This is a genomic window from Neobacillus drentensis (assembly GCF_036965425.1).
Taxonomy (GTDB): Bacteria; Bacillota; Bacilli; order Bacillales; family Cytobacillaceae; genus Neobacillus; species Neobacillus drentensis_F.
Window position 1 is genome coordinate 1,145 of sequence record NZ_JBALPP010000034.1, and the last position, 40,384, is coordinate 41,528.

22 protein-coding genes and 1 pseudogene are annotated in these 40,384 nt (G+C 40.3%); 19 read left to right on the forward strand and 4 right to left on the reverse strand.

Features of this window, described 5'->3' with window-relative positions; translation table 11 throughout:
* Positions 1–654, forward strand: a 654-nt coding sequence (locus tag V7161_RS09080; protein ID WP_335444283.1) for a CPBP family glutamic-type intramembrane protease, incomplete at its 5' end; no start/stop codon positions are given.
* A gap of 17 nt (positions 655–671) precedes the next feature.
* On the opposite strand, the gene V7161_RS09085 is transcribed toward V7161_RS09080, so the two are convergent.
* The gene (locus V7161_RS09085; protein WP_335444285.1) at positions 672–2,579 is read right to left on the reverse strand and encodes a leucine-rich repeat domain-containing protein; all 1,908 of its coding nucleotides are present in this window, start codon (positions 2,577–2,579) and stop codon (positions 672–674) included.
* 536 nt (positions 2,580–3,115) lie between these two features.
* On the opposite strand from V7161_RS09085, the gene V7161_RS09090 reads away from it, so the two are divergent.
* From V7161_RS09090 to V7161_RS09130, 9 genes are all read left to right on the forward strand, one after another.
* Complete coding sequence (locus tag V7161_RS09090) at positions 3,116–8,011, forward strand: 5'-nucleotidase C-terminal domain-containing protein (RefSeq protein WP_335444286.1); 4,896 nt, start codon at positions 3,116–3,118, stop codon at positions 8,009–8,011.
* Between the two features lie 470 nt (positions 8,012–8,481).
* Positions 8,482–12,648, forward strand: coding sequence for a S8 family serine peptidase (locus tag V7161_RS09095; protein WP_335444288.1), 4,167 nt, complete (start codon positions 8,482–8,484; stop codon positions 12,646–12,648).
* A gap of 102 nt (positions 12,649–12,750) precedes the next feature.
* Positions 12,751–13,173, forward strand: coding sequence for a VanZ family protein (locus V7161_RS09100; RefSeq protein WP_335444289.1), 423 nt, complete (start codon positions 12,751–12,753; stop codon positions 13,171–13,173).
* Positions 13,174–13,524: 351 nt separating this feature from the next.
* Positions 13,525–17,742: a S8 family serine peptidase gene (locus V7161_RS09105; RefSeq protein ID WP_335444291.1), complete on the forward strand. Its 4,218-nt coding sequence runs from the start codon at positions 13,525–13,527 to the stop codon at positions 17,740–17,742.
* Positions 17,743–18,160: 418 nt separating this feature from the next.
* Positions 18,161–20,995, forward strand: coding sequence for a glucosaminidase domain-containing protein (locus tag V7161_RS09110; RefSeq protein WP_335444294.1), 2,835 nt, complete (start codon positions 18,161–18,163; stop codon positions 20,993–20,995).
* A 126-nt stretch (positions 20,996–21,121) separates the two neighbouring features.
* Positions 21,122–22,873 (forward strand): M14 family zinc carboxypeptidase, encoded by a 1,752-nt coding sequence (locus tag V7161_RS09115; protein WP_335444297.1) that lies wholly within the window; start codon positions 21,122–21,124, stop codon positions 22,871–22,873.
* Between the two features lie 152 nt (positions 22,874–23,025).
* Positions 23,026–24,906 carry an NTP transferase domain-containing protein gene (locus V7161_RS09120; protein ID WP_335444300.1) on the forward strand — a complete coding sequence of 627 codons (1,881 nt, stop codon included), beginning with the start codon at positions 23,026–23,028 and terminating at the stop codon, positions 24,904–24,906.
* Positions 24,890–25,861 carry a DMT family transporter gene (locus tag V7161_RS09125; protein WP_335444301.1) on the forward strand — a complete coding sequence of 324 codons (972 nt, stop codon included), beginning with the start codon at positions 24,890–24,892 and terminating at the stop codon, positions 25,859–25,861. Before V7161_RS09120 ends, V7161_RS09125 begins: the two co-directional genes overlap by 17 nt.
* A gap of 33 nt (positions 25,862–25,894) precedes the next feature.
* Entirely contained in the window at positions 25,895–26,587 is a 693-nt protein-coding gene (locus V7161_RS09130) for an NTP transferase domain-containing protein (RefSeq protein WP_335444303.1), read from the forward strand.
* A 373-nt stretch (positions 26,588–26,960) separates the two neighbouring features.
* Here the strand turns inward: V7161_RS09130 and V7161_RS09135 are convergent, their stop codons facing one another.
* Positions 26,961–27,866 (reverse strand): nuclease-related domain-containing protein, encoded by a 906-nt coding sequence (locus V7161_RS09135; protein ID WP_335444305.1) that lies wholly within the window; start codon positions 27,864–27,866, stop codon positions 26,961–26,963.
* 173 nt (positions 27,867–28,039) lie between these two features.
* Between V7161_RS09135 and V7161_RS09140 the strand changes: the two genes are divergently transcribed.
* The 6 genes and pseudogenes from V7161_RS09140 (at position 28,040) to V7161_RS09160 (ending at position 33,703) form a co-directional block, all read left to right on the forward strand.
* Entirely contained in the window at positions 28,040–29,632 is a 1,593-nt protein-coding gene (locus V7161_RS09140; protein ID WP_335444308.1) for a glucosaminidase domain-containing protein, read from the forward strand.
* A 501-nt stretch (positions 29,633–30,133) separates the two neighbouring features.
* On the forward strand, positions 30,134–30,880 hold the full coding sequence (locus tag V7161_RS09145) for a C40 family peptidase (protein WP_335444309.1): 747 nt from the start codon (positions 30,134–30,136) through the stop codon (positions 30,878–30,880).
* Between the two features lie 151 nt (positions 30,881–31,031).
* Entirely contained in the window at positions 31,032–33,080 is a 2,049-nt protein-coding gene (locus tag V7161_RS09150) for a leucine-rich repeat domain-containing protein (protein WP_335444311.1), read from the forward strand.
* A gap of 167 nt (positions 33,081–33,247) precedes the next feature.
* Complete coding sequence (locus V7161_RS09155) at positions 33,248–33,391, forward strand: hypothetical protein (RefSeq protein ID WP_335444314.1); 144 nt, start codon at positions 33,248–33,250, stop codon at positions 33,389–33,391.
* 3 nt (positions 33,392–33,394) lie between these two features.
* Positions 33,395–33,460, forward strand: a pseudogene (locus V7161_RS30385) (hypothetical protein); the annotation flags it as partial.
* A 72-nt stretch (positions 33,461–33,532) separates the two neighbouring features.
* Positions 33,533–33,703, forward strand: coding sequence for a hypothetical protein (locus V7161_RS09160; protein WP_335444316.1), 171 nt, complete (start codon positions 33,533–33,535; stop codon positions 33,701–33,703).
* Between the two features lie 31 nt (positions 33,704–33,734).
* On the opposite strand, the gene V7161_RS09165 is transcribed toward V7161_RS09160, so the two are convergent.
* Positions 33,735–34,796, reverse strand: a complete 1,062-nt coding sequence (locus tag V7161_RS09165; protein ID WP_335444319.1) for a hypothetical protein — start codon at positions 34,794–34,796, stop codon at positions 33,735–33,737.
* Positions 34,797–35,034: 238 nt separating this feature from the next.
* Here V7161_RS09165 and V7161_RS09170 point away from each other — a divergent pair, with 238 nt between their 5' ends.
* The 3 genes from V7161_RS09170 (at position 35,035) to V7161_RS09180 (ending at position 39,183) form a co-directional block, all read left to right on the forward strand.
* Complete coding sequence (locus V7161_RS09170) at positions 35,035–36,312, forward strand: nucleotide sugar dehydrogenase (RefSeq protein WP_335444321.1); 1,278 nt, start codon at positions 35,035–35,037, stop codon at positions 36,310–36,312.
* A gap of 76 nt (positions 36,313–36,388) precedes the next feature.
* Positions 36,389–37,096, forward strand: coding sequence for a WecB/TagA/CpsF family glycosyltransferase (locus V7161_RS09175; RefSeq protein ID WP_335444323.1), 708 nt, complete (start codon positions 36,389–36,391; stop codon positions 37,094–37,096).
* A 170-nt stretch (positions 37,097–37,266) separates the two neighbouring features.
* Positions 37,267–39,183, forward strand: a complete 1,917-nt coding sequence (locus tag V7161_RS09180) for a metallophosphoesterase (protein ID WP_335444326.1) — start codon at positions 37,267–37,269, stop codon at positions 39,181–39,183.
* A gap of 47 nt (positions 39,184–39,230) precedes the next feature.
* Here V7161_RS09180 and V7161_RS09185 read toward each other — a convergent pair.
* On the reverse strand, positions 39,231–40,384 hold a 1,154-nt coding region (locus tag V7161_RS09185; RefSeq protein ID WP_335444328.1), incomplete at its 5' end, for an oligosaccharide flippase family protein.

The following is a 40,384-nucleotide window of genomic DNA, read 5'->3' on the forward strand; positions in this document are numbered from 1 at the left end:
ATTTACTCCAGTGCGATGTTTACAGATTTCAATGATGATTATGACCAATACGTTGAAGATTATACTGATTATCAGTCCTCCGCTGCGGAAGATGATAAGGCAGTCGCAGGGGATGGTCCCGTTTGGGCCTTTTTTGATAAGGTCGATACGATTGGCGGGGATTTATATACGGATGCCCTTGCAGGTTTAGAAGAGGTATGGCGCCTATGTTATATCATTTTGCTGCTGATGGTGTTTAAAAAAATATTCCGCCGCCGCTGGGAAAGCGGCTCTAGAGATATATTCCTAATGTTGGCCTTGTTCTTAACATCCATTATATTCGGAATTGACCACACATTAGATACGGCGCAGCCGTGGTCGATTAAATTAGGGGCAATCGTCACGTTTGGCAACATGGGTTTATTGTTAGGTCTCATCCTTCTGTGGACGCGAAGCCTGTGGTTAACGGTTATTGTCCACTCGCTTTACGATATCACGGCCACCTTGTCATGGTATTATATCGATTATGCGGTTGAATTTTTTGCGCTTGTTATTCTTTTTGTCCATGTGGTGCTGTTTTCATTGGAAAAAATGCATCAAAAACGCCCAAAACGCCAGATGGATGTACAGGAACTATCAAATTTGCCCGAAGAAAAAGGTACGGAATCTTTTTGATTTCGTACCTTTTTCTGTTATTTTATCCAAGCTCCATCGGCTCCAAGTTTATATCCGTCAATCACGGTATTCTTGGCCATTTCCCCGCTTGGGTAGAAATAATACCATTTTTTGTTGATTAAAAGCCAGCCTTTAGTCATTGCGCCACTGGTATTTAAATAATACCATTTCCCGCTGTCTAACAACCAGCCAGTCTTCATTGACCCGCTGCCGTTAAAGTAATACCACCTTCCGCTGACGGCTACCCAGCCGGTCTTCATGATTCCGTTTGCATCAAGGTAGTACCACTTGCCTCCATCTAGAAGCCAGCCGGTTCTTTTTTTGAAGGTTTTTGGATCGAAATAATTCCAGTTGTAGTCAAACTGACTCCAGCCGGTAATGTTCCATGGTTGGGTATTAAGATTAAATGTATCCGCCTCATAAGTATCCTCTTCGCCTGCAGCAATCAGGTCAAATGTATGATAACCTGCATAAGGCTTCAATCCTTCCCACTTATAATAATGGGTGTTTCCATCCATTTCGGCCAATAATTCATCATCCATATACAATTCAAAGCTGACAGGTTCTACCCCGTTAAAGTACCATGCCAATTCCCACGTATTATTTGTATAACGGTTCCCGGTATATTCAAACACATTCACATATACACCGCGAGTGATCAGCTCGGTTACAATCTTATCGGCAGGACTGCCCTTTTTCCACACGATATTAAATAAATCATCAATGTGTAATTCCTGCAGATTTGGAATTGATTTTAATGGTGCAAGGTCTGCAGCAGGATTGTAGGATACATCGAGATATTCTAAGCTTGGCAGTAAGCTGATTGGTTTAAAGTTTGCAATTTTATTCATATTAACATCCAAATATTGAAGCTGCTTTAATTGCGAGAGGGGACTTAAGTCGGCCACTAAATTACTTGGCACTTCTAAGACTGTCAAATTAACTGCATATTCCAAACCCTTCAGGGAACGGACACCGAGGTCTTTTTCAACAGAAAGCTCTGTTAAGCTTTCTAAATCACTTACCTGTAAACTGCGGTTAAAGACCAATAATTCCTCTTTTACAATTCCCTCAAGTACCTTTTCCTCCATCGAAATGATTTTTCCGGAAGGAAGCGGCTCCGTCGTAAACTCAAGGGTTTGCTCTTCACCTGTTTCGAAGCCATCATTTAGGACAGCAATGGTTATCGAATAATCGGTATTTGCCTTTAAGCCTTTAATCGTAAAGGTTTTTTCCTCGCTTTTTCCATACTCTTTATCATTAAGGAAAATTTTGTAGCTTGTATTTTCTGCCCAATCGCCATGGTATTCCCATTCGACTCTCATGGCGCTTTCACTTGTTACGGCATCTAAAATTTCCACAGGACCATATGGCGGACAATCGACTTCAACCCCTGCTTCAAACAGTATATCAAGTGTTTGCCAGGCATTTTGATCATTGTACCAATCAATATCTAAATCCATCACAGATACGTAAGCTAAATTAGGCAGGGTGATTAAGTGGTAAATATTTGTAATATTTGTCCCGCTGATGTCAAATTCCTCGAGAGAGGTCAACCGCATCAAATACCCAAGGTCTTCAATCGGGTTATAGGAAATATCAACTGCCTGTAATTTCGTCAGATTCAGGATTGGTTCAATTGATTCTATATTATTGTCAGATATATTAAGCTCCTCAAGGTTGATGGCTTTCTCTAATCCTTTCAAGCTATGAATCTCGAGCCCCTTGGCATCAAGAGTAACGAGACCTTGGATTTTCTGTTCCGTTAATGGCTCCCCATCCGTTAAGGATAAGGCCCCTCTGACTGATTTTTCGAGTGTCTTATCCTCGAAAAGAACGACAGAATCGGATGCCGCTTCTGATAAATTTGGAAGCGAGAAAATCGCCCCCAGGAAAACTAGTAAAAATAAAACATTCTTTCTCATCTTTTCCCCCTAAAACACGTAATATTTGTATTATACNNNACTAGAAATTTTAGGGATATTTTTAGAAAAATAAAGAAGTCTAGCAATTAGACTCCTTAAGAAAAGATTTTTTTCCGAGGTCGGTTCCAGACCTTTATGTAGGTATTGCCTTCTTTACAACGAAACACCTTAATCCCTATTAGTTTTAGGGGAGTGAATAACTCTTTCATATGCAAAAGCGGCATACCCTCAGCCTCCTAAAATAGTATTTATTTCCATCATAACGGATTTGCAGGAATGGGGAAACTGATAAAACTCGATAAATATCGACCTGATTTCCCGAGAAATGACGATTTTTGACCCGGCAGGTTTGTAAAGATATAGTAAGGTTAATGTGTCAATTTGGTAAAATTGTTAAATATTGTAGAATGGAAGGTTGTTTTAAAGTAGAATAGTAGGTGTACGACAAAGGTTACTAGAAGGGGGAATGCTTATTTAGTATGTTTACTACCATTAAGTCGCAGGTATAAACATTCAAAAATGAGGAGGCGTAAAGATTGAGGTTTATTAAAAAACAGCTTTTTATTGTAACGACTATTTTAACATTACTAGCAAGCTACGTGATGCCTTACCTTCATCATGCGAGTGCAGCAGAAAATTACATAACGGTAGCACAAGCTATTGCCAATAACTCTGGAACTTCAACCGTGAAAGGGTATATTGTCGGCTATGCGAAGTCAGGAACGAACTATCAAACGGCAGCACCATTCCAAGATGATTTCAATTTTGGTATTGCTGATAGTGCAGCTGAAACCGACCCGGCAAAAATCCTTCCAGTTCAAATAACTTCAGGCTTCAGAGCAGAGTTCGGGTTAAAAACGAATCCTGCGAATATAGGGAAGGTGGTATTTGTCACCGGAACATTAGAATCCTATTTTAAAGTGCCAGGATTAAAATCCCCAACTTCCATGAGCTTTACAGCTCCAGACGGAGGCGGTCCCGTTGACCCGCCGCCAGTTCCGGAAGATGGCATCAAAATCAGTGCCATTCAAGGGGAAAGCCATACTTCGCCATACAATGGCAAAAATGTTACTGGGGTGACTGGAATCGTCACTCAAGTGATGGATGCAAACAATTTCTATATGCAAGACCCAGCCCCGGACAATAATCCGAAAACCTCCGAAGGAATCCTTATTTACAAAAAAGCGCACGGATTTGTGAAAGGTGATAAGGTGACCGTCGACGGATTAGTAAAGGAATGGGTTATCGATGGATACAGCGACAAGCTGGAAACGGACCTTCCATCCACGGAAATCGATGCAAATGCAGGGAAAACAACTAAACTATCGAGCGGCCAAGAATTACCGCCTGCCCTTGTCTTTGGAAAAGACATCAACCCGCCGACACAAGTCGTTGATAACGACAAATTTGGCAGCTTCGATCCTGAGGAAGATGGAATCGACTTTTTTGAAAGCGTTGAAGGAATGCGGGTGGCCATTGAAAATCCAGTTGCAGTTGCGCCGCAAAGATACGGCGAAGTTCCCGTCGTTGCTGGGAAAGTGGATGGTAAGACCTATACCTCCCCGGGCGGAATTCCAATTACAAAAGACAACATGAACCCGGAAAGACTGCACCTGTTATTTGGCAACAAAAACTTTGTTTCCAAAACGGGTGATCGCTTTGATGGTACCGTTTATGGCGTTGTCACGTATACCTTCCAAAACTATAAAATTCTTACCGATGAAGCAGCCTTGCCAAAGCTGGTGGAAAGTGATTATAAGCAAGAGATAACGGATATCGTCAAGAACGACGATAAGCTGACTGTGGCTTCTTATAACATGGAAAACTATACAAAGGCCGATGCAGCGAAAACAAATAAAGTCGCCCAGTCCATTGTCCAAAACTTGAAAACACCTGACATAGTCGGATTAGTAGAGGTTCAGGATAACAATGGTGAAACAGCAGGCGGCGGAACAGATGCTTCGCAAAACTACCAGGCGCTTATCGATGCGATTAAAGCGAACGGGGGTCCCGATTATCAGTGGACAGATATTGCACCGGTTGACAATCAGGACGGCGGCGCTCCAAATGGAAACATTCGTGTCGGCTTCATTTACAATCCTGACCGCGTTTCCTTAAAAGCAGGAGCAGTAAAAGGTACAGCCACTCAAGCTGTCGGCTATGAAAATGGCTCGTTAACCTTGAACCCGGGAAGAATTGACCCTGCTAATGCGGCGTTCTCTTCCAGCCGTAAACCGCTTGCTGCTGAATTTAACTTTAAAGGCGAAGAAGTGATTGTCATTGCCAACCACTTTAATTCCAAGGGCGGCGACCAGCCGATTTTTGGGAAAAATCAACCGCCGGTACTGGGCAGTGAAGCCAAACGGGTACAAATCGCCGGCATCGTGAACAATTTTATTATAGATGTAAAAAGAAAAAATGTGGATGCAAATGTTGTCGTTCTTGGGGACTTGAATGACTTCGAATTCTCTACTCCGTTAACAGCATTAAAAGGGGCAGAATTAACAAACTTAATCGAAAAAGTTCCTGCAGCTGATCGCTTTACCTATAGCTATCAAGGAAACTCACAGGTGCTTGATCACATGCTCGTGTCTAACAATCTAGCAGATCGTTCCGAAATTGACATCGTCCACTTGAATTCACCATTCACGGCCGCACATGGACGTGTCAGTGACCATGATGCTGTACTGGGTCAGTTCAACCTGAAAACAGAAACGGCGCCTCCAGCACCTAAGGCCATTGATCTGTCAATCATGCACGTGAACGATACACATGCTAATGTGGAGCAGTATCCAAAGCTGACGACAGCGGTCAATCAAGTAAGAGGCGAGAAGCCAAATGCCATGCTTGTTGACGCAGGGGATGTATTTTCAGGAACACTTTACTTCAATCAATATCTTGGAAAAGCTGATTTAGGCTTTATGAACACGCTTGGCTATGATGCGATGACATTTGGAAACCATGAATTTGATAAGGATTCTGCCACTTTGGCAAGCTTTATTCAAGACATGAAGTTTCCGATGCTAAGTGCAAACGTCAACGTAACCAATGATCCTATTTTAGGACCGCTTTTCAAAAATCAAATCAGTGACTCGCCAGAAGGCGGCAATATTTATCCGGCCATCATCAAAATGGTTGAGGGTGAAAAAGTCGGCATTTTCGGGTTAACAACGGAGGGTACTTCTTACCTTGCCAATCCATCGGATAAGATTGTGTTTGAAAATGCAACAGAAAAAGCGAAGGCAACAGTTTCAGAGCTTAAAGCAGAAGGAGTCAATAAAATTGTCGTTCTATCCCATCTAGGCTATGGACCAGACCAGGAGCTCGCAAAAGCGGTGGATGGAATTGATATTATCGTGGGCGGACATACCCACACGAAGCTTGATCAGCCAGTTGTGATTGAAAAAGCAGAACCAACCGTCATTGTTCAAGCGAACGAATACCTCAAATACTTGGGGGTATTAAATGTAAGCTTTAACGAAAATGGTGTGGTGACAGCACAGGACGGCAAGCTGATTGATCTAGGGCCAAATTCTACGGTTGTGCCTGATGCAGCTGCACAGGAGAAAGTTGAAGAATTAAAAGCTCCTCTTGAAGAATTGAAAAAGACAGTCGTGGGATCTTCTAATGTTGTTCTAGACGGTGAGCGTACAAATGTACGCTACAAAGAAACGAACTTAGGTAACCTTGTCGCCGACGCGATGGCCCAGAGAGCTAATCAACTGGTGCCTGGCACCTTTATCGCGATGCAAAATGGCGGCGGTATCCGTGCCTCGATTGACCAAGGGGATGTCACGCTTGGCGAGATTTACACCGTCATGCCATTTGCTAATCTACTAGTTACATTAGATCTGACCGGAGCTGAAATCTGGCAGGCACTTGAACATAGTGTCAGCAAGGTGGAAAGCGGAGCAGGTCAATTCATGCAGGTTTCTGGTATTCAATTTAAATATGACCCTGCTAAACCTGCATTTGATAGAGTTTGGGACGTGAAGGTTAAAACGGCGAACGGCATTGAGCCAATCGATTTGGCGAAAACTTATTCTGTCGCAACGAATGCGTTCGTTGCCGATGGCGGTGACGGATATACTGTCTTTAAGCAAGCGAAAGCAGAAGGACGCATTCACGAACTGCTTCTTGTTGACTATGAAATTTTAACGGATTATTTTGCAAAGAATAGCCCGGTTTCTCCAACAGTTGAGGACAGAATCACGGCCGGAGCAGAGCCTCAGCCGCAAAATGGCTGGATGCAGGCAGACGGTAAATGGTATTACTATGAAAATGGGGTCCTCCATACTGGATGGTTAGAATTAGAAGGTAAAAAATATTACTTTAACTTAGATGGTGTGATGCAGACAGGCTGGATGAAGATTAATGAAAGCTGGTTCTACTTCGGCATAGACGGCGTCATGCAAACCGGCTGGCTAGCACTTAATGGAAACAAGTATTACTTGGGAACGGACGGTGTTTTAAAAACGGGCTGGGTAACAATTGAAAAGGTAAACTATTTCTTCGGTCCTGATGGTGCCATGCATACCGGCTGGGTTTATGCTGCTGGAAAGTGGTATTTCCTTGGTGTAGATGGTGCCATGCAAACCGGACTTGTTGAAATAAATGGCAAAAAATATTACCTTGGAACCGACGGGGCAATGCAGACCGGCTGGATCACACTCGAAGGAAATGTTTATTTCTTTAATGCCAGCGGTACTATGCAAACAGGATGGCTGGATTTAGGCGGCAATCGTTATTACCTCGGAACCGACGGCGTTTTGCAGACAGATTGGGTTGAAATCGAGGGCAACTGGTATTTCTTCGATGAAACTGGCGCCATGGTCACCGGCTGGGCTCAGATCGACCATGAGTACTATTATTTCGATCCAGAAGGCATCATGGCAATTGGATTAAACTACATTGATGATGAACTATATTATTTTGACGAAGATGGTGTGAATCAAATTGGCTGGGTCGATATTGATGGACAATGGTACTACTTTGACGAAGATACAGGTGCCTTAAAGCTAGGCTGGGTATTATCAAATAAAAAATGGTACTTCCAGGATGAAGATGGAATTGTAACCGGCTGGGTGAAGGATAAGGGGAAATGGTATTCCTTGCATTCCGATGGTGCTATGAAAACCGGCTGGGTGAAGGATGCCGGTAAGTGGTACTTCTTAGCCTCTTCTGGTGCGATGCAAACCGGCTGGATTAAACCGGATGGAAAATGGTATTACCTTGATGCAACAGGTGCCATGAAAATTGGCTGGGCATATGTCAATGGATCCTGGTACTTCATGAATAACAGCGGCGTCATGCAAACAGGCTGGCTGTATACAGGCGGTAAATGGTACTACTTATATGCAACTGGAAAAATGGCGAAAAATACCACAATTCAGGGCTATAAGCTCGGCGCTGACGGCGCTTGGATCCGCTGATAATTCATAGTAAAATAGGCCAACTCTACTTAGTAGGGTTGGTTTTTTCTATTTTAATATAGCAATAACATTCTCCAAACAGGAAATAGACAGCTTGTTTTATTATTTAAAAACCCTATTATGTTGCAATTCCGACATAATCAGATAACATGCTCCGCGTCTATTCTTTCAATTTTTACAAAAAATTATCTTCATGCATATGACAAGATGATTCTATATAAAACATGTAAATACAATTTTTTTTCCCAATATGCCGCATTGTGGAGTCATGAACTTATACATGACCATAGTCGCACTCCTTTTTGTCGAAAAATGCGAAAAATACTTCTTCGTTCTCCGAATAATCTATTGCCAATTCTAGACAAAAATACTAAAATTATATTTGTATATTCCGACTTTTCTAATTTAATAGAAAAAGGGATAAACAAATAAGTAGAATTACATATTTCACATTAGGGGGGGAATCTTAAATGAGCAAAAAGAACCACAATAAGAAGCGCAAAATTGCTACATACGCATTAGCGTCAGCTCTTGTATTAACAAATTTCAATTTTGTTTCCCAAACAAAGGCCGCTACCTACAAGCCTGGTGATTTAGAAGCAAAGCTTAAGCAATTCAAGCAAAATCAAAAAAGAACTGTATTTAAAAAAGATGCAGCTAAAACGAGTGCACGCGACAATCTTAAAGCGACTGACAAGGTTCGTGTTATCGTAGAGGTTGACGGACAAACTCCAGTTGAATATGCAACCCAGCAAGGTGTCCTATATAAAGAATTATCAGAAAATAAAAAATCTTCGATTGCTGCCAAAGCTGAAAGCCAGCAAAAGTCTGTAAAAGATAAAATTGCGGCTAAAGGTGTAGCGATTAAGTACAAACAAAAGTATTCCACTGCCTTCAATGGTTTCAGCGGTGAAATGGCTTACGGCGACCTCGCTAAGATTGAAAGCGTTTCCGGTGTAAAAGCGGTTTACTTAGCAAATGAGTATAAAAAGCCTGAAATGGAACCAAATCTAAAAACGAGCCACAACTTCATTCAATCCCGGACAACTTGGAAAGATGCCGGATTTAAAGGCGAAGGTATGGTTGTAGCGGTAATCGACACTGGTGTGGACCCAAGCCATCGCGACTTTAAATTGACTGACACTTCGAAAGAAGGATTAACGAAACCTGCGGTTGATAAAATTGTAGCTGACAAAGGCTTAAAAGGACATTTCTACACTGACAAAGTTCCTTATGGTTACAACTACTATGATCAAAACAACACCATCCTTGATTTAGGACCTGGCGCAAGCATGCACGGTATGCACGTTGCTGGTATCGTAGCAGCAAACGGGGACGAAGCAAATGGTGGTGTTAAAGGGGTTGCACCGGAAGCGCAAGTTCTTGCGATGAAGGTATTCTCTAACGACCCAATTTACCCTTCTACATGGTCTGACGTCTATCTTGCAGCGATTGATGACTCTATTAAACTAGGTGCCGATGTTCTAAACATGAGCCTTGGTGATGTCGCTGCATTCTATCAAGAAAACGGAGCAGAAGATCTTGCGATTAAGCGTGCTACTGCCAACGGAATCGTTTGTGCGATGTCTGCTGGTAACTCCAACCATATCGGTGACGGCTGGAAAAACCCATATGCTGAAAACCCTGATATCGGTGTTGTGGGGGCACCAAGTTTAAATCCTGACGGTATCTCTGTAGCTGCTTCTGGCAACGAAGCATTCTTGTATCAAACAAATGTTACAGTTGACGGCCTAGCAGGATTCACAGCTTTAGGTAAAGGTATTGACGATTGGTCAAAGCTGGCTGCAGACAACGGCGGTAAACTTCAACTTGTCAGTCTTGGAGGCGATAAGGTTGGTTCTCCAGAAGACTATAATAATGTTGATGTAAAAGGTAAAGTAGTACTAGTTCCACGCGGTACTTTATCTTTCTTTGATAAAACGAAAAATGCTGCCGATGCAGGTGCAGCAGGGATCATTGTTTATAATAAAACAAATGGTGTATGGTTCGATAACCAAGGCGGCTGGAGTGTACCATTCATGTTAATCCCTGGGGCAGAAGGCGCAACTCTTGAACAGCAGATTGCTAATGGTCCAACGTACATCAACGTTGCTACAGCCAATGAGCAAGAAAGTCCTGAAATGGGTCGTATGACAAGCTTTACTTCATGGGGTGTTACACCGGATCTACACTTGAAGCCTGAAATTACTGCTCCTGGTGGAAATATTTATTCTACCGTTAACAACGATCAATACGAAGTAATGAGCGGTACTTCCATGGCATCACCGCATGTTGCCGGCGGATCTGCTCTAGTTCAGCAATACTTGCAATCTGATGCCCGCTTTAGCAGCCTTTCTGTTGCTGACCGCACGCACCTGGCAAAAGTATTATTAATGAACACAGCTCATGTGATCGAAGACTTAAACGGCCAGCCGTTCTCACCACGCCGTGAAGGTGCTGGAATGATGCAAACCTATTCAGCTGTTACAACACCTGCTTATGTTGTAAACAAAGCCACTGGCGATTCAAAAGTAGAATTGAAGGATTTCCAAACTAGCAAATTCGAAATGACATTCACAGTGAAAAATATCTCTAAAGATAAATCTGCAACATACACTGTAGATACTAGTGTGTTAACAGATACTATTCAACAAGTGAAAAATAGCCCAGAAAACAATGCTCTTATTGCTGGGGACCTTGAAGGTGCAGTGGTGGATGCTCCTAAAACAGTAACGGTTCCAGCTGGAAAATCAGTTGATTTTACAGTAAAAGTTGATTTTACAAATGCAAAAATCCCGGTTGTTGACGCTGATGGCAACCCGAAGCTTCCTATTAACTTGAAAAAGAACATTTTCGTTGAAGGTTCTGTTAACTTAGTAAGCGCTGAGGCAACTGTTCCTAGCTTAACCGTTCCATATGTGGGCTTCTACGGTAAGTGGGATGAGCCAAAGATCGTTGATGGATTTAAGACTCTTGGCGAAGACCGATACTATAATTTGGATCGTCTGTTTGATGGCGGTACTGACGTAGAAGTTGACGGACAATATTTCGGTACATCTTTTGATAAAGATGATAAAAAATTCTATGCTCTTTCACCAAATGGTGATGGAGATTTGGATACAATCAACCCAATTCCATCCTTCTTAAGAAATGCTGCTGAAGTTCAGTTCAACATCTTGGACGAGGCCGGCAACCAGCTTAAGCGTGTGAAAGCAGAATCTGATGTTTATAAAAATGCTTTTGATGGTGGAAGTGGAACGGCGTTCTCTTATAAAGCAGACCGCGTATGGGATGGAAAAGTAAATGGTCAACCGGTTAAAGACGGCTTGTACTACTACGAAATCAAATCTGTCGTCGACTATGCAGGTGCCCAGTGGCAATCGAAGAAAATTCCTGTCTTAGTTGATACCACTAATCCAGTGGTTGCTTCTACTTACGATCCTGAAAAGCAAGCGGTAACTTGGAAGACAACTGAAAATGGATCTGGTGTTGAAAGCTATTTTATTTTAGTAAATGGTGAAAAAGTAGCTGAAGTAGATGGCAAAGCAACTTCTTACTCATTTGCCAACCTAGAAACTCCAGTTCCTGATAAAGCAATTGTTCAGGTAGCGGCATTAGATTATGCTGGAAACTACGGTTATGATACTGCTGCAATCGGCGATGTGGATCTGCCGCTAATCATTATCTCTGATGGATCAACGGATGAAGATGGAAATTATATTCCAAATTCACCAGAACCATGGGGCGCATACAGTACAAAAGAAGTTCCTGTAAAAGGATTCGTTTCTGATGATACTGGCATTAAAGCCATTAAGGTAAATGGAAAAGACGTTGAATTCTGGCAGGATGAAGAAGATGGCAAGTTCTACTTTGAAACTACTGTTAAGTTTGATAAGGATGGCTTATATGATGTAACGGTTGAAGCGACTGATCACTCTAATAAGTCCTTCTCAATTGCACGTAAAGTCTTTATCGATACAACAAAACCGGTGATCAACGTAAACGCACCTTCACGCGTAGATAAGAAGGTCGACAAGGTTACTTTAAATGTGAATCTGCAGGATAACTTCCACTACTTAAGCTTCTATGTGAATGAAGATAATGAGTTTGAAGTTCCAAAAGTAAGCCCAATTGATGATATTCAACCATTGAATAAAAACTATTCCGTAACTGTACCTCTTAAGGAAGGCGAAAACAAAGTAACCTTAAAGGCGAAAGACCTTTCTGGTAACGAAACAGTGAAAGAAGTTGTCATCAACCGTCAGGACGCTGTTGTTCAGAAGAACGGCTGGAAAATGGAGAACGGTTCTTGGTTCTATTATGTGAACAATGTTAAAGCCACTGGCTGGGTTAAAGACGGCGGTAAGTGGTACTTCTTGAAGAAAGACGGCCAAATGGCTACTGGCTGGGTATTTGATGGTGGAGTTTGGTATTACCTAACTAAATCTGGCGATATGAAGACAGGCTGGTTATTAGAAGATGGTAAGTGGTATTACTTAAACGCTAATGGTTCCATGGCAACTGGCTGGAAACTAATTAACGGCAAATGGTACTACCTAAACAAAAATGGCGTTATGGCTGCTAACACAACTGTTGATGGCTATAAGCTAGGAAAAGATGGAGCTTGGATTAAGTAATCATCAGATCCAATGAAGGCGAACAGATGTTAATCTGTTCGCCTTTTTGTGTATACTTTTTTCCTTTTGAGTCAAAAATTGATGCAGAAGGAGGAGGGATTCATGAAGATTTTTCTAATCTTAATTTGGACAATATCTATTTTTGTTTTTACCTGTACTGCAAACTTTTCGGAATTGCTGGCATCAGGAGCGGTTCATTTCGAGTGGGATGCGCACCCGCAGTTTATGGAATTACTGGAACCTCTTCCTGTTAGTATAAACATGGATTTCATCATCCAAAAAATAGGTCATCTAACCGCCTTTTTTATCTTAGCGCTATTACTTCAGACCAAACTTCGTTCCAAATTTGAGGTCTTTATTTTTGCGGCCTCCTATGCAATATTAACCGAGTTTCTACAATTATATTTCACCAGGGACGGCAGGCTGTTTGATATCGAAATTGATAGTGCGGGCATACTTCTTTCAATAGCCATAGGCAGCTTTTTGAATGCAAGAAATTCGAAGGAAATCAGTCATTCCAAATGAGGGAGTGGCTTTTTTTTATGCCCATAACTGAGGGATTTTCCAATTCATATCCAGTAAATGTCGAAAGTTTCACAAAATCGGTAGTAAATTCCTGAAAATATGTAGTAAGTGCCTAAAAATGTGTCAAAAGCAACTCAAAATATGTAGTAAGTGCCTATTAATATGTCAAAAGTGCCTTAAAATATATCCTAAGCTCCACCAGCCTCTAATTAATTTTTAATACCATTGACCCCCACCTCTTACTCTACTAAAATTAAATTAACATTTGGATTTTTCTAGCAAATTTGTAATTGACTACTAGAATAGAATAGTTTAAGTGTAAGTCGTGCCTATTAGGGGGAAAAACGGAATATGAGTCTAAAGTCATTAAAAAAGAGAAAAAAAATGACTACTTACGCGTTGGCGTCCGCATTGGTGTTATCTAACCTTGGGTTTGCGGCACCATCCAAAGCGGCAACAACACAAGCGCAGGTTCCAAAAAAAGATTACACCGCAATGGTAGAGCAATTTAAAAAGAAACTGAATGTAAAAAGCGGCGAAAAGTTTCAACTAAAGAATAAGGTTAAGGCTCAATTTAAGGCACAGGACAAAGTCCGCGTGATCGTCGAGGTCGAAGGACAGACTCCTGTCGAGCTGGCTACCCAGCAGGGGAAATTATTCAAAGAATTATCACAAAGCACAAAATCTTCTGTTAGCGAAAATCTTGTCAAACAGCAAAAAACAGTAAAAGACAAAATTAAGGCTAAAGGAGTCAAATTTACATACAAAAACAACTTTTCCACCGCCTTTAATGGTTTCAGCGGTGAAGTGCAATTTGGTGATATTGCCAAGCTTGAAGAAATAGACGGTATTAAACATATTTACTTGGCCAATGAATATAAACGTCCCGAAGAAAAACCGGATATGAAAACGAGCAAATCGTTTATCCAAACGAGCCAAACATGGGCTGACGCTAAATTAAAAGGCGAGGGTATGGTGGTGGCGGTCATCGACACAGGCATCGACCCATCCCATAAGGATTTTGTCCTGACCGATCCATCCAAGGAAGGTCTTACAAAGGATAATGTAGCGGCGATCGTTAGTAAAGATGGGCTAAAGGGTAAATTTTTCACGGATAAAGTCCCATATGGGTATAACTACTTTGACCAAAACGACACGATTCTCGATAAAGGAGCTACGGGCATGCATGGTATGCATGTGGCCGGGATTGTAGCCGCTAATGGAAACGAAGAAGACGGCGGCATCAAAGGGGTTGCTCCGGAATCCCAGGTACTGGCGATGAAAGTTTTCAGTAACGACATCCTGTTCCCTTCCACATGGTCTGATGTGTATTTAGCGGCCATCGACGATTCGATTAAGCTTGGGGCAGATGTCCTGAATATGAGTCTTGGCGAAGTGGCTTCTTTTTATCAAGAGCAAAGTGCTGAAGATGTTGCGATTGCAAGAGCCACCAATAATGGTATCGTCTGTTCGATGTCAGCAGGAAACTCGAATACGATGGGTTTTGGCTGGGACAACCCTTTCTACAAGAATCCAGATATTGGAGTAGTTGAAGCTCCAGGAATCAATCCTGACGCGATTTCAGTCGCTGCCTCAGGAAATGTGTCTATGGAATATCAGCATTCCCTCACGATCGATGGCCTAGAGGGTACTCCTTTCACAGGATATGGAATTGATGACTGGACTAAGCTTGCTTCAGAAAACGAGTCATTAGAGCTAGTAAGTTTGAATGGAGCACCTGGTTTTCCCGAAGACTACGAAGGATTGGATGTGGCCGGGAAAATTGTTGTCCTCAAACGCGGCGATTTATCCTTTGCTGATAAGGCCTGGATTGCTGCAGAGGCAGGGGCTGCCGGAATTATTGTCTACAATAGCGACGGAGAAACCCTTTATAAAAATCAAGGCGGCTGGGATATACCATTTATGATGCTCTCGGAAGAAGAGGGTGCGGGCCTTGAGACCGCGATAGCGGAAGGACATTCAACTCTTCACGTAGCAAAATCGGGTGAGCAGCTCGATCCGGAAACTGGCAGGATGACGGAATTTTCCTCTTGGGGCACCACGCCATCCCTTGAGTTAAAGCCGGAAATCACCGCTCCTGGCGGAAGAATCCTTTCGACGTTAAATAATAATCAGTATGGGGTATATAGCGGTACGTCGATGGCAGCGCCGCATGTGGCCGGCGGTTCTGCGCTTGTACAGCAATATTTACAGAACGACACCCGTTTCAAAGGTCTTTCGGTCAGTGAACGCACTCATCTTGCCAAGACTTTATTAATGAATACGGCAAAAGTCATTGATGATGTTAGTGGAAAGCCATTTTCACCGCGCCAGCAGGGGGCTGGGATGATGCAGACTTATAATGCGGTGAAAACACCAGTTTATGTTGTTAACAAAAGTACTGGTACAGCGAAGGTAGAGCTGAAGGATTTTACCACTAAAGAATTCACCATGACCTTGAAAGCTAAGAATATTACAGATAAAGATGTGACGTATAATGTCAGAACGGATGTGTTAGCCGATACTCTCAAAGAGAATCCAGAAGGCGAAGCGCAAAATGCCTTGAATGAAGGGCGATTGCAAGGAGTGAAGTGGGATGGCCCGAGAACCATTACCGTTCCTGCAGGTGGATCCAAAGAGCTAAGTATTCATGTAGATTTAAGTGAAGCAAAGGTACCCGCCATTGACGCAGATGGAAACAAAACGACCGTCGCTTTAATGGAAGATATGTTTATTGAGGGGTTCGTCCGATTAACGGATGCGGACAAGACTACAGAAGGTAAAAAAGAGCTTAGTCCTGACCTGACCATCCCTTACGTTGGTTTTTACGGAAAGTGGGATCGTCCATCGATACTTGACGGCTTTAAGGATTTAGGGGAATCTCGGTTCTTTGATTTAACAGGATTATTTGACTGGGAAGATGAAGAGGGGAATAAATACGAGGAGCCGGTGCATGATATGCTCTCCGATGACTGGTTCTTAGAGCCTGTTCCTGAAAAGAATGTCTACGCATTCTCGCCAAATGGTGACTGGATGCACGATGATATTAATACACTCCCAGCATTTTTAAGAAATGCTTCAGATGTACAGTTCAATATTTTAGATGAAAATAAAAAATTGCTTAGACGTGTAAAAACAGAAAAGGACGTATTTAAAAATTATTTTGATGATGGCCTTGGCATTCCTTTCTCCTACAACTATGACCGTACATGGGATGGAAAAGTAAATGGAAAAATAGTCAAGGATGGCTTGTACTATTATCAAATCAAGTCCGTTATTGATTATGCAGGGGCGCAATATCAAACAAAGGAAATTCCGGTATTGGTTGATACGATTGCACCACAAATTGAAGCCAAGTATAATGAGAAAACTTCATCCGTTGTTTGGGATACGGTTGAAGAAGGATCAGGAGTTAAGGCTTATGCCATCTTTGTTAATGGGGAAATGATTGATGAAGTCACACCTGAAGTGAATCGCTATGTGTTGAAGGACTTGCCGGAAAATGCCATCGTCGATGTACTTGCTGTCGACTATGCCTTTAACTTTGGCGGTGATTCGGTTCCAATTGGCGAGGTTGAGGACGCGGAACCACTGATTATCATTGATCCTTGGTCCACGATGCCTTATGGTGCTTACAATAATAAAGAGGTTCCAGTTGGGGGCTTTGTTATAGAGGATTTGGGTTTAAAATCTCTAACAGTAAATAATAAAGATGTTTCGTTTTCACATACTGAGCCTGGCATGTATTCCTATTCGACTACAGCTTCCTTTGAAAAGGATGGGTTCTACGATATCATTGTGAAAGCGGTGGATAACGCTGGTCAAGCGTCGTCGATTTCCCGAAAAGTATTTATTGATACAACGGCACCAATCATTGATGTGAAAGCACCAAGCCTTGTCCCTGGAAGTGTGGATGAAATCACGCTTAAACTTAACCTGAAAGATAATTTTAATTATCTATCCTTATTCGTGAATGATAATCACGAGTATGAGAAGGCTGTTGTCGGCCCTGTAGATGTACTGGCACCGGCAAACGACTCAGTCGAAGTTAAGGTTGCCTTAGTACCGGGGCAAAACAAGGTTAGCTTAAAGCTGCGTGACCTGGCAGGAAATGAAACCGTAAAAGAACTTTCCATCCAAAGGGCCAATGTCAACGGCTGGGTGAAGGAGAACGGTTCCTGGTATTTCTTAACCAACAGTGTTAAAACGACAGGCTGGGTGAAGGATAAAAATACCTGGTATTACCTAAATGCCGATGGAAAAATGCAAACAGGCTGGATTAAGTACAAAAATAAATGGTATTTCTTAAATAAAAACGGTGCGATGGCCGTCAATCAATGGGTTTATGAAAATCATAAATGGTATTTCCTTGGTGCAGACGGCACGATGCAAACCGGCTGGATTGCCCCGAACGGCAAATGGTACTATTTAAATTCCAAGGGTGAAATGGTAACCGGATGGATTCAACTGAGCGGCAAATGGTACTACTTCTACCAATCCGGCCAACTCGCCATCAACACCACCATCAGCGGCTATAAACTTGGCAGCGACGGATCTTGGATTAAATAAGTTTTGGTTTCTTTTATGGTGTCAGGCACCATTCGTGGACATTTGTACACGTGGGACGGACAGAGCAATCTGTTCGTCTTTTTTGTGGTTCCAATTATTAACTTCATATGACAAATATGTTAAAAACGACACAATTTTCAATTTTTTGTTGAAAAAATGTGACAAAATGAGACAATATAGGTATACATAATTGTTTTGAATGAGAAAGTTGTCTTAGGAAGTTTAGGTTAATAGAGTTTTTTTACTAGATTTTCCATATCCATAAATCTGGAAGTTCAGTATAATTGTCATAGTGATTTTTTTAATTGGTTAATTAATTTGACCTATTTTCCACGTAACATCCTCATCCTTAAGCAACTTTTTCAAAAGTAAAAATAATAGTTTAATAGATAGAGTAATTTTAGTGGGGGGAAAGAGATTGAAGAAAAAACGGATCACTGCTTTGGTCCTGGCAGGCATGTTGTTCTCCTCGTCTGCATCAGGTACTCAAGCGGCTGTGACCTATTCATGGAAGTTTCAGAATAACAATTGGTATTACTATACTTCCACAGGCAAAGCTGTAACCGGCTGGGTGCAATACAAAAATAGCTGGTATTATCTTGGAAGTAATGGGGCGATGAAGACCGGTTGGCTATTGTATAAAAATCAATGGTACTACCTTGATAAGAATACAGGAATCATGAAAACTGGCTGGCTCAAGGAAAATAATATTTGGTATTTTCTGCAGCCGAGCGGTGTGATGAAGACTGGTTGGTTACTTAATGCAAACAGCTGGTATTTCCTCGACCAAAGTGGCGCCATGAAAACCGGCTGGATCGTAGATAAAAATGTAAAATATTACTTAAGCACAAGTGGAGCTATGGTTACCGGCCAAAAAATGATTGATGGTAACCCATATGTTTTTGCCTCATCAGGAGCCCTTAATACAGCGCCGATTACCGGCTGGTTCCGCGATGGAGCGTATGTGATGTATTTCGACCAGAACGGTACGATGCATAAAGGCTGGCTGACCGATGGAGATAAGAAGTATTATTTTGGCCAGAACGGCCAAATTTTTTCAGGCTGGCTGACCGAAAATGAAAAAAAATATTTTTTCGCTAAGGACGGTACGATGCAGGTCGGCTGGATTAGCGAGGGGGATAAACGCTTTTACCTTGGTGCAGATGGAGCGATGCAAACCGGCTGGCTCCAAGACGGCGGAAACTCCTATTATCTAGGAACAGATGGAGTCATGTACAAGGGCTGGCTGACCGAAGGAGATAAAAAATATTACTTCGGTTTGGACGGCAAGATGTCTAAGGGCTGGCAAACCATTAATGGTGCACGCTATTATTTTGCTCAAGATGGGTCCCTTCAATCCGGGTGGCTAGCCGAAGGCGAGAATTCTTACTATCTCGGCACAGACGGCGTCATGTATAAAGGCTGGCTGACCGAAAACGATAAAAAGTATTACTTCGCTCAAGAGGGAACGATGACCAAGGGCTGGCAAACCATTGATGGAGCCCGTTATTACTTTGCACCGGCAGATGGCATTATGCAGACAGGCTGGCTGCAAGATGGCGGCAGCACCTATTACCTTGGCACGGATGGTGCCATGTACAAGGGCTGGCTGACCGAGGAAGAAAAAAACTTTTACTTTGATTCAGAAGGAAAAATGCTGACTGGCTTGCAAACCATTGCGGACCAAATATACTATTTTGGTGCAGATGGGGTTATGCAAACCGGCGGCTGGATACAAAATGAGAATAAAAAGTATTATCTTGGTGCGGATGGTAAGGCCTTAAAAGGCTGGCTGACCGAAGGCGATAAAAAGTACTTCTTCGGTGCAGATGGAGCGATGGTAACCGGCTGGCTAACGGACGGCGGCAAAAAGTATTATTTTGATACGAATGGGATGATGATTACCGGCTGGCTGGCTGCCGATGGCAAATCCTATTACTTTGGATCCGATGGGGCTGCCCAAATCGGCTGGCTGGCCGACGGTGGCTATCGTTATTATTTTTCCACAACCGGCGAGATGCAAACCGGCTGGCTGCTGGAGAATAATAAGTGGTACTATCTGAACAGCGACGGGAAAATGGCTACTGGATGGGCATTCGTCAATGGAAAATGGTATTTGATGAACATCGATGGGATCATGCAAACCGGCTGGTTAACGGATAACGGCGCTACGTACTATTTAACGAAAAGTGGCGATATGTTTATTGGCTGGCTGTTGCTGGATAATCAGTGGTACTATTTTGACGTTAATGGAAAAATGGTTACCGGCGAGCAAGTCATCGACGGCAAGACCTATAACTTTTTCGATAATGGTGTCTGGAACCCTGGGCCAGTTATAAAAACCACAACATATAACCTAACGTTGCAGCAAATGATTGACATGGAAATGCAAAAAAGTCCACAAACGGATAAATATCGAAACAGCCCGGCGTATGTCAGCAATACGTATGTATTAAAAGATGCCAAGGACCCAACAAAGGGTGTGGTCACTTCATCTACGTTAAATGTTCGCGAAGAGACGAATGCAACTTCTTTTATTTTCGGGACCTTAAAGCAGAATGCTCAAGTCCAAATTGTCGCAACTGTCGGTACCTGGTACCAAATTAAATATGACACATGGCGGAATGCAAAAGAATCAGATTTGTCTTACTATGTGAATCCGAACAACTTTAGTTCAACGAGCGCAGAGTATTTCCAATTCCTTCAGTTAAATAAGACTGCCGGTGCCGATGCACAGGATATTAATTCTAAGGTCCTATACGGAAAAGGGATTCTGCAAAATATGGGCGCTGCGTTTATACAAGCCGGCAAGCAAAACAATGTCAATGAAGTATATCTCATTTCACATGCCTTGCTTGAAACCGGAAATGGTACATCTCCACTATCAACTGGAAAAATTATCGTAAGTACGGTGGATGGAAAACCGGTAGAGCCAAAAGCTGTTTATAACATGTATGGCATTAATGCCTTTGACAGCTGCCCAAATACGTGCGGAGCAGAATATGCATATAAGCAGGGCTGGTTTACACCGGAAGCAGCGATTATCGGCGGTGCAGCTTACATTGGCAATGGCTATATTAACGCTGCCACCCCACAGAATACACTTTATAAAATGAGATGGAATGCACTCAATGTGAATCATCAATATGCGACCGATATTGGCTGGGCAGTCAAGCAGGTCACTAATATCAAAAAAATCTATGATTCTTTAAGCTCATATACTTTATATTTTGATGTTCCTGTATATAAATAGGATTAAAAGGACTGTGCATGTGCACAGTCCTTTTGTCACTTTTTTTCGAAATTTGTCTATGATATTCTGAGAAATGGTGAAATTAGAGTTTCATAGTTTCATATATTTTTATTTGGGAGATTGAGAATGAAAAAAATATTGATTAACCTTTTACTGTTTAACCTATTGGCTTTTCCAATTGAAGCGGCGGCTGAGGAAACGGTAAATACAGGAGCAGTATCTGCTGGTAGCGAAAGCTTGCCAGGGACAGATGAAGCTTTAAATGGTGAAACAAATGCCGATGCCAAAACTCCAACGGCTGATTCAAGCGAACAACCGGTTACTAAGGATTCCATTAACGTCAAGGCAGAAGTTATTCCAGCTGGAAGCTGGGTTGAGGAAAATGGGGTTATTTACTATTATATTGGTGAAGAAAAAGCAAAAGGCTGGATGGAAATCAGCGGTCAAAGATATTATTTTGATCCTGAGTCAGGAGCTCTTCAGAAAGGTTTATTTCAAGAAGGAGAGCAAACGTATTACCTTGATGTGCAAACGGGTGCCATGCAATTAGGCTGGGTTCTCATAGATGGTAAATGGTACTATTTCAATCCAGACTCAGGGGCTATGCAAACCGGCTGGATTAAGGACCAAAATATATGGTATTACCTTAATGAAACAGGTGTGATGCAAACTGGTTGGTTACTTTATCAAAACCAGTGGTATTTTTTGAATAAAAATGGTGCGATGGCGACCGGCTGGGTACTTGTGAATAATCAGTGGTATTATCTAAAACAAGATGGATCGATGCAAACCGGCTGGCTCTATTATCAAAACAATTGGTATTACTTGAAAGCTTCCGGGGCAATGGCAAATGGGTGGCTGATCGTTGACGATGGCTGGTATTATTTTTATTCCAATGGAATAATGGCCAAAAATACGACGGTTCAAGGTTACACGTTAGGAAGCAGCGGTGCATGGATAGCCAATCTTGTGAATCCAAAGCAGGCTTTTTCCTACAATGACATGGTAGCAGACATTAATAAATTTCAAAAGAATTTCCCGGGTTTTATCAAGACTCAGATAATTGGGAAGTCTGTTGATGGCAGGAATATTTATGCGATAAAGCTGGGAAAAGGGGATAAGGAAATCTTTTTAAATGGTTCTCACCATGCCCGAGAGCATATGACCACGAATGTTTTAATGGAAATGCTTGATCAATATGCATCCTCTTATTCAGCAAATCGCAATTTCAATACTTACAATGTTAAAGCACTTCTCAATAAGGTTTCCATTTGGTTTGTACCGATGGTTAATCCAGATGGTGTGATGCTTGTCCAGGAAGGGCGCTTCACGGCGAAAGACCCCAACTATGTATTACAGCTGAACGGGAACAATACTGATTTTTCCTCATGGAAAGCGAATATCAGAGGGGTAGATTTAAATCGTCAGTATCCAGCGGACTGGGCGAACATTGCGGGTAACACAGGCAAGCCGTCCCCTGAAAACTTTAAAGGGTATCAGCCATTAAGTGAACCAGAAGTACAGGCGGTTTACAATTTTACGAAAGCGCATCAGTTTAAAATGGCTGTTGCCTATCACTCTTCAGGACGTATCCTTTATTGGAATTTCCATCAAGCTAAAGAAGAGTATGATCGCGATTATAAAATTGCTGTAAAGTACTCCAATTTAACAGGTTATAGTCTTGTATTTCCAGGCCCTAATCCAAGCGGGGGCGGCTTTACGGATTGGTTTATTCAAGACATGAAGATGCCGGGCTTCACACCGGAAATTTCTACCCATACGTTTAGTAAACCAGTGCCGCTTGCTAATTTTGATACCATTTGGAAAGAAAATCAGGCAGCTGGAATTATGCTGGCACAGGAAGCTCTAAATCTTTAATGGAGATGGATTATTCCATCTTCTTTTTTATTTCCTGCTATATTGCGAATACTAACCCCAAAACGACTTTTTTATTTACAGAATTTCTGGGCTGCGTTACAATGATAATGCATTCAAATATTGAATTCATCAGAGGAGGGGGCCGACCCCATATGGAACAGCACTTACTTCAATTATTAGAAGCAATTAATAAAAATTCGAACATAAATCAAAAGAAAATGGCGGAGCTTTGCGGCATCTCTATCGGCAAGGTGAATTATCTAATCCATGATTTAACCCACGGGGACTTAATATATAGTGAAAAAAAAGGCAGAAATATCAGCTATTATTTGAAACAAAAAGGAATCGAATTTTTACAAAGCGGAATCGAGGCATACCATCATAAAAAAGTTAATATCCATCAAGAACCATTAACAGAAATTAAACAGGCCGTAATTTTAGCAGCGGGTTCACGCAAGGAATTCAACAAGCCTGCGGGACTAATGGAAATCGATGGCACCACACTCCTGCAAAGGAATTTGGATATCCTCCAGGAAAATGGCATCAACCATATCGTACTGGTCACTGGATACAATCCGGAAGCATTCAAGGATCATCCTGAATTCAGTCACATCCAGTTTGTCCATAATTCTAAATACAAATGGACTGGATCGATGGCATCCCTGGCAGCGGCTCAGCCATTTATCACCAGCGATTTTTTGTTAGTTGAGGATGATATTTTAATTGAAGAGCGGGCAATTAGAGAAATCCTGCAGCATCCGCAGCGTGACACGGTCTTGATCAGTAATGAAAGCGGCTCCGGTGACGAAGCGTTTGTCGAAATCCAAAATGGCTACCTTCATAAAATTTCAAAAGACGTTCATCAATTTAACCGTATCGATGGCGAAATGATTGGGATCAGCAAGATTTCCTATGACGTGTATTCCAAAATGGTCAGCGAATATCAACAAAACAATAAAAACCCACTTATACACTATGAATATATGCTGCTAGACATTTCCCGCCACTTTAATATTGGCTACTTAAAGATGCATAATTTGATTTGGGGCGAAATTGATACTCGGAAGCACTATGAAACAGTTATCGAAAAAACCTATCCGATGTTAAAACGGAAGGAAGCGGAATTCCGTGAAATTTTTATAAAAAGTCATTTAATGGATGCCCTTGACCTTGCCTATGAGGACATTGAAGACATCCAGCCGTTCGGCGGCATGACGAACAAAAACTTTAAAGTCGTTATCAAAGGAAAAGAGTACGTGCTTCGAATCCCAGGCAATGGAACGGAATCGATGATTAACCGCCGTGAGGAAAAATTCAATGCCGCACTGGTAAGTAAGTTAGGCATCGATACCGAGTTGCTGTATTTTAATGAAGAAACTGGCGTAAAGATTGCCGAACTGATTCCAAATGCCGAGACGTTAAACAGCAAAATGGCAAAGCGCCAAGATATCATGGAACTGACAACGGCTAACTTTAGAAAGCTGCACAACTCGGGTCTCAAGATGGCTAACTACTTTGATGTGTTTGAAAAAATGGATGAGTATGAGCGGTTGATGATTGAGGCGGGTGGGCAGCCCTATCACCCATTTAAGGAAGTAAAAGATCAGGTTATGCTTCTGAAGCGAATTTATCAAGGAATGGATATAAAACTTACACCGTGTCATATTGATCCGGTGCCTGAAAATATGGTGAAAAGCGGGGAAGATAAGCTTTATCTAATTGACTGGGAATACAGCGGCATGAACGACCCAATGTGGGATCTTGCTGGACATTCCATGGAAAGTAACTTTACTCCTGAAGAGGAGGAATTATTTTTAACTCTTTATTTGCAGCAGGATGAAGTCCCGCTTGAAATTCAACAGCGAGTGCTGATGAATAAAATTTTCCAGGATTTCCTTTGGAGCACTTGGACAGTTATTAAAGAGGCGAAGGGCGACGATTTTGGCACCTACGGAATTGACCGCTTTAATAGATGCAGAGAGAATTTAAAACATGACTTAATTAGGGAGATGGCATATGAATATAAAAAATAAAGGATTACTTTTCGGATTGATTTCCGGATTCACTTGGGCTCTCGACACTGTGTTAATCGGAATGGTATTATCAAAAGCATTGTTCGTATCCTCCGATTTGGTGATTTTCCTTGCACCGCTAGTGAGTACCTTTTTCCATGATTTATTGTCCAGTGTCTGGATGCTGATTTATATGACGATCAGAGGGGAAGTCAAGGTTCCTTTTCAAAAATTAACGACCCGAAGCGGGCGGTTTGTCATGCTGGGCGCGTTACTCGGCGGACCAATTGGAATGACGGGCTACGTACTTGCGGTTAAGTATTTGGGTGCTTCCTTATCGGCTTCCATTTCAGCCGTGTACCCAGCGATTGGTGCATTTTTTGCTTTCTTAATCTTAAAGGATAAATTAACGGTAAAAAACTGGATCGGACTTTTTATTAGTATTTTATTTATTTTCTTATTAGGCTTTGCGGGCGGCGAACCGTCACCAAGTTACATTCTTGGTTTCTCGTTTATCCTTTTATGCATTTTCGGCTGGGGGATGGAATGTGTTATTCTCGCATACGGTATGAAGGATGATGAAATCACACCAGAGCAAGCTCTGCAAATTCGTCAATTGGTTTCGGCTGTCACCTATGGAGTGTTGATACTGCCATTTTTCAAGGCGTATCCGCTTGTGGGTGAAGTATTTAAGAGCAGTGAGTTTTTCTTGATCGCGTTGATTGCCCTTTCTGGAACAGCTTCTTATGTATATTATTACAAAGCGATTTACGTTATGGGTCCAACCCGTGCGATGGCCTTGAATATTACGTATGCTGCCTGGGCGATTCTGTTAAGCTTCATCATTTTAGGCACACCGATTACCTTTAAGCTTGTGTTCTTTAGTATAATGATTTTATTAGGATCCATTATTACGGTCGCCAGCCAAGAGGAACTCAAATGGATGAATCTTCTCAAAGGCAGGAAAACGGCGTAATAAAATTTTTCAAGAGGAAGGAATTTCAGCTAAATGAAGGCAATTATTCTTGCAGCAGGGCTGGGCACCAGATTACGTCCACTAACGTTGACAACACCTAAAGCACTAACTGTCGTAAACGGGAAACCAATGCTTGAGAGACAGGTGGAGTTTTTACAAGAAGTCGGTGTTTCGGAAATCATTGTGGTAACCGGCTACTTAGCGGAAAAGTTTGAGTATTTAAAAGAGAAGTACGGTGTAAAACTCATTCACAATGATAAATACGATGTTTATAACAATATGTACACTATGTATTTAGTGAGGGAATATCTGCCGGATTCTTATGTAATTGATGGGGATAATTACTTGGACCGCAATTTCATGTTAGAGGCACCGAAGACGTCCATGTATTTCAGCGCCCGCAAACCCGATTTCAAAGGGGAATGGATGATTCGCTACAATGACGATTACAAAGTAACCGATATCGAGGTTGGTGACGGTGATCAAGAGTACATTCTTTGCGGCGTGTCCTACTGGTCCGAGCAAGATGGACGCTATATTGTAGGGAAACTTGAAGAAGCTGTCGAAGGCGGCAATTTTGTGGAATTCTGGTGGGATGAAATCGTCAAGAATAACCTGCCTAACTTAAATGTTTACCTTCAAGAAATCCACCCAGATGACAGCTATGAAATCGACTCCGTAGCAGACCTTGAAAAAGTAAATAAACTGTTAGCAGCGAAAAAATAAACGGGCACTTGGTGCCGGTTTATTTTTTTTGTCATAAGCATTTGTGTCAATAAGGGCAGCTCCTACTGTCTGTTGTTATGAAAAAAGGGCTTAAACGGTAATTAGAAGAAGGTCCAAATGCCCGTTAGGGTAAAAAAAGTACGCAAGCGGTAAAAAGGAGAGCGTCCTAATTCCCGTCGAGGCGAAAAATGCTGGCAAGCGGTAAATAGGAGAGCATCCTAATTCCCGTCGAGGCGAAAAGAGTACGCAAGCGGTAAAAAGGAGAGCGTCCAAATGCCTGTCAAAAAAGCTCGGGTGTTGTAATTAATGATGGTCACACAAATGGAAGCTTCTCCGCGATCCTAAAAGAGGACTCAATTGCTAGAATTTCAATTTACTCATAAAAACAAAATCTTGTACTACCTTTAGTTGTAAGATTTTGCTTTAAAATCCTTCTGATCGACTTAATAGAAACTTCCCCGCTGCACCAATCATGTACCAGGTTCGTGGTAATTTTCATCTCTGGAAAAAGCACCTTTAATTCCAAAATGCTCCGCAATACAGCGGTATCAATAGCTTCTTCATGCCCACAATCAGCACAAACGCATTTCTTCTCACTTGCGAAAATCGACAATGAGTCACAAACACCACAAGAAAGACCTTTTCGCAGCATCCCATAATTATATTTAGGACTATGAGTATATGGAGATTTTCTTATATGTAAAGAAATTAATTGGTCAGCTAACTTTTTGTGCCGGCTATTTAGTTTTGATGGAATCGTATCTAACTTTTTCATATAACGATCAAGCTGCGTTGGAAAAATAATGGGCTCGTTTAGTGGGTTTTGATATAAGGTAAACGCGGGGTTAATAAAAATAACATTTGATTCAATATTAAAATGATATCCAAGATTATGAAGTAGTTGACGGAACAGTGATTTACTTCTTTTTAGCTGTTGCAAAGGATTCTTAATATCTTTTCGGGCCATCGTGAAGAACTCTCCAGATTCAAAAATATAATCTCCCTCATGATTTTTAACATCCAACAGGTAAATAGTGTCTTGAAAAATAAGGGTAGTATCAATTTGGAATAGGGTGTTGTTAACCTCAAGCAATAAATCATTTAATACAAAGCATTCACTAGAAATTTTCTCAGTCAATAAATCAAACTTTACCTCCCCTTCATAGCCTTTTTTAAGAGTTAAATAATACTGTTTCTCATTTTCTGAAAGAACCATCCTTGCATTTAAGTAACGAAGAATTTTTAACATCACGGGTTCTGTGCGAGGTTTATAAGCCATATTTCACTTCCTTTCTAATTCACTATTAATTTTATAAAAAAACATTCGGGAAAAATAAAAAATGTATGAATATTCTATAACATTTTGTGGCGGCAATTGTCGAATTTAAGGTGGAAACGCATGGAAAATATGATACTCTTATAAAGAGAATAATAGATTGAGAGGAGAAAAAAGTGAAAAAAGTAGTTTTTCGTAGTTTTTTAGTTGTCCTTTTGTTGATGGGGATCTTTCATGGCAAAGTATCGGCAGCTGAGACTTCAGCGACACAGCAAGTCATTTCAGTCAAATTACCGGTCTTTAAAGAAAATCCCAACATCGTTAAAGCACCATCTTTTGCTGTATTATCACTTCATGACCAGGTTACCGTTCTTGAACAGGTAAGAAATGCCGCCAAAATCCAGACGGCAGACGGACAAGTTGGCTGGGTTTACATAGAATACTTAAGCCAAAATCCACTGAACCAAACTTGGCTTGTGAAAAAAGAACGAAATTTGCGGGATGACAACCTTATCGATACAAACATTGATATTCCCAGTCAATCCTTGGTAACAGTCCTTCAATACAATGCGGCCACCCGTTACTATAAAATTCGAACAACTGATGGTGTGGAGGGCTGGATTTACGGCTGGTACCTTGAAAACGAAGCCAACCAGACAAATGAAGGCGGCAGCAACGTCATCCCATATGATTTTACAAAAGTAGGCAAGGTCACCAATCAGATCTCGTTATTTACACCGTTAAACACAACATCCAATATTACAGCAACCGAAATCAACCGGTTCATCGACTACAAAACAAAGGACCCGAGCAGCAAATTAAAAGGTATGGGTTCTTCCTATATTGAAGCGCAAAACGTAACAGGGATTAATGCTGTCTATCTATTAGCCCATTCAGGGCTCGAATCCAAATGGGGAACTTCTGACATAGCCAAAGCGAAAAATAATTTCTTCGGCATTGGGGCCGTTGATTCCAATCCGACAGATGGGGCAGCATCGTTTGCTTCACCTAACATTGGAATTATTAATGGAGCAAAATTCATCAATGATAACTATGTAAACAGAGAAACGAATCTTTTGGATGCAGCTTATCCATATTCGCAGCCTACCCTCGATAACATGAGTTTTAATAACGGCTACCATCAATATGCTTCCGATGAGGCATGGGCCGGCAAAATTGCCAACATTGCAAAGGAATTTTATGAATTTACGTTTGCTAATGGTGAAACGTTAAAGACGGGCTGGTATCAAGAGGGGCAGAATAAATATTACTTTGATACAAACGGAAAAATGCTGACTGGCAAGCAAACCATTAACGGCAAAAATTATTTCTTCTATAACAATGGTTACTTAAAATGGGGCTGGCAATACGTCAGCGGCAAGTGGTACTATTACAATGAAGACGGCACATACAAAACAGGCTGGCAGCTTGATAAAGACAAATGGTACTACCTCAACTCTTCAGGTGTCATGCTCACAGGCTGGCAATATATTAACGGCAAATGGTATTATTTAAATCCTGCTGGTGATATGAAAACCGGCTGGCTGTACACTGGAGGCAAGTGGTATTTCCTTGATCAAAGCGGAGCCATGAAAACTGGCTGGGTAAGCACTGGCGGTAAATGGTACTACATGAACAACAGCGGTGTCATGCTAACAGGATGGGTCAAGGTCAGCGGCAAATGGTATTACTTATACAATGACGGTCATATGGCAGCCAACACCACCATTGGCGGATACCGTCTAGGAAAAGACGGCGCCATGTTATAACAAAGGCTCTTTTCGTAACCTTTGTTGCTTTTAGAACTTATTAAGGGTCATTTACAAAGTTTCTAGGCAATTTTCACAAATGTTCTTACGAAAAGATGCCATGAAATCACTTTATACGAGTTGATGAACCTATACGAAAAAACAATCTTTGCAAAATAGCCTAAACCAAAGAACCACTCCTTTCAAACGAAAGGTGTGGTTTTATTATTAATGAATAATAAATATGAAGTCATAGTCGAAAAATCTTTGTTTCATTTTTGACATATTTCATCGACTTCCCAGTAATCAATAGGATAAAAAGCATAAAACAGCCATGTCGTAAAGCCTGTTTTTCTTTGTTTTTTGACGTTTTTCTGAAAAATTCGATAATAAAGTCGAAAAAGGTCAATTTTTGAAACATTCCTGTAATAATATTAAAAAATAACTGTAAATTAATTCTATTAAATTTTATGAGATACTAGAATTAACAAAAAAGAGAGAAAAAGAAACACGGGGGTTATCATGAAGAAGTTAATGGTTACAGGTCTACTATCATGTTCTTTACTCTTGAGCGGATTAATCGGCGGACATAAAACAGAAGCGGCATCCTTTGGAGATACGGTTACAGATATTGCTCTTGATTATATTGGCGTTCCATATGTATGGGGAGGATCATCTCCAAGCGGATTTGATTGCTCTGGATTTACAAGTTATACATACAAGAAAGCTGGGGTTACTTTACCACGAACTGCTGCGGACCAATACACAAAAGGACAAGCCGTTTCAAAAAGTAATCTAGTAGATGGCGATTTGGTTTTCTTTAGCACATATAAGGCTGGAGCATCGCACGTTGGAATTTACATAGGTGACAATAAATTCGTACATGCATCTTCTAATGGGGTTAAGGTCAGCTCTTTATCAGAGTCTTACTATACTAGAACCTATATTGGTTCGAAGCGGATTGGTAACACTAAATATGGCTGGGTACTTTCTGAGGGCTCTTGGTACTTTTACAAAAACGATGTAAAACAGACTAGCTGGGTAAAAGATGGGGATACATGGTATTACTTAGATTCAAACGGCAAAATGAAAACTGGCTGGTTATTATCGAATAATGAGTGGTATTATTTAGGACCTAGCGGTGCAATGCTAACTGGCTGGATTTATTCCGGCAGCCACTGGTATTTCCTAAACTCTGACGGCTCAATGGCCAAAAATACAACGATTGATGGATACGTAATCGGAAGCGACGGAGCTTGGATTAAATAAATTGTTTATAAAAAGCGAAACCACACTCAAGATGGTTTCGCTTTTTTATGTTGAATTTATTATTTCTATTTTTATAAATTATTCAATTTTTTCCACTTTATTTGGAATACTTTGATATAATGTACCTAGTAAATTTAGGGGGTTAATAGAGATGCAGAAATTTAGCAAGATCATGCTGGCCTCTGTTCTATCGCTTTCATTCATGGCTCCATTGAATACGAAAGCAGCTGAACAAACCAAAACGGTTACACAAACCGCGCCAGCCGCTGCCAAAACGGCAAAATGGACAAAAGAATCCTTTAAGCAAAAAGCACTCAATGATTTGCAGAGGCAAAAACCAAGATTAAGCCAGCAAACACCAAACGCAGTGACGCAAGGAACAACCGATGTGGTTCAGTTCAAGGATGCCAATTTGGCAAAAGCTGTGCGTCAGACTTTAGGAATAAGCTCCACAACAGCCATCACTCAAGGGAAACTAGCGACACTAACAGATTTAGATGCAACAGAATTAAACATTACGGATTTAACAGGTCTCGAATATGCAGTAAATTTAAATTCCCTTTATCTATCATTTAACAATATTAGCAATCTATCACCATTAAGCAAATTAACCAATTTAATGTTTGTAGGTCTCGATCATAATAAGCTTGTTAACAGCAGTTTATCCTCACTTAGCGGGCTTTTGCAATTACAGTTTTTAGATCTATCAAACAATGCGATTAGTGATGCCTCAGGATTAACGAATTTGTCAGGCTTAGAATACTTAGGTTTGGGATATACCCAATTTATAAACAGCACCTTGTCCACGCTTAACGGGCTAACAGTATTAAAGTATGTAGATTTATCCGGTAATAATATAAGTGATTTCTCTGGGTTGAGCGAAGTACCACAATTAACAGGCTTAGGAGTTACAGAAAGTAACTTCACCGATCTTTCTTCTCTTAGCGGGCTGACAAACCTAGAAAATTTAGATTTAACAAACAATGGTATTACAGATATTTCCGCATTAAGCAGCCTTACGAAATTGACTTCTTTAACGCTTTGGGAGAATAATGTTACCGATCTTTCACCAATTGCTAATTTAACATCTTTAACATCTCTCGATATAGAATCTAATCAAGTTACGAACCTACAGCCATTAAGTGGACTAACAAATCTAGTTGACTTGTATATTTCTTTAAATCCCGCATCTGATATAACACCATTATTAAATTTAACTCAATTGCAATTTGTCTGGATGACTGAAATGCCAAATCTTGACTTGACTCAGGATTCAGAAACCATGCAGGTAATCGGCAAGCTTCTAGCCAAGGGTGTTGATGTAATTTATGATGGAAATTATGAGCCTGGAATCGAATATGGCTGGACAGTAGATGAAGACGGAAATCTCTACTACTACGATGAAGATGGCAATATGGTTACCGGCTGGTATGATATTGATGATGTGAGATTTTACTTTGACCCGGTTACTGGTGTAATGGCCTCTAACAAATGGATTCTCGATGGTGGCAAATGGTATTACGTTGATGAAGAAGGTATGATGGTAACGGGTGGTGTTCTGAAAATCGGCAATGCCCACTACTTCTTTGATAACAATGGTATCATGAAAACAGGCTGGGCCAATGACGGTAACGCTTGGTACTATGCCAATAACAAAGGACAGTTGTTAACTGGCTGGATCCAACTTAGCGGCAAATGGTATTATTTAAAAAGTGATGCGAATTCCTACGGTCAAATGGTAACTGGCGTTTTCATGGTTGGCAGCACACCATACTATTTTGATGGTAATGGTGCAATGAAAGCAAATGGCTGGTATTTCGATGGCACCTATTGGCACTATGCTAAAAGCAGCGGAGCCCTATATAACAAAACATGGTTACTATATAAAAACAAGTGGTATTACTTCAATTCTAAGGGAGATTCTGTCATAGGCAGAAACCTCGTAAACACCGATTATTATTTCTTTAATAAAAGCGGGGCGATGGTAACTGGCTGGGTTAAACAGGAAGGAACTACGAACGAATACCGTTATTACAAAAGTAACGGTGCCGAGCTCCGCGGCTGGTTAAAATACGGGAAGGATTGGTACTATTTTACCAACGATGGATTAATGGTTCATGGCACATATATAACAATTGGCAAAGAAGTTCATTATTTTAATACTGATGGAAAATGGACAGGTTCGAAGCCAATAAATTAAGATCGTAAGGCGACTGATATTTCGGTCGCCTTTTTTGTTGCAAAAAGAGAATGATAATCTCCTATTTTAATATATAGAAACTATCTTTTTCCATTTTTTGGACTGTTTTTTGGTATAATATACATAGAATCAATGGCGCCTATTATTTCTTTGGAAGCATCGGTGCGATGAAAACGAATGGCTGGAATGCACAAGGAAGTGAATGGTTCTATAGTAAAAGTGACGGCAAACTTCTTACCGGCTGGCTCTCTTCAGGCGGTAGGTGGTATTACTTAGATCCTAATGATTTTGGCGTCATGGTAACAGGGTAAAAAATATTTCCGGCATTATATACAAAATCATGGTTATCTTATAGAGGAAAATGGTATTACTTCGATGAATATTCAGATTTACTAACTGATGGAAGATATCGTATTAGTACTAATATTTACCTCTTTGATGAAGATGGCGTTATGCAAACAGGTTGGATAAATTTCTATGGCTACGATTATTACTACGGATACTATTCGTTTTACCGCTATTACAATAGCAATGGTGCGGAGCAGCATGGCTGGACAATGATTAATGGAAAGTCCTATTACTTTGATTCAGACGGATTTGAATCAATTAGCATCTTAAAATAACAAAAGAGGCTGTTCAAGGCAGCCTCTTTTGTTATTTTTCTGTTTTTAATTGCTTCCATTTAAAATGTTCTACCTGTTCAAGCAGCTTTACTTTATTTTCTTGAATCTTCTCTTCTGACTGTAGATATGCTTTTTGTGCGAACTGTTGTGCCATCCAATCATTAATTGTTGAGAAATAATGGGAACCGTCTAGGTAATTAGAAATAGTATAAGTCACTTTTTTTTCAGTTTGAAAATCATAGACTTCTACATTATTCAGGTCTTTAACCTGTTGGAAAACATATTCTTTTATTTTTAAACGGTCCAAAAAGGCTTGTTTGCTTCGATTATAGTTATTTACATGATAGGTAATTGGATATGGAGTATAGTAAAGCTTAAATTCTTGATTAGGATGCTCTTTTAACACTGGAAGGATATTCGAATCGAAATTATCCTTCATATCTTGAAAAGAAACCCCATCGGGCACTGGATTTTGGTTATTTACAACCTTTGTATCCTTAAATTGTTCTGGAGTTTGTCCTGGAATCCCACTTCCAAATTTATATACATTATACGGTGTGCGTAGTGAAGCATTTGTTTTCTCTGCTTCTCTAGAATCAAAGTATAATTCTCCGGAGTAAGAGCTAAACAAATATCTAATATCGTCTAATGGGAATGTATTATATAAATAAGCAGGAAAAGTTCCCGAATCATTATTAACTCGATTGCTTTCCCCATACAAGGAATCAAAATTAATTTCCCAAAAAACAGTTTTAAGGTTGTGATGTGTTTTATTTGCCAGCTGATAAACATAATTTTGTTCCCTGGCAGAAGCGGCTGATAACGCAGCATTAAAGCTTTTGACATGAAGTTCCTGATCAATAGTTTGTTCATTAAAGTTCTGACTCATTGATGGTCCGATGATTATTGTATCGTAATCTAAATTTTTAATAAAAGCAGGAAGTTGAAAGCGGCCATTATTACTATAGTAGCGGCTTTCTTTTTTTAGATGATAGTATCCAAGCGGATCTTTTTTATAAATGAATAATGAATACAGTCCAGCCAAAATCACACCTGTGATAAGAAAATAAATAAAAAATTTTTTGTAACCCATTCGTTTACTCCTTAAAACGTTTCTATAATAATTCGCTCTAACTTATTAGATTATCGTTAATATTGGAAATTGTCAATATACGACAACATTTGCGCCTCATAGTATCTTTTAGTCAAGTTTTTTGTTAAAATTAGTTGGGAAAAATTCATTCGTCATACTTTTTAGCGGCTAGACTGCGTTATTAAAGTAAAATATAAGCTTAATGACATTTTAAAGTTAGGTTATGAAAGGAAGTCACTTGATGAATAAAATTTGTGTCATCGGCCTTGGTTACATTGGTCTCCCTACCTCTGTTATGTTTGCCAACAATGGCATTCATGTTCACGGTGTGGATGTAAATGCTGCGGCCGTAGAAAAAATTCAAAATAAACAGCTTCATATTGAAGAGAATGGTCTGGAAGAGCGTCTTATTGCGGCGATTGACAGTGGCAATCTTACCGTTTCTACTACTCCTGAAAAAGCTGACGTATTTATTATCGCCGTTCCATCGCCAATTAACCCTGATAAAACAGCAGATATGAAATATGTTGAAGCTGCAACAAAATCAATTGTCCCTTATCTTGAAAAAGGAAATCTTGTCATTCTTGAATCAACTGTTCCACCAAGGACGGTTGAGGATGTCATGATGCCGATATTAAAAGAGAGCGGACTTGAAATGGGAACGGAACTTCTCATTTCTCACTCCCCAGAACGGGTAATTCCGGGTCGTGTGTTTGAAGAGCTTGTTAATAACAGCCGGATTGTCGGCGGGATTAACGAAGAGTCTTCAGCAAAAACACGCGATCTATACCGCGCCTTCGTAAAGGGTGAAATTTTCTTAACCGATGCGACTACCGCAGAAATGGTAAAGGTTATCGAAAACACGTACCGCGATGTAAATATTGCGTTTGCCAACGAACTTGCACGTGTTAGCGAAAATCTTGGGGTCAATGTGTGGGAGGCCATCAAGCTTGCCAACCATCACCCACGCGTAAATATTCATATGCCAGGTCCAGGTGTTGGCGGTCACTGTATCGCTGTTGATCCTTGGTTCCTAGTCGAACAGGATCCGGAAAATGCGAAAATCATTCACCTTGCCCGTCAAACGAATGATTCCATGCCGCTATTTGTAGCTAATAAAGTGAAAACAATTGCTGAACAACAGCAAATTAAGAACCCGAAGGTGGCTGTTTTAGGCCTTTCCTTCAAGGCGAATATCGATGATATGCGTGAAAGCCCTTCTGTCGAGGTTATCCATCATTTAAAGGAATTAAATCTGGAGCTAACGGCTTTTGACCCGCATATTAAAGAACAGAAATTCCCTCAGCAGGCTTTAAAGCTTGAGGAAGCCTTACAGAATGCGGATATTGTTCTAATCTTAACTGAGCATGATGAATTTAAGATTCTTGATCCAAAACAAACGGCCAATTTGGTTCGTTCTAAAATTGTACTGGATACAAAAAATTGCCTTCCGCGTGAAGCTTGGGTTAAAGCCGGCTTTGATGTCCGTGTTTTAGGGGATTCTAAACATTGTTAATATTTAGGACAATGACTGCGGCCGGTACCCTCTGCCGCAGTTCGTTTCATATGTAAAGTCCAAAAGGTGGTACGTTATGAAGGAAAACTTTCTCGGTGTTGATGTTTGTAATTATGATTATGACCAGCTTGCTTCATTATTAATGCAGGATATCAACCAGAAAAAGAAGTCATTTATTGTGGCGATTAATCCGGAAAAAATTATGAAGGCTCAAGAGGACGAAGAATTAAGAAAGCTTCTGAATCGGGCAGATTATCAAATCCCGGATGGCATTGGCGTTATTTTAGCGTCCAAGCTGAAGGGCGGACAGGTGACCAGCCGTGTCACAGGCATTGATATGATGTTGAAGCTTTGCCAAACAGCAGCGGCACAGGGAAAACGGATTTTTTTATACGGCGGGAAGCCTGGGGTTGCCGACACGGCAAAGGCGGAGCTTGAAAAGCAAATCCCGGGTATTCAAATTGTCGGGACGTTACATGGCTATGAGAAAGATGAAAAAGTGGTCGTCGATACTATCAATCAACATCAACCAGAGATTATGTTCGTGGCATTAGGAAGTCCTGCGCAGGAATATTGGATTGTCAATCATATGGATAAAGTTACCCCCTACATCTTTCAAGGGGTCGGCGGATCATATGATGTAATTTCCGGCAATCTCAAGCGAGCGCCGGAGCTTTTCCAAACACTTGGCCTTGAATGGTTCTACCGTCTAATGAAAGAACCATGGCGCTGGAAAAGGCAATTGATTTTGCCCAAATTCCTTTTAAGAACATTAAAAAAATAAGTATTTATCTTGATATAATAAAAGAGAGGTAAACTTAGTTCACAATAGACTAGGTTTACCTCTCTTTTTATTATTGGGAAATATTATAAACAATTCTAGTAATCTTTCAATTATTGGTATAAAATTCTTCAATAGAGAGCAATATACAATTCGTGATTGGAGAGAAAGTTTTGAAATATAGATTCCTAACTTTTATATTTTTTATTTTTATAATTCTATGTCCACAGTCTCCCTCAACCGTTAAAGCAGCAGGTGGGGAAGCACAGGAAGAACAGCCCTTGCTGCAATTTCCGGTAATGAGTGATATTCACATTGGAGGTGACTATCAAAAGGATAGATTCATCAAAGCGCTGAATGATTTGCAAATGATTGCGCCACATTACCAGGCTATTGCGATGGTTGGAGATATTACTAATAATGGAACAGAACAAGAATATGATACTTTTAATAATATTTTAAATTCAACGATCAACCCTGCATCTGAAAAAATCATTACTATGGGAAACCATGAATATTTTGAAGGTGTATATTCCCCCTCAGGATTGAATGCCCAGATTTATATGAACAGGTTTTTTGATAAGACTGGGATGCCAGGAGATAAAATATATTATGAAAAGTGGATTAACGGTTACCACTTTATTACTCTTGGAGGAGAAGGGTTTCCAAGTCCTGATGACCATGATCATGCCAACATAACGGAGGAACAATATTGGTGGCTTAAAAGAACCTTGGCAAAAAATGCTGACCCATCTAAACCAATCTTTGTTTTTCTTCATCAAGCTATTGATCATACTGTATATGGAAGCGATGATTGGGGGGCTGGATTTCAAGATAATAAACTTAAAGATATATTGAATAGATATCCTCAAGTCATTTTGTTTTCAGGACATTCTCATTATCTTTTGAATCACCCTAGAACGGTTTTTCAGGATGGTTTTACTATGGTGAATGCCGGTTCGGTTGCTTATACCTATTCGGATTCCGGGTCTAAGATGTTTTCTCAAGGGCTGCTTGTAAATGTTTATGCAAACCATGTTGAAATAAAAGCGAGAGATTTCACTAAGAGTTCATGGATTCAAACATTTACGATTCCAACACCTTTCCAACAAACATATGAGGATGATGAAAAGCCTTATTTTTTGGAAAGTTCAAAGATAAATCTGGAAAAAAATATTAGTGGAGATTCGGCTACTCTCTCCTGGGACGCAGCAAGAGACAATACACTGGTTGATAAATATGTCATTAAAAATAATGGGGAAGTAATTTTTACAAAAAATATGGAGTTTTGGGAGAATGAAACTTTAGAAAATCGGATTTATGCAGAAATTCCAAATTTATCTCCGGAAACTGCCTACAATCTCGAAATTTCCGCAGTAGATGCTTGGAACAATGAATCCTTATTAAAGCTAAACACTTCCTTTGATACACCTAAATTATTCGGCTGGAAATTGCAAAATGGAAAGTGGCGGTACTATAAAGAGGGGGTGCCCGTCACAGGCTGGGCAAAAATACAAGAACAATGGTATTTCTTTCTTAACGACGGTACCATGTATACGGGCTGGCTTACTTTAGGCAATAAGAAATATTATTTAAATACTAATGGAACCATGCAATTAGGGTGGAAGGAACTAGACGGGAAAATATATTTCTTTAACAATGAGGGGAGTCTACAATTAGGCTGGATAAACGACCGAGGAAATTGGTATTACCTAAAATCAGACGAATTGCTGAAGGGCTGGCAGCTTTTAAATAACAGTTGGTACTTCTTTAATGATAAAGGTGTAATGAAGACAGGCTGGATTCAATCAGCCGGAAAATGGTACTATTTAGACACCAAAGGAGTAATGAAAACCGGTTGGATTCAATCAAGCGGAAAATGGTACTTTTTAGACAGTAAGGGTGCGATGGCCATCGGCTGGATTGCTGTTGGTGATAAATGGTATTACCTGCAAACCAACGGAGAAATGAAAACGGGCTGGCTTTATGAATATGGAAAATGGTATTACTTGAAGCCGGATGGGTCTATGGCCAAAAATACAACCATTCAGGGCTATGTTTTTGGTAATGATGGAGTGTGGAAAAAATAATAGTTTAGAAAGAGAGGGTATCCCTACTAGGATACCCTCTCTTATTGCTATACAGTCCTTCCAAAACGACCTTTTATTTTATTAAGAAACAATGAAAAAACTTCGTCTTTTGTGAAAAACAATATTGCCGCATAGACCATTACACAAACGAAAACTGTAACTAAAAATAATGGGATGTAATGAGAAATAAACATCCTTACCAGATAGTGGATGGGGATAAAGATGAGTGAATACAGGAAATATTTCGTTTTTGAGAAAGTAAATAAAGAATAATCTATCTTTAAATATTTTCGGATAAACACATACTCCATTGTGACTAATAGAAAATTAGAAATAGCAGTAGTCAAAATGGCTGTTGTTGGATTGAAATGGTTCATTTGTAACAAAACAATCTTAAAAATGAGGTTAAGAATCCCAGAAATAAAGACAAATTTAACCAGGACATTTTCCTTTTTCTTCACATAAATAACTTGATTCGATAAAATTGAATCAATCCCCAGTGATATCATATAAAGGGCAAAAACCTTCAGCGTGGTCTGGGCGCTAATATATTTATGTCCTCCATATAAGAGAATTCCGGCATCAGCTGTGACGAAAAGGCCTATGGCTGCAGGAAATAAGAACGCAAAATAAACTTTAGATATATTGTTTAGCAGTTTGAGATAAGAGCCCTCATCTTCATTTCCAGATAGATAGGATAGACGCGGAATCGTTACTTGAATAATACTAAGCATTAGCGTATTAATAATCCCCATTATTTGTTGTGCCATTACATAGAAGGAAACTGATTTATTACTAATATACTCCCCTAACATGAAACGATCCAGTTGAACATAAAGGATATTGGCATTAGAAAAAGCTACCACTAATAATAGGGGCTTAATATGTTTTTTTATCGTGATATTGGAAAAGTCCAGATGAATTTTTCTTTTTATATATATGAAGCTTACAATATTATTAAGAAAAGTTGTGAGAATTAACAAAAAAGCATATTGTTTATAATCATGGGAGCTCTTCACAAGCGTAAATAATAATGCAAGATAGATCACCTTAATGACAATCGTCTTAATCGTGATGAAATTATACTTTTCTCTTGCTTCATTAACCCATTCTACATAAAAGATATTGCCTATTAAGTTTACGGCATAAATCATTAAAACCGGAAAAATTACTTTGTCTCCATATCCAATATAGATAAATA

Bases quoted from the DNA above. Each gene is read 5' to 3' on its own strand.
- V7161_RS09085 (WP_335444285.1), bottom strand. From the start codon at position 2,579: ATGAGAAAGAATGTTTTATTTTTACTAGTTTTCCTGGGGGCGATTTTC.
- V7161_RS09095 (WP_335444288.1), top strand. From the start codon at position 8,482: ATGAGCAAAAAGAACCACAATAAGAAGCGCAAAATTGCTACATACGCA.
- V7161_RS09100 (WP_335444289.1), top strand. From the start codon at position 12,751: ATGAAGATTTTTCTAATCTTAATTTGGACAATATCTATTTTTGTTTTT.
- V7161_RS09105 (WP_335444291.1), top strand. From the start codon at position 13,525: ATGAGTCTAAAGTCATTAAAAAAGAGAAAAAAAATGACTACTTACGCG.
- V7161_RS09115 (WP_335444297.1), top strand. From the start codon at position 21,122: ATGAAAAAAATATTGATTAACCTTTTACTGTTTAACCTATTGGCTTTT.
- V7161_RS09120 (WP_335444300.1), top strand. From the start codon at position 23,026: ATGGAACAGCACTTACTTCAATTATTAGAAGCAATTAATAAAAATTCG.
- V7161_RS09125 (WP_335444301.1), top strand. From the start codon at position 24,890: ATGAATATAAAAAATAAAGGATTACTTTTCGGATTGATTTCCGGATTC.
- V7161_RS09130 (WP_335444303.1), top strand. From the start codon at position 25,895: ATGAAGGCAATTATTCTTGCAGCAGGGCTGGGCACCAGATTACGTCCA.
- V7161_RS09135 (WP_335444305.1), bottom strand. From the start codon at position 27,866: ATGGCTTATAAACCTCGCACAGAACCCGTGATGTTAAAAATTCTTCGT.
- V7161_RS09145 (WP_335444309.1), top strand. From the start codon at position 30,134: ATGAAGAAGTTAATGGTTACAGGTCTACTATCATGTTCTTTACTCTTG.
- V7161_RS09150 (WP_335444311.1), top strand. From the start codon at position 31,032: ATGCAGAAATTTAGCAAGATCATGCTGGCCTCTGTTCTATCGCTTTCA.
- V7161_RS09155 (WP_335444314.1), top strand. From the start codon at position 33,248: ATGAAAACGAATGGCTGGAATGCACAAGGAAGTGAATGGTTCTATAGT.
- V7161_RS09160 (WP_335444316.1), top strand. From the start codon at position 33,533: ATGCAAACAGGTTGGATAAATTTCTATGGCTACGATTATTACTACGGA.
- V7161_RS09165 (WP_335444319.1), bottom strand. From the start codon at position 34,796: ATGGGTTACAAAAAATTTTTTATTTATTTTCTTATCACAGGTGTGATT.
- V7161_RS09175 (WP_335444323.1), top strand. From the start codon at position 36,389: ATGAAGGAAAACTTTCTCGGTGTTGATGTTTGTAATTATGATTATGAC.